Below are 47470 nucleotides of genomic sequence, written 5' to 3'. Positions count from 1 at the left end.
CCTGGTCGCGGCTGCCCCCCCGGTGGGGTCCCCGGGTCGGGCGCGAGTCCGGGTCGTTTTCGCCCTTTGGTTCGGAAACGTTTCGGGGGGGCGAAGGCCCGGAACCGTACGGTTCCGGGCCTTCGCGGCTGTTCGGACCCGGTGTGTCAGCGTCCGGGTGGTGGTTGTCGCTCGTCCGGGTGGCGGCTCGTCCGGATGCGGTCGCACGGTGTAGCCGGTCACCTACGCTGTGCCGGTTGCCTGCTGCCGAGCCTTCTGGAGTCACGGTGCCGACCGAGCCGGACCGCACTGACCTGCCGAACCCCGCCCCGCCGCGGAGCGACCCGGCCGCCCCGCGGGCGAACCGCCGCCGCCGGGCCGCCGCACTGGCGCTGCTCGCCGCCGTGCCCGTCCCGCTGGTCGCCCTCGGGGCGGCGCCGGCCGAGGCGCAGCGCCGGGTGGTCGGGGGCAATGCGGCGAGCACCGTCGACCACCCGTGGATCGTGGCGCTGGCCAGCCGTCAGCAGTTCGGCAGCGGCCGCTCCGGTCAGTTCTGCGGAGGCGCGCTGGTCGGCCCGACCAAGGTGGTGACGGCCGCGCACTGCTTCTACGACGAGGCCAAGGGGCGGGTGGAACGGCCTGGCCTCAAGGTGATCGTCGGCCGGGACGACATGCGCGGCACGTCCGGCCGCGAGGTGCCGGTGCGCTCGGTCTGGATCCACCCCGACTACTCCTTCGCCGCGAACATGAACGACGTCGCGGTGCTCACCCTCGCCGAGCCCCAGGGGGCGCGGCCGGTGGTCGAGCTGGTCGGCCAGGGCGAGACCGCGCCATACGCGGCCGGGACGAGGGCGCGGGTGTTCGGCTGGGGTGACACCACGGGGCGGGGCGACTACTCGCCCGTGCTGCGCGGGGTGGACGTGTCGATGGTCCCGGACGAGTCCTGTGCGCACGCCTACCCGGGCGGGCAGGACGGCAAGTTCGACGCCCGGGGCATGGTCTGCGCGGGCGAGGAGAAGGGCGGCAAGGACGCCTGCCAGGGCGACAGCGGAGGCCCGCTGATCGTCGAGGGGCGGCTGGTCGGCCTGGTCTCCTGGGGGACGGGTTGCGCCGAGGCGGCCCATCCGGGGGTCTACACCCGGATCTCCTCGGTCGCGGACGCGGTGCACTCGGTGCTGTGAGCGGCTTGCGACCGCCGCTGACCTCGCGGTGGGTGACGGGGCGGTCACGTTCTGACGCCGCGTCGGAGAGCGCGGGTCGGGGCGGATGAACGCGGGAGAACCGTCCGCGGAACAGGAGCCGTCCTCCGAGCGGGAGTCGTCCGCGGGGCCGGGACCGTCGGTGGAACAGCAGAGCCGGGCGACCGACCCCCGAGGGGGTCGGTCGCCCGGCTCACCGGTCGCGCGCGGTGCGCGACCGGACACAGCTCGACGTCGGCTGCCGGTGGTGGCGCCTGGGATCAGCGCTCGTCGTCGTCGGCCGTCGCGGTGGTGGTGCTGAGACGGCCGCTCTCGTCCTGTATCTCCACGGCGATCTTCTTGAGCTCGGGCTCGAACTTCCGGCCGTGGTGGGCGCAGAAGAGCAGCTCTCCGCCGCTGGCGAGCACGACGCGCAGGTAGGCCTGGGCGCCGCAGCGGTCGCAGCGGTCAGCCGCGGTGAGCGGGCTCGCAGGTGTCAGAACAGTAGTCACGTCGCCTCTTCTCTAGCTCGACGAGCTGTCGTACCAGGGTCAACATCCAACCAGGCCGAAAACGTTCCCGCTCGTGGCTTTTCTTCTCTGAGGATTCTGCTGTGTTGATGAGGACGTGCCCCGGGGGCCGGTGGTTCATGCGTGCCGGAAACCCGGGATCCGCCCGTCGCTCGAACGTCCGATCGGGATCGGGTTCGAGGTCCGCGTAGCATAATCCTCTGCCGGGTTGGAGCATAAGCCCCGTCCCGGGCCCCGGTAGCCTGCATAACGGCAGTTCCGGAGCCTGTACCGGGCCCCACGATCCGCCAGGACCGGTGCTACCGGGAGGAGATGGCGCCCCGGGGGCCCACGCCCCGGCGCGGTCCTTGTTCGCGCAGCGCGTACAAGCTGCGAGGGGCCGGCTCGACGTGCTGTGCACCCGGCGGAGGGGTGCGGGCACGCAGAGCGACGGATGTCGGTGCGGTGTGCTGCACTGGCGTTTGGTCCGGATCCGTCCGGATGTGACCGATGAGACAGAACTTCACCGAGGAGAGTGCCGCCGTGAGTGCCGAAACGACCGTGCCGTCCGCGCTGCTGGCCGGCGACGACGGTTCCAACTACACCGCGCGGCACCTGCTCGTCCTGGAGGGCCTGGAGGCGGTCCGCAAGCGTCCCGGCATGTACATCGGCTCGACGGACAGCCGCGGCCTGATGCACTGCCTCTGGGAGATCATCGACAACTCCGTCGACGAGGCGCTCGGCGGCTACTGCGACCGCATCGACGTCGTGCTGCACCCCGACTCCTCGGTCGAGGTCCGCGACAACGGGCGCGGCATCCCGGTCGACGTCGAGCCCAAGACCGGGCTGTCCGGCGTCGAGGTCGTGATGACCAAGCTGCACGCCGGCGGCAAGTTCGGCGGCGGCTCCTACGCGGCCTCCGGCGGTCTGCACGGCGTCGGTGCTTCGGTGGTCAACGCCCTCTCCGCCCGGCTGGACGTCGAGGTCGACCGCAGTGGCCACACCCACGCGATCAGCTTCCGCCGCGGCACCCCCGGCATCTTCACCGAGACCAGCCCGGACGCGCCCTTCGAGCCCGCCAACGGCCTGACCAAGGCCCGCAAGGTGCCGAAGACCCGCACCGGCACCCGGATCCGCTACTGGGCGGACCGCCAGATCTTCCTCAAGGACGCCAAGCTCTCCCTGGAGACGCTGCACAGCCGCGCCCGGCAGACCGCCTTCCTCGTCCCCGGCCTGACCATCGTCGTGCGTGACGAACGGCTCACCGAGAGCGAGCAGATCGAGGAGTCGGTCTTCCGCTACGACGGCGGCATCGCCGAGTTCTGCGAGTTCCTGGCCCCCGACAAGCCGGTCTGCGACGTGCTGCGGCTGCGCGGCGAGGGCACCTTCAAGGAGACCGTGCCCGTCCTGGACGAGCTCGGCCACATGACCCCCACCGAGGTCACCCGGCACCTCGGCGTGGACATCGCGCTGCGCTGGGGCACCGGCTACGACACCACCCTGCGCTCCTTCGTCAACATCATCGCCACCCCCAAGGGCGGCACCCACGTCACCGGCTTCGAGCGCTCGCTGGCCAAGACCGTCAACGAGGCGCTGCGGGCGGGCAAGCTGCTGCGCGTCGCCGAGGACGACATCACCAAGGACGACGCCACCGAGGGCCTCACCGCGGTCGTCACCGTCCGGCTCGCCGAGCCGCAGTTCGAGGGCCAGACCAAGGAGGTGCTCGGCACCTCGGCGGCCAACCGGATCGTCGCCGCCGTCCTCGCCAAGGAGCTCAAGGCCTTCCTCACCTCGGCCAAGAAGGACGAGAAGCTCCAGGCACGTGCCGTCCTGGAGAAGGTCGTCGCCGCCGCCCGCACCCGGGTCGCCGCCCGCCAGCACAAGGAGGCCCAGCGCCGCAAGACCGCGCTGGAGACCAGCTCGCTGCCCGCGAAGCTGGCCGACTGCCGCAGCGACGACGTCGACCGCAGCGAACTGTTCATCGTCGAGGGGGACTCCGCGCTCGGCACCGCCAAGCTCGCCCGCAACTCCGAGTTCCAGGCGCTGCTGCCGATCCGCGGCAAGATCCTCAACGTGCAGAAGGCGTCGGTGAGCGACATGCTCAAGAACGCCGAGTGCGCCGCGATCATCCAGGTGATAGGGGCCGGTTCGGGCCGCACCTTCGACATCGACCAGGCCCGCTACGGCCGCGTCATCTTCATGGCCGACGCCGACGTCGACGGCTCGCACATCCGCACCCTGCTGCTCACCCTCTTCCACCGCTACATGCGGCCGATGGTCGAGCAGGGCCGGGTCTTCGCCGCGGTGCCGCCGCTGCACCGGATCGAGCTCACCAGCCCCAAGCGCGGCCAGGAGAAGTACCACTACACCTACTCCGACGCCGAACTGCGCTCCACCCTGCTGGAGTTCCAGCGCAAGAACATGCGCTGGAAGGAGCCGGTGCAGCGCTACAAGGGCCTCGGCGAGATGGACGCCGACCAGCTGGCCGAGACCACCATGGACCCGCGCCACCGCACCCTGCGCCGGATCAACCTGGGCGACCTGGAGCAGGCCGAGAGGATCTTCGACCTGCTGATGGGCAACGACGTCGCCCCGCGCAAGGAGTTCATCGTGGACTCCGCGGCCACCCTGGACCGCTCGCGCATCGACGCCTGACGCGTTCCGCCGCGCGGGCCCTCCATCCACGGGTGGAGGGCCCGCGCGTTTGCGTTCCACCCGAGGTCCACCCCGGCTCCGATCAGCGGGAAGGCGCCGGTCCGTAGCGTCGGAGAGGTCAGCAGAAGCCCTTCCGTCGGGACGGAGAACCTCCCATGAACGCCCTTGCCAACCTCCTCGTGATCGCGGTGGTGGTGGTCCTGGTGGTCCAGCGGCAGATGCGCGTCCAGCGCCTGGACACCGAGCGGCGGTTCTGGCTGCTGCCACTGGTCCTGGGCGTCCTCGCCCTGCGCGATCCGCAGATCATCGACCACGGGCACACCGGACTCTCGGTGGCCCTGCTGGCCGCAGGACTGGTCACGGTGCTCGCGATGGGCTCGGTCTGGGGCTGGACCGTCCGGCTCTGGCGGGATGCCGACGGCGCCGTGCTGGCCAAGGGCACCAAGGCCACGATGGCCGCCTGGGGTGGGATGATCGCGATCCGGATCGGCCTCTACGGGATCGGCTCGGCGCTGCACGTCCACCAGTCGGGCAGCTCGCTGATGCTGGGCATGGCGGTCATGCTGATGGTCCGCTCGCTCGTGGTGAACTGGCGGGCCCGGATGCTGGAGCCCGCCGAGCGGACCGCCGCAGCGCGGTGACCCCGTCGACGGACCGCAGTGATCCACCGCCGGCGGGCCCCGGGGCCGCCGTGAGCACAGAGGAGGCACCCGTGGCCGGGTGGCACTGGACCGGCTGGCCGTCCCGCGAGGGGCTGGAGCGCGAGGCCGAGAGCCGCCCGCGGCGGGTCCTCACCGCGTTCGGCCGGACCGTCCTGCTGGTCGTCGTCGGCTGGGGGACCTTCTCCGACGGCAAGTACGCCGGGTGGGCGGTGGCGGCCGCGGCGGCGGGGCTGGTCGCGGCCGCCGCGCTCTGGGCGCTCTTCCTGCGCGTCACCCGGGAACAGCGCCCGGCGGCCTCGTACCTGCTGTCCGCCGCCCTGGTCGGCGGCGCCTGGCTCGCCAACCGGGGGCTGGCCCACACGCTGGCCGACTTCCTCTGGATCGGGCTAGCCGTCACGGCACTGATCCGGCTGCCGCCCGCGCCCGCGCTGCTCGTCGCCGCGGCCGCGCTGGGCTCCTACACGGCGGCGTCCCCGGCGAGCTGGCTCAGCGTCTCCGCCACCATCGGCGGTTCCGTACTGGTGGGCTTCCTGCTGCGGCTGGACATCGAGGCGCGCGGCACCGCCCGCCGGCTGCTGGTCCAGGAGCGGGCCGCCCGGGCGGCCGAGGCGGAGAGCGCGGCGCTCGCCGAACGGGCCAGGATCGCCCGGGAGATCCACGACGTGCTCGCGCACAGCCTCTCCGCGCAGCTCGTCCACCTGGAGGCGGCCCGGCTGATGCTGGAGCGGGACACCGATCGCGAGCAGATCCGCGAACGGGTCGTCGCCGCCCGGCGGATGGCGCAGGACGGCTTGGCCGAGACCAGGCAGGCGCTGTCCGCACTGCGCGGCGAGCTCACCCCGGTCGGGGAGTTCCTGGTCGAACTGGCCGACCGGGAGCGCGCCCCGCTCACCGTGACCGGAACCCCCCGACCGCTGGCCGCCGAGGCCGCGCTGGCGGTGCGGCGCACGGCGCAGGAGGCGGTGACCAACGTCCGCAAGCACGCGCCGGGCGCCCGCTGCTCGGTCGAACTGCGCTACCTGGACGACGTGGTGGAGCTGGAGGTGCGCAACACCCGGCCACCGCGCGGCGAGTCCTCCGGTGAGCTGGCCGGTAGCGGCGGCGGGTACGGTCTGCTGGGAATGCGCGAACGCGCGGAACTGCTGGACGGCACGCTGCTGGCGGGCCCGGAGGACGGAGGGTGGCGCGTGCTGCTGCGGGTGCCGGCATGACGGCGGCGGTCACCAGGGTGCTGGTGGCGGACGACCAGACGGTGGTGCGCGAGGGCATCGTGATGCTGCTGGGGCTGCTGCCCGGCATCGAGGTGGTCGGCGCGGCGGGGGACGGTGAGGAGGCCGTCGCCCTGGTGGAGCGGCATCACCCGGACGTGGTGCTGATGGATCTCCGGATGCCGCGCTGCGACGGCGTCGAGGCGACCCGGCGGATCCGGGCGGCGCACCCGGAGACCGAGGTGGTGGTCCTCACCACCTACGCCGACGACGACTCCCTGTTCCCGGCCCTGCAGGCCGGCGCGCGCGGCTACCTCACCAAGGACGCCGGAGCCGAACAGATCGCCCGGGCCATCGCGGACGTCCGGGCGGGCACGGCCGGGCTCTCCCCGCAGGTCCAACTCCGGCTGCTGGAAAGGTTGTCGGAGCAGCAGGGCCGGTCCGCGCCGACGGCCGATCGGCCCGCCGCCCGGCCGGGGGAGCTGCCCGACGGGCTGACCGCCCGGGAGGCCGAGGTGCTGGCGCTGATCGCGGAGGGGCTCTCCAACGCCGAGATCGCCCAGCGGCTGTTCGTCAGCCAGGCCACGGTGAAGACCCACATCAACAACCTGTTCGCCAAGACCGCCGTCCGGGACCGGGCGCAGGCGGTCGCATACGCGTTCCGACACGGAATCACCGGTACGCAGCAGTAGTCGGATGAGTGTCTGTCGGATGATCGATCACCTCATCGAGTGAACGTATCTGCGATGGTCGGAGGGGCTGTCCGGGGGCCAGCATCATGGTTCGGGTCAGAACGTCCGGCCGTCCAGGAGCAGCAGTGCCACAGCAACAGGCGAGCAGTCCCGGCCAGGGGCAGCGATTCGACTGGTGGGCCGCTCCGGCCGCCGGCATCCCGTCCGACACCCCGTCCGGTGACCCGGCCGACGCCCCGTCCGGCGTCGCGCCGGGGGCTCCGTCCGGCATCCCGTCGGGCATCCCGTCCGAGCAGTCGGCGGCGCACCGCCGAACGGCCGTACCGGCGCAGCCGGTGCCCGTCCGGACGGCCCCCACCCATCCGGCCCCGGCCCACACGGCCCCCGCCCGTGCGGAGCACCCGGTCGCGGCCGGGCCCGAACCGTGGGCCGCCGCGGCGCCGGTCGACGGGACCGCCGTCCCGCCGGTCCACCGGGACGGGCCGCCCGCCGCGGCCGCTCCGGAGGCCGTCGACCGCACCGAGGTCTACCGGGCCGTCCAGGCCAGCGCGGCCTTCCAGGCCATCCGCCACAGCTACCGCTCGTTCGTCTTCCCGGTCGCCGGGGCCTTCCTCGGCTGGTACCTGCTGTACGTCGCCGCCCAGGCGGCCGCCCCCGGCCTGATGCGCACCCCGGTGGCCGGGCCGTTCAACGTGGCCTGGCTGCTCGGCCTGCTGCAGTTCGCCTCCACCTTCCTGCTCACCTGGCTCTACGCCCGCAACGCCCGGACCAAGCGCGACCGCGCCGCCCTGGGCCTGCGCTGGGACACCCAGGACCAACTGCGATGACGAGCGTGATGACGACCCTGATGACCGGTGCGGTGAGGAACACGGTGACGACCGTGCTGACGACCGCCACCCCGCCCCCCGTCGCCCCCACCGGCGACCACCACTCGCTCGCGATCGTGCTGTTCGCCGTCGTCGTCCTGGTCACCCTCGGCATCACCCTCTGGGTCGGCCGCCAGGGCAACGCCGCCGAGGACTTCTACGCCGGCGGCCGCGACTTCACCCCGCTGCAGAACGGCTTCGCGCTCTCCGGCGACTACCTCTCCGCCGCGTCCTTCCTGGGTGTCGCCGGGCTGATCGCCCTGTACGGCTACGACGGCGTGCTCTACAGCATCGGCTTCCTGGTCGCCTGGCTGGTGGTGCTGATGCTGGTCGCCGAACTCGTCCGCAACGCCGGCCGGTACACCCTGGCCGACGTGCTCGCACTGCGGCTGCGCCGCCGCAAGGTGCGCGCCGCGGCCGGCGGCGCCAGCGTCGTCGTCACCCTGCTCTACCTGGTCGCCCAGATGGTCGGCGCCGGTTCGCTGGTCGCCCTGCTGCTCGGCACCGACAGCCCGCACGCCCGGACCTGGACGATCATCGCGGTCGGTGCCCTGATGATCGTCTACGTCACGATCGGCGGGATGCGGGCCACCACCTGGATCCAGATCATCAAGGCCTGCCTGCTCACCGCCGGTTCGGTGCTGCTCACCGTGCTGCTGGTGGTCCGCTTCCACGGCGACCTCGGCGAGCTGATGCGCCAGGCCGCGCAGCACAGCGGCGCCGGGCACCGCTACCTGGAACCCGGGCTCAAGTACGGGCACAGCTTCACCAGCCGGCTGGACTTCTTCAGCCTCGGCCTCGCCCTGGTGCTCGGTACGGCCGGCCTGCCGCACATCCTGTCCCGCTTCTACACCGTGCCCACCGCGCGCGCCGCGCGCCGCTCCACGATGTGGGCGATCGGTCTGGTCGGCGGCTTCTACCTGATGGCCATCGTGCTGGGCCTCGGTGCCACCGCGCTGGTCGGCTCGGCCGAGGTGCGGCACGCCAACTCGGCCGGCAACACCGCCGTACCGCTGCTCGCCCTGGTGCTCGGCGGCGGCAACGGCAGCACCGGCGGGGTGGTGCTGTTCGCGCTGATCTCGGCGATCGCCTTCGCCACCATCCTCGCCGTGGTGGCCGGGCTGACCCTGGCGTCCTCGGCGGCCTTCGCCCACGACATCTGGGCCGGGGCCTGGCGCACCCGGCCGCGCCGGGCCCGGGCAGCGCGCCCCCGGGGGCGCCGGCGGCGGGGCGAGGCCGTCCCGGCGACCCGGTCGGCCGAGGGCGTCGCGACGTCCCGGTCCGCGGGGGAGCCGGGGCCCGGGGCCGGAGACCAGCAGGAGGTCGTCGTCGCCCGCTTCGCGGCCGGCGGGATCGGCGCGGCGGCGATCGTGATCAGCCTCTACGCGCAGCAGCTGAACGTCGCCTTCCTGGTCGGCCTGGCCTTCGCCGTCGCCGCCTCCGCCAACCTGCCCGTCCTGCTGTACAGCCTGTTCTGGTCGCGGTTCACCGCCCGCGGCGCGGTCTGGTCGGTGTACGGCGGGCTGGTTCCGGCGATCGTGCTGGTGTTCTTCTCGCCGGTGGTCTCCGGCACCAAGGTGGCGCTCTTCCCCGGCGTCGACTTCCACTGGTTCCCGCTGGAGAACCCCGGCATCGTCTCCATCCCGCTCGGCTTCCTGGCGGGCTGGATCGGGACGATCACCTCGCCCGAGCCCGCCGACGCGGACCGGTTCGCCGAGCTGGAGGTGCGGGCCCTCACCGGTGCGGGCGCGGCCTGAGCCGTCGCGCCCGGGGAACCCCGGCGGGCCTGGGGCCGCCGGGGTTCCCCCATGTCCGGGGCCGGGGCCGGACCAGGGTCAGGGCCAGGTCAGGGCCGGGAGCAGGTCACGATCGGGCCGGGCGCCGCGCCGCGGGCCGGGGCTACGTGCGGGCCGCCAGCCCGTAGCGGTGCTCCGGGCGGCCGGTGTCGCCGTACCGCAGGGTCAGCCGCAGCCGGCTGTCCCGTTCCAGCTGCTTGAGGTAGCGCTGCGCCGTGGAGCGGCTCAGCCCGGTGGCGTCGGCGACCTCCTGGGCGGACAGCGGCCGCCCCGCCCCGCGCAGCACGCCCAGCACCAGGTCGGTGGTCGGCGCCGAGTGCCCCTTGGGCAGCGTCCCGGCCGGGGCGGCGGCGCTGCGCAGGGTCGCGAACAGCCGGTCCACCTCGTCCTGGCCGGCCTCCCGGGCCGGAGCGGCGAGCGCGTGCCGCAGCTGCGCGTACGCCGCCAGCTTGTCCCGCAGACCGGCGAAGGTGAACGGCTTGACCAGGTACTGCAGCGCGCCGTGCTGCATCGCGGCGTGCACCGTCGACACGTCGCGGGCGGCGGTCACCATCATCACGTCGCAGGTCACGTGGCGTTCCCGCAGCCGACGGACCAGGGCCAGGCCGGTCTCGTCGGGCAGGTGGTGGTCGAGCAGCAGCAGGTCCACCGGCCGGCGCTCCAGCGAGGCCAGTGCCTCCCCCGCCGAGTGCGCGGTGCCGACGACCCGGAAACCCGGCACCTTGGCCACGTACGCGGCGTGCACGTCGGCGACCCGGAAGTCGTCGTCCACCACGAGTACGTCGATCATCACGCCTCCACGAGCCGATCGGTGAGCAGGGCCTCGGGCAGCTCGACGGTGAACCGGGCGCCGCCCATCGGCCCGGCGTCGAGCACGATCCGGCCGCCGGTCCGTTCGACCAGCCGCCGCACCATCGCCAGTCCCAGCCCGCGCGGACGGTGCGCGGGTGCGTCCTTGCTGGTCCACCCCTCCTCGAAGACCCGCTCGCGCAGCTCCTCCGGCACGCCCGGGCCGCTGTCCGCGACCTGTAGCAGCAGGGTGGAGCCGGACGCCGCGAGGCTCACCTCCACCCGGCCGCCTCCGCCGGGCGTCAACGCGTCCACCGCGTTGTCGACCAGGTTGCCGAGCACCGTCACCAGCGCCCGCGCGTCCACCACCGCGTCCGGCAGGTGCGCGGCCGGGGCCAGCGCCAGGCGGATCCCGCGCTCGCCCGCCACCGCCGTCTTGCCCGCCAGCAGCGCCGCGACGTGCGGATCCTGCACCTGTTCGGCGATCCGCGCGGCGACCACGGCGTGCGAGCCGGACTGCTCCGAGATGAACGCCACCGCCTGCTCGTGGCGGCCCAGTTCCAGCAGGCCCAGCAGGGTGTGCATCCGGTTGGCGTGCTCGTGGTCCTGGGCGCGCAGCGCCTCGGTGAGGCTGCGGGTGGTGTCCAGCTCGCGGACCAGCGACTCCAGCTCGGTGCGGTCGCGCAGCGTGACCACCGCGCCGCCCACGGGCCGGCCGCCGAGCTCCGCGGCGGTCGCCATCCGGTTCACCACGAGCACGCGGTCGTCCCGGACGGCCGGCAGGTCGGCGCCGGTGATCCGCCCGGTCAGCACGTCGGTCAGCCGGCCCGGCGGCAGCACCTCGGCGATCGGGCGGCCGGTGCAGTCCCCGGGCAGGCCGAGCAGCCGGACCGCCTCGTCGTTGGCCAGCCGGATCCGGCCGCGCTCGTCCAGCGCGAGCATGCCCTCGCGGATGCCGTGCAGCATCGCCTCCCGCTCCACGAGGAGGGCGGAGATGTCGGCCAGCGCGATGTTGTGGGTGCGGCGCTTGAGCCGTCGGGCCAGGGCGAGCGTGGCGACCGTACCGGCGGCCAGGCCGGCGCCCGCGCACAGCAGGATCCCGGTGAGCATCTTCAGCAGCCGGCGGCGGATCGAGTCGTCGCTGATGCCCACCGACACCTCGCCGACGATCCGGCCGTCCGACATCCGCAGCGGCACCTTGCCGCGCGCGGTGCGGCCCAGGGTGCCCTCCTGGATCGCGGTGACGCTGCGGCCGGCCAGCGCGGGCTCCGGGTCGGTGCTGACCCGGTGGCCGATCCGGCCCGGGTCGGTGTGCGAGAGCCGGATCCCGTCCAGGTCGGTGACCACCACGAAGCTGGCGCCGGTGGCCAGGCGGATCTGCTCGGCGTTGCGCTGCGCGGTGACCACGTCGCGGGCGTCGGCGGCCCGCGCGATCGTCTCGTCGGTCGCGGTGGCCTGGGCGATCGACAGCGCCCGCTGCATCGCGTCGTGGTCCAGCTCGCTGCTGACCGGGGCCAGGAACAGCCCGGCGGTCACGGCGGTGACACCGACGGTGACGACGGTCTGGCTCAGCAGCAGCTGCGCGAAGACCCGGCGGGGCCAGTGGGGGAGTTTCATCCGGGCCTCCTCTCGGCGGCTTCGGGCGGTTCCGCGGGGGTGCGGGTGGTTCCGGGGGCGGGTGGTTCGGGGGCGTTCGGTCCCGTGGGGGAGCGGGACGGTTCTCGGGCGGGGCCGTGAGCTCGGGAGGAGCCGGGGGCGTCCGCGGGTGGGGGTCGGGACACCCTACGTTTCGGGCGGGTTTCTGTCAGCCGCGTCCCCGCAGTTGTAGCGGAAGCAAAACGAGCAGAACACCCCTCAATGCGGAGAAGTCGCACTACGCGAAGAAGGCTCCCGCCGGGGCCGGGGCCGCTCCTACCTTTCCGGGGCAAGCACTGACCCGGGAGGAACGAATGAGCACAACCCCGGCGATCGAGCTGACCGGCGCGACCAAACGGTTCCGCACCCCGTCCGGGGCCCTGCACACCGCCGTCCGCGATCTCGATCTGACCGTCGCCCAGGGCGAGTTCGTCGCCGTCGTGGGCCCCACCGGCTGCGGCAAGTCGACCACGCTGACCCTGGTCAGCGGTCTGGAGGAGCCCACCGAGGGCGAGGTCCGGGTGTACGGCGAGCCCGTCGGCGGGATCGACCCGAAGGTCGGGTTCGTCTTCCAGCAGGACGCCGTCTTCCCCTGGCGCACCGTCCTGTCCAACGTCATGGCCGGTCCGCGCTTCCGCGGCGTGCCGGCCGCCGAGGCCAGGGAGCGGGCCCGGGACTGGCTCGGCCGGGTCGGCCTGGCCGCCTTCGAGGACCGCTACCCGCACCAGCTGTCCGGCGGCATGCGCAAGCGCGTCGCGCTCGCCCAGACCTTCGTCAACGACCCGGCGATCCTGCTGATGGACGAGCCGTTCTCGGCGCTGGACGTGCAGACCCGCGCCCTCATGTCGGACCAGCTGTTGGAGCTGTGGGCCGGCACGGGCTCGTCGGTCGTCTTCGTCACCCACGACCTGGACGAGGCCATCGCGCTCGCCGACCGGGTCGTCGTCATGACCGCCGGACCGGCCACCGTCAAGGAGGTCTTCACCGTCGACCTGCCGCGACCGCGCACCGTGGAGGCCGTCCGGCTGGAACCGAGGTTCGTCGAGCTGTACCGCGAGATCTGGGCCTCGCTCGGCGAAGAGGTGCGCATCACCCGGGAGAGAGGAGCGGGTCGTGCCGCTTGATACCGCGCCCGAGAGCGCGTCCGAGACCGCGTCGTCCGCCGCCGGGAAGCCCCCGGCCGTCACGACGAGAACCGAGGCCCGCGAACGGGCCGCCCGCAACCGGAAGTTGGGAGTCCTCGCCGCCAGGGGTGCGGTCCTCGCCGCCTTCCTCGGCCTCTGGGAGGTCTGCGCCCGGACGGGCGTCATCGACCCGTTCAACTTCTCGCAGCCGTCGAGGATCTGGGACCAGATCTGGCAGTGGATCACCCACGGCACCGCGCAGGGCTCGCTCGGCGAGCAGATCGGCTACACCCTCTACGAGGCCCTCACCGGCTGGGTGATCGGCGTCGTCGGCGGGGTGCTGCTGGGCATCGCACTCGGCCGGATCCGTTTCCTGGCCGACGTGTTCGGGCCGTACGTCAAGGTGCTCAACGCGATCCCGCGGATCGTGCTCGCGCCGATCTTCCTGATCTGGTTCGGCCTCGGCCCGGCCTCCAAGGTCGCCTCCGCCGTGGTGCTGGTGTTCTTCCCGGTGTTCTTCAACGCCTTCCAGGGCGCCCGTGAGGTGGACCGCAACCTCGTCGCCAACGCCCGCATCCTGGGCGCCGACAACCGCAGGGTCACCCTCCAGGTGGTCATCCCCGCCGCCACCACCTGGATCTTCACCAGCCTGCACGTCAGCTTCGGCTTCGCGCTGATCGGTGCCATCGTCGGCGAGTACATCGGTGCGACCAAGGGGCTCGGCCTGCTCGTCGCGGCCGCCCAGGGCACCTTCAACGCGGCCGGCGTGTACGCCGCCATGACCATCCTCGCCGTCGTCGCGCTGCTCACCGAGGGGCTGCTGACCTTCGCCGAGAAGAAGCTGTTCCGCTGGAAGCCCGCCGACGCGGGCGACGGCCGCTGACCCCCCCTGCCGGCAAGAAGAGAGAGGCACCCCCCACCCATGCGCCCGAACTCCACTGGCAGAGCCGCTGCCGCCGTCCTCGCCACCGCCCTGCTCCTCCCGCTCTCCGCCTGCGCCAACGACGCCGCCACCGCCGGGCACGGGGCGGTCGCCGCCCCGGCCGGGCAGCAGGTCGACGGGCCCAAGGTCAAGATCATGGTCGGCGGCCTGGACAAGGTCATCTACCTGCCCGCGATGCTCACCCAGCGGCTCGGCTTCTTCGCCGAGGCCGGCGTCAACGTCGAGCTGATGACCGAGCCCGCCGGCGTCAACGCCACCACCGCCCTGCTCGCCGGGGACGTCCAGGGCGCCGTCGGCTTCTACGACCACACCATCGACCTGCAGGCCAAGGGCAAGAACGTCGAGTCCGTCGTGCAGTTCGCCCAGGCGCCCGGCGAGGTCGAGGTGGTCTCTGCCAAGCAGGCCGACGCCGTCAGGTCCGGCGCCGACTTCAAGGGCAAGAAGCTGGGCGTCACCAGCATCGGCTCCTCGACCGACTTCCTCACCAAGTACCTCGCGGTCAAGAACGGCACGGCCGTCAGCGAGTTCAGCCCGATCGCGGTCGGCGCCGGCCAGACCTTCATCGCCGCCCTCCAACAGGGCAGCATCGACGCCGGGATGACCACGGACCCGACCGTCACCAACATCCTCGACAAGGGCCTCGGCAAGGTCCTCTACGACATGCGCACCCCCGAGGGCTCGCGCCAGGCGCTCGGCGGGCTGTACCCGTCGTCCTCGCTGTACATGAACATCGACTGGGTGGAGAAGAACAAGGACACCACCCAGAAGCTCGCCAACGCCTTCGTGAAGACCCTCAAGTGGATGTCCACCCACACCCCCGAGGAGATCGCCGCGAAGATGCCCGCCGACTACGCGCAGGGCGGCGCCGAGCAGTACGCGGCGGCGATCAAGGCGACGCTGCCGATGTTCACCACGGACGGCGTGATGCCGGCCGACGGCCCGAAGACCGTGCTCTCGGTGCTCGCGGCGTTCCACCCGGACGTCAAGGGCAAGGAGGGGTCGATCGACCTGTCCAGGACGTACACCACGGAGTTCGTCGGCAAGGCCACCGGCTGACCACGTGCCGCCGCGGTCCCGCGCTCACCCCCACGGGCGCGGGGCCGCAGCCGGTTCCGTCGGCGCCCTCCGGAGCGCTCGGCGGGCTCGGCGGGTTCGGCGTGGCGGAAGCCCCCGACGGGCGCGGCGCCCTCGGAGGCCTCGGCGCCCTCGGCGTCCTCAGAGTCCTCGGACGCTGAGGACGTCCATCCGCGACGGCGTCCCCGCCGCCTTGCCACAGCTCTCCGGACGCGGCGGCTCGCTCGCCGACTCGATCACGTCCACCTCCCAGGCCCGACCGTCCCGGTGCAGCACCGTCACCAGCCAGCGGCCCGCGCCGTCCGGCCGCTGGGTGAGCGTCAGCGCGTCCACCCCGGTCTCACCGGTCGTCAGCCGCACCGCGTGCTCGGCGGCCTGGCCAGGACGCTCCCAGCCCGAGCAGCCCCGCGACCACTCCGGCACCATGTGCCCGGACGCCGTCGCCGCCAGCACCTCCTTGGCGCTCTCCGCCGTCAGCCGCCCGTACGCGTAGCCGTACGGCAGCACCAGCATCGTCGGGGAGAAGCGGTGCCCGCCCAGGTGCGTCACCTCCCACACCTCGCTGTGCCCGGCCGCCGCCAGCTCCGCCGCGAGCGGACGGCCCAGCAGCGCGCAGCAGCGGTCCCGCCGCCCGTTGGTGCACACCAGCGCCACCGGGCCGCCGACGTGCTCCGCCCCGAAGCCGGTGTGGTCGCCCGCGCCGAGCGCCGAGAAGTCCAGGCCCAGCAGCTCCGCCGGGTCCGTCACCTGCGCCCGGCGCACCCAGCCGCGGCCGGGCACCGTGTGCGCCACGATCACCTCGTGCCGCGCCGTGGGCAGGCAGTCCGCGTGCCGCCCCGGCCGCCGGACCAGCGCCACCCGTACGCCCGTCCCCGCCGCGGCCTCCTCCAGCGCCCGCCCGACCGCCGCGTCCAGATGGCTCTCGCGCAGCGCCTTCGCACCCCACGGCCCGTTCTGCTCCAGCAGCAGCCAGGTGCTCGCCACCGCCGCCGTCGCGGCCAGCGGCTCCGAAAGTTCACGCGACAACGTCGCACAGGTGCTCACCCGGGCAAGGCTACCCTCAGCCGATCACCCGGTCCCGATCACCCGGAGACGGCCACCACCCGCTGCGGCACCGCTGCGGCACCGCTGCGCCACCTGCTCGTCCACCCCGTCGTGCGTCGGCGCGGAGACGGCCGGGAGGCGGCGGGCTCCGGGTGGACGCCGCGGACGACGCCGGCGAACGGCTCCGGCCGACGCCACCGCCCCGTCCCGGATCCCCGGTCGGGCGGCCACGAAAGCGCGGAGGGGCACCGGAAGCATCCGGTACCCCTCCGCCAGGCGCGGGACGTCACGCCGGGCCGGCGACCACCGCGATCGGGGTGGTGACCGGGGTGCCGGAGCCGTCGCGGCGCGGGTCGCGCTCCGGGAGGTCGACCGGCGCGCCCTTGACCGAGGCCGCGCGGGCCGGGGCGGCACCGACCCAGGCGAAGGCCAGGGCGTCCTCGCCGCGCAGGAAGCGCTGGCAGCGGACACCGCCGGTGGCACGACCCTTGCGCGGGTACTGCTCGAACGGGGTGACCTTCCAGGTCGTCTGCTCGCCGTCCGCGAGCGTGCCGGAGGCGGTGGCGACCGACACCACCACGGCGTCCGCGGCCGGATCCACCGCGGTGAACGACAGCACCCGGGCGCCGTCGGAGAGCTTGATGCCCGCCATGCCGCCGGCCGGGCGGCCCTGCGGACGGACCTGGCCCGCCGGGTAGCGCAGCAGCTGCGCGTCCGAGCTGACGAAGACCAGGTCCTCCTCGCCGGTGCGCAGTTCGACCGCGCCGACCAGCACGTCACCGTCCTTGAGGGCGATCACCTCGAACTCGTCCTTGTTCGCCGGCCACTCGGGCACCACCCGCTTCACCACGCCCTGCAGGGTGCCCAGCGCCAGCCCCGGCGAGGACTCGTCCAAGGTGGTCAGCGCCAGCACCCGCTCCCCGGCCTCCAGCCGCAGGAACTCGCCCACCGCGGCCCCGCCCGCCAGGTTCGGCGACGGGGTCGGCGGCAGCGCGGGCAGGTCGATCACCGGCAGCCGCAGCACCCGGCCCGCGGACGTCACCACGCCCACGTCGGCACGGGCCGTCGCGTGCACCGCCGACACGATCACGTCGTGCTTCGAACGCTTCTCCGACAGCTCGAACGGCTCCCCGTCCGCCGTCCGCGCCAGCAGGCCGGTCGACGACAGCAGCACCCGGCACGGGTCGTCCGCGACCTCCAGCGGCACCGCCAGCGCCGCCGACGGAGCCGCCCCCGCCTCCAGCAGGACCGTCCGCCGCTCCGTGCCGAACTGCTTCGACACCGCGCCCAGTTCGGACGACACCACGCTGCGCAGCCTGGTGTCCGACTCCAGGATCTCGGTCAGCTCCGCGATCTCCGACGTCAGCTTCGCCTTCTCCTGCTCCAGCTCCACCCGGTCGAAGCGGGTGAGCCGGCGCAGCGGGGTGTCCAGGATGTACGCGGTCTGCGTCTCCGACAGCGAGAAGCGCTCCATCAGGCGCTCCTTCGCCTGCTGCGCGTTGTCACTCGACCGGATGATCGCGATGACCTCGTCGATGTCGAGCAGCGCCACCAGCAGGCCCTCGACCAGGTGCAGCCGCTCCTCGCGCTTGCGGCGGCGGAAGTCGCTGCGCCGGCGCACCACGGTGAAGCGGTGGTCGACGTAGACCTCCAGCAGCTCCTTCAGACCCAGCGTCAGCGGCTGCCCGTCCACCAGCGCCACGTTGTTGATGCCGAAGGTCTCCTCCATCGGCGTCAGCTTGTAGAGCTGTTCGAGCAGTGCCTCCGGCACGAAGCCGTTCTTGACCTCGATCACCAGCCGCAGCCCGTGCTCGCGGTCGGTCAGGTCCTTGACGTCCGCGATGCCCTGCAGCTTCTTCGCGTTGACCAGGTCCTTGATCTTCGAGATGACCTTCTCCGGGCCGACGTTGTACGGCAGCTCGGTGACCACGATGCCCTTGCGGCGGGCCGTCACCGCCTCCACCGTCGTCGTCGCCCGGATCTTGAACGTGCCGCGGCCGGACTCGTAGGCGTCCCGGATCCCCGACAGGCCCACGATCCGCCCGCCGGTCGGCAGGTCCGGACCGGGGACGAAACGCATCAGCGTTTCCAGGTCCGCGTTCGGGTGCTTGATCAGGTGCCGGGCCGCCGCCACCACCTCGGACAGGTTGTGCGGCGGCATGTTCGTCGCCATGCCGACCGCGATGCCCGTCGCGCCGTTCACCAGCAGGTTCGGGAACGCGGCCGGCAGCGCCAGCGGCTCCTGCTCGCTGCCGTCGTAGTTCGGACCGAAGTCGACGGTGTCCTCGTGGATCGACTCCACCATCGCCATCGACGCCGCGGTGAGCCGCGACTCGGTGTAGCGCATCGCGGCCGGCGGGTCGTCGTTGCCCAGCGAACCGAAGTTGCCGTGCCCGTCGATCAGCGGCAGCCGCATCGAGAACGGCTGGGCCATGCGCACCACGGAGTCGTAGATCGACGCGTCACCGTGCGGGTGCAGCCGGCCCATCACCTCGCCCACCACGCGGGCGCACTTGACGTGCGCGCGGTCCGGACGCAGGCCCATCTCGTTGGCCTGGTAGAGGATCCGGCGGTGCACCGGCTTCAGACCGTCCCGCGCGTCGGGCAGCGCACGCGAGTAGATCACCGAGTAGGCGTACTCCAGGAAGGAGCCCTGCATCTCGTCCACGACGTCGACATCGAGGATCCGCTCCTCGAAGTCTCCGGGCGGCGGGGTCTGCGAACTGCGGCGGGCCATCGCGGCGGGGCTCCCTTACGTGTCGCTGGCAGTGTGTCGGTCGGTCGGCTGCCGATCGGTGCCGTCCCGTCGCCTGACCCCGTCAACCGGGCGTGGTCGACAGGGCGCGGCGCCCCCATTGTGGACCCTCCCGCCGACACTCCCGGTCAGCGGCCCTCTTCCGCCCCTGGCGAACGACCCGGTCCGCGCGGACACGAACGCGGCTCCCGAACGTTGCACCACAATGGGGGACGCCACACGAACCCCCGACATCGACGACGGGAAGGACCCGAGCGCATGGCCAACCCGGCCCCCGCCTCCAGCCGAGGCATCGCCATCACCGAGCACCGCCTGGCCAACGGCCTGCGCGTCGTCCTCTCCGAGGACCACCTCACCCCGGTCGCCGCCGTCTGCCTCTGGTACGACGTGGGCTCCCGCCACGAGGTCAAGGGCCGCACCGGCCTCGCCCACCTCTTCGAGCACCTGATGTTCCAGGGCTCCGCCAACGTCTCCAACAACGGCCACTTCGAACTGGTCCAGGGCGCCGGCGGCTCGCTCAACGGCACCACCAGCTTCGAGCGCACCAACTACTTCGAGACCATGCCCACCCACCAGCTGGAGCTCGCCCTCTGGCTGGAGGCCGACCGCATGGGCTCGCTGCTCGCCGCACTCGACGACACGTCCATGGAGAACCAGCGCGACGTCGTCAAGAACGAGCGCCGCCAGCGCTACGACAACGTCCCGTACGGCACCGCCTTCGAGAAGCTCACCGCGCTCTCCTTCCCCGACGGCCACCCGTACCACCACACGCCCATCGGCTCCATGGCGGACCTCGACGCGGCCACGCTGGAGGACGCCCGGACGTTCTTCCGCACCTACTACGCGCCGAACAACGCCGTCCTGTCCGTCGTCGGCGACATCGACCCCGAGCAGACCATCGCCTGGGTCGAGAAGTACTTCGGCTCCATCCCCGCCCACGACGGCAAGCAGCCCCCGCGCTCCGGCGAACTCCCCGACACCATCGGCCGCGAGCTCCGCGAGGAGATCCACGAGGACGTCCCCTCCCGCGCGCTGATGGCCGCCTACCGCCTCCCGCACGACGGCACCCGCGAGGCCGACGCCGCCGACCTCGCCCTCACCATCCTCGGCAGCGGCGAGTCCAGCCGCCTCTACAACCGGCTCGTCCGCCGCGACCGCACCGCCGTCGCCGCCGGCTTCGGCCTGCTGCGCCTGGCCGGCGCCCCCAGCCTCGGCTGGCTCGACGTGAAGACCTCCGGCGACGCCACCATCGCGCAGATCGACGCCGCCGTCGACGAGGAGCTCGCCCGCTTCGCCGCCGAGGGCCCCACGCCCGAGGAACTGGAGCGCGCCCAGGCCCAGATCGAGCGCGAGTGGCTGGACCGGCTGACCACCGTCGCGGGCCGCGCCGACGAACTCTGCCGCTACGCCGTCCTGTTCGGCGACCCCAAGCTGCTCAACGACGCCCTCCCCAAGGTCCTCGACGTCACCGCCGAGGAGGTCCAGGCCGTCGCCAAGGCCCGGATCCACCCCGACAACCGGGCCGTCCTCGTCTACGAGCCGACCGCCGACGCCGACTCCGACACCGACACCGACTCCGACGCTTCCGAAGAGGAGGGTGCCGCCGTATGAGCACCGACTACGTCCCCGCCATGACCTTCCACCCCCAGCCGCAGCCCGGCACCCCCAGCCCGTGGGCCTTCCCCGCCCCCGAGCGGGCCGCCCTCGGCAACGGGATCACCGTCCTGCACTGCCACCGGCCCGGCCAGCAGCTGGTCGCCGTCGAGGTCCTCGTCGACGCCCCGCTCGCCGCCGAGCCCGAGGGCCTCGACGGCATCGCCGCGATCCTCGCCCGCGCCCTCAACGAGGGCACCGACACCCTCAGCGCCGAGGAGTTCGCCGGCGAGCTCGAACGGGCCGGCGCCACCCTGGACGCACACGCCGACCACCCGTGCATCCGGGTCTCCCTGGAGGTGCCGGCCTCCCGGCTCCAGCGCGGCCTCTCGCTGCTCGCCGACGCCCTGCGCGCCCCCGCGCTGCCCGAGGCCGAGATCGAGCGCCTGGTCGCCAACCGCCTCGACGAGATCGTCCACGAGCAGGCCAACCCCGCCCGGCGCGCCGCCAAGGCCCTCTACGCCGAGCTCTTCGACGCCGCCGACCGGCTCTCCCGGCCCCGCGCCGGCACCGCCGACACCGTCAAGTCGATCGACCGCGCCGCCGTCAAGGCCTTCTACGACGCCCACGTGCGCCCCGCGACCAGCACCGTCGTCGTGGTCGGCGACCTCACCGGCGTCGACCTGCCCGCCCTCCTGGAGAGCACCCTCGGCACCTGGACCGGCTCGGCCGCCGAGGCCTCCGTGCACGCCCCGGTCACCGGCGACGACCACGGCCGCGTCGTCATCGTGGACCGCCCCGGCTCCGTCCAGACCCAGCTGCTCGTCGGCCGGATCGGGCCCGACCGCCACGACCCGGTCTGGGCGGCCCAGACCCTCGGCACCTACTGCCTGGGCGGCACCCTCACCTCCCGCCTCGACCGCGTCCTGCGCGAGGAGAAGGGCTACACCTACGGCGTCCGCTCCTTCGCCCAGCCGCTGCGCTCCTCCGCCGACGGCAGCGGGCGCTCGCTCCTCGCGATCAGCGGCTCGGTGGACACCGCCTCCACCGCCCCGGCGCTCGCCGACACCTGGACCATCCTGCGCACCCTCGCCGCCGAGGGCCTCACCGACGCCGAGCGCGACGAGGCCGTGCAGTTCCTGGTCGGGGTGGCCCCGCTGAAGTACGAGACCGCGGGCTCGGTCGCCGGCACCCTGGCCGACCAGGTCGAACAGTACCTGGCGGACGACTACCAGGCCGAGGTCTACCGGAAGCTCGCCGAACTGCCCACCGCCGCCGCCACCGAGGCGGTCGTCGCGGCCTTCCCGCCGGACCGCCTGGTCACCGTGCTGGTCGGCGACGCGGCCGCGATCGCCGACGACGTGCGGGCGCTCGGCATCGGCGAGGTCACGGTCGTCAGCTGACCGGTCGATCGCATCGTCGGACCGGCCCGGTGGAGCACCCGCTCCGCCGGGCCGGACGCGTTTTTAAATGCCTTGCGGGCCCCGTCGGTTCCGTGGATAGATGTTCCCCGACGCACAGCACGTGCGAACGCGGATCGGGACGAACGAAGGGAGGCGGTCACCATGCGGGTCGAGCGAACCATACGACGACGCTCCCCAAGGCCGTACTCCCCCCGTCCCGCCGCCCTGGGCGTCTGAGCCCAGCCCCTGAACTTCCCCGAGCCACGCCGGGATCCCTTCGCGCGGCACCCCCTTTCCCGTGAACCACCCGACCCATGGAGGTCGTTCGACCATGACGTACACCGAGGTACCCGGCGTCCGGGTCCCCATCCGGATGTGGACCGACCCGGCGACGGTCGAGGGCCAGGCCCTGCAGCAGCTGCGCAACATCAGCTCCCTGCCCTGGCTGCACGGCCTCGCCGTGATGCCCGACGTCCACCTGGGCAAGGGCGCGACGGTCGGCTCCGTCATCGCCATGAAGGACGCGGTCTGCCCGGCGGCGGTCGGCGTCGACATCGGCTGCGGAATGAGCGCGGTGAAGACCTCGCTCACCGCCGACGACCTCCCGGACGACCTGTCGGGCCTGCGCAACAAGATCGAGCAGACCATCCCGGTCGGCCGCGGCCTGCACACCGACCCGGTCGACCCGGCGAAGCTCCAGGGCTTCCGGGCCGGCGGTTGGGACGACTTCTGGCGGCGCTTCGACGGCATCGCGGAGGACGTCAAGTGGCGCCGCGAGCGGGCGATGCAGCAGATGGGAACGCTCGGCTCGGGAAATCACTTCTGCGAGGTGTGCATCGACACGTCCGGCTCTGTCTGGCTGATGCTGCACTCCGGCTCCCGGAACATCGGCAAGGAGCTGGCGGAGCACCACATGGGCGTCGCCCGCTCGCTGCCGCACAACCAGGGCCTGATCGACCAGGACCTCGCGGTCTTCCTCGCGAAGACCCCGGAGATGGGTGCCTACCGGCAGGACCTGTTCTGGGCGCAGGAGTACGCGAAGCACAACCGCGCGGTCATGATGGCGCTCTTCCAGGACGTCGTCCGGCGGGAGTTCGCCAAGGCCGAGGTCACCTTCGACGAGGTGATCAGCTGCCACCACAACTACGTGGCGGAGGAGCGGTACGACGGCGTCGACCTGCTGGTGACCCGCAAGGGCGCGATCCGGGCGGGCTCCGGCGACCTCGGGATCATCCCGGGGTCGATGGGGACGGGCTCCTACATCGTGCGCGGCCTGGGCAACGAGGCGGCGTTCAACTCGGCCTCGCACGGCGCCGGCCGCAAGATGAGCCGCAACGCGGCGAAGAAGCGGTTCACCACGCGTGACCTGGCCGAGCAGACGGCGGGCGTCGAGTGCCGCAAGGACAGCGGTGTGGTGGACGAGATCCCGGGCGCCTACAAGAACATCGAGAAGGTCATCGAGCAGCAGAAGGACCTCGTCGAGGTGGTCGCACACCTCAAGCAGGTCGTCTGCGTCAAGGGCTGACGGATCAGTGAGGCCCCCGGAGCGATCTGGGGGCCTCGGTCATGACGCAATCCTCCGCGACTGACAGCCGTTGAGGCGCCATCGGCGAACGCTGCAGCTCTGTTCGGTCCTGCCGAGCTGCTCCGCGGCTGCCCTGATGCTCGGGGACGCCATGAGGATTTCGTCCTCGGCCGTGCTCCAGCACCGTTTGATCCTTCTCTTCACGGTTGTCGGCCGGACCCACTTGGTCGCCTGCTCCGCGGCGGCTCGCTTTCGGGGCAAGGCGAGAGAGCCCGGATAGTAGAGCTCGGAGAGGATGGCAACGGCCTCTTCTCGCGAGTAGAGGAGGTTGACGATCCCGTCGCGCTGATTGCGGCGGGCGGTGCGTGGTGCCCCGGTGAGGTGTTCTGCGTAGTCCACGACAAAGGCCGCGATGGCGTCGCTCTTCGTGGTGAGGCCGACGAAGGGAAGACCCAGCGCGGTGATTCCCACCGAGCCGTCCGCGTCGATCAGACCCCGCAGGTAGTCACGCGCGGTGAACGGTACCGTCGGCGGCGCGATGATTTCGGACTTCCGTCCAGCCGGTAGACCGAGGGACTCCAGCTCCTGACGGAACTCCCGTGCGCTGACCGACCACGTGGCGGCCGTGTGGTCGGCCTTGAAGTTCGTGCTGCGCGTCCGGTACCGGATGCTGCTGTAGAACGGGCAGAGCCGCTGGAACTCTTCGAGGATCGCGGCGTCGCGCACCGAGAGCTCCACCGTGAGCCGGCCCTTGTTGCCGACCCCCCGCGCGAGGTGCCCGTCCGCCTGGAGGAAAGCGAACATGTACGCGTGATCGGGTCGTTCGAGGTCGAAGAATGTCATGCCGCGAGCATGGGCTCGACCGATCGTTCGATGGGGTGGAATGGCAATCGGTTCGCTCGATGGTGTGGATGCGATCGAATCCGTAGACCGAAGCGCCCGGCAGTGCTAGTCACTGCCGGGCGCTTCCGTGAGGCCTCAGGCCGCGGCGGGGAGCTCGTCGAGGCCTTCCTGGACGAGCTTGGCGAGGCGGTCGAGCGCGTCGTCGGCGTTCGCGGCGTCGGAGGCCAGGACGACCTCGTCGCCGCCCTGGGCGCCCAGGGCGAGGAGGCCGAGCATGGAGGCCGCGTTGACCGGGTTGCCGCCGGGCTTGGCGATGGTGATCGGCACGCCGGTGGCCGTGACGGCCCGGACGAAGACGGAGGCGGGACGGGCGTGCAGGCCCTCGGCCCAACCGATGGTGACGCGGCGCTCAGCCATGAGACGTGCCTTTCCGGTGAAGCTGGTCACGGCCGTGCTCGGGGGAGCGGGGGAAGCGGCCATGTTGTCTAGACCAGTGTTGCACGCAGACGGCCCGGCGAGCCGCGGCGTTCAGGAGTTGTGATTGTTTCTTTTCGGGGCATAAACCCCGGGCCATTGGTCCCGTCCACCCTGCCGTGGGCACGCATCCGGCGCCATCCGGCCCGGTGCCGGATAACCTGACGAATGTGGACGACCCCGCGGCAGTGAACCCCGAGCAGCAACCGGACTATCCGCAGCACTGGGAGGCCGACGTCCTGCTGCGCGACGGTGGTACCGCCCGGATCCGGCCGATCACGCCCGCCGACGCCGGGCGCCTCGTGGAGTTCTACGAGCAGGTCTCGGAACAGTCCAAGTACTTCCGTTTCTTCGCCCCTTATCCCCGGCTCTCGGACAAGGACGTCCGCCGCTTCACCCACCACGACTTCGTGAACCGGGTCGGCCTCGCGGTGGTCGTCCGGGACCACTTCATCGCCACCGTCCGCTACGACCGGATCGACGCCGAGGGCCGCCCCTCCGCCACCGGCACCGACGCCGAGGTGGCCTTCCTGGTGCAGGACGCCCACCAGGGCCGAGGGGTGGCCTCGGCCCTGCTGGAGCACATCGCGGCCGTCGCGCAGGAGCGCGGCATCCGCCGTTTCCAGGCCGAGGTGCTGCCGGAGAACCGGAAGATGGTGAAGGTCTTCACCGACGCCGGCTACACCCAGCGCCGCAGCTTCGCCGACGGCGTGGTGCACCTGGAGTTCGACCTCGAACAGACCGACCGCTCGCTCGCCGTGATGCGCGCCCGCGAGCACCGCGCCGAGGCGCGTTCGGTGCAGCGGCTGCTCACCCCGCGCTCGGTCGCGGTGATCGGCGTCTCCCGCACCCCGCAGACGGTCGGCCGGGCGATCCTGCGCGACCTGCTGGGCAGCGCCCCGGCCGAGTGCCCGGTCCACGCGGTGAACCGCAACGCCCCGCCCGGCACGGAACTGGACGGCGTCCCGGTGCACCGCTCGATCCTGGAGATCCCCGGACCGGTGGACCTCGCGGTGATCACCGTCCCCGAGGGTGCCGTCCCGGCCGCCGTCGCCGAGTGCGGCGCCCACGGCGTGCAGGGCCTGGTGGTGGTCACCGCCGGCTACGCGGAGACCGGCCCGGAGGGCCGGGACCGGCAGCGCGCGCTGGTCCGCCAGGCCCGCGCGGCCGGGATGCGGGTGATCGGCCCGAACGCCTTCGGCCTGATCAACACCGACCCGGCGAACCCGCTGAACGCCTCGCTCGCACCGCGCCTGCCCGGCCGCGGCGGCTTCGGGATCTTCTGCCAGTCCGGCGCGATCGGCGTGGCCCTGCTGGAGGCCGCCCACAAGCGCGGCCTCGGGGTGTCCTCCTTCGCCTCGGTGGGCAACCGCGCCGACGTGTCCGGCAACGACCTCCTGCAGTACTGGGCCGAGGACGAGGCCACCCAGGTCGTCCTGCTGTACCTGGAGTCCTTCGGCAACCCGCGCAAGTTCACCCGGATCGCCCGCCGGCTGGCCGCCGTCAAGCCGGTCGTGGTGGTCAAGGGCGCCCGGCACACCGGGAGCCTGCCGCCCGGCCACGCCGTCCCGGCCACCGCCACCGGCCTGCGCGACGAGACCGTCGACGCGCTGTTCGAACAGGCGGGCGTCATCAGGGTCGGGACGATCACCGAGCTGTACGACACCGGCGAGCTGCTGGCGCAGCAGCCGCTGCCGCGGGGCGACCGGGTCGCGGTGGTCGGCAACTCGGACTCCCTGGGCCTGCTCACCTACGACGCCCTGCTGAGCGCCGGCCTGCGCCCGCGCACCCCCGTCGACCTGACCACGGCCGCGACCGGCGAGAACTTCCGGATCGCGCTGGACGTCGCGCTCGCCGACCCCGCCGTGGACGCGGTGATCGCCGTCGCCATCCCGCCGATCGGCACCTCCGCGCACGCCTTCATGGGCGGCCGGCTCACCGGCGAGGACGACCCCGAGATGGGCTCCGACGACCCGGAGATCGCCGCCGCCCTGCTCGAAGCCGGACAGCGCGCCAAGGAGCTGGGCAAACCGCTGCTGCTCGCCCACCTGGCGCTCACCGACCTGCCGGTCCGGCTGCGTCCCGGCGGCATCCCCGCGTACGCGGCGCCCGAGCGGGCCGTGCACGCGCTCGCCCACGCCGTCCACTACGCGCAGTGGCGCAGCCGGACGGCCGAGGCGGAGGAGACCGCGCGGGTCCCCGAGCTGGACCGGATCGACGAGCCCGGTGCCCGCACCCTGGTGGAGGCGGTGCTGCGCGCCCGGGCCGGGTCCCGCCCGTCGCCCACCACCACCCTCGATCGGGGCGCTCTGCGCCGCTCCCTCTCGACGCGCACCCAGCCCGGTGGCGCCCGGATCACCCTGCCGGACGCCGCGGCCCGCGAGCTGCTGGCCTGCTACGGCATCGACGTCTCGCCGACGCTGCCCGCACCGGACGAGGAGTCGGCCGTCGCGGCGGCGGCCTCGCTCGGCTACCCGGTGGCCCTGAAGGCGACCGCCCCGCACCTGCGCCACCGTCCCGACCTGGGCAGTGTCCGGCTGGACCTGACCGGCGAGCCGGGCCTGCGCCGCGCCCACCGCGAGCTGGACGCGCTGCTCGGCGGCGCCGCGCAGGCCGAGCTGGTGGTGCAGCGGCTGGCGCCGCGCGGGGTGGACACCGTGATCGGCGCCCTGGTGGACCCCGCGGTCGGCGCGATCCTCTCCTTCGGTCTGGCGGGCGCGCCGGCCGAACTGTTGGGCGACACGGCGCACCGATTGGTTCCGGCCACCGACCAGGACGTCGCCGGGTTGATCCGGGAGGTGCGGGCCGCGCCGCTGCTGTTCGGATGGCGCGGCGCCGAGGCGGTGGACACCGGCGCGCTGGAGGAACTGCTGCTCAGGGTGTCGCAGCTGGTGGACGACGTTCCGGAGATCGCCTCGGTGGATCTCGAACCCGTGGTCGTGGCCCCGCACGGGCTGGCGATCCTGGGGGCGCGGGTGCGGGTCGCGCCCCTGCCGGTCCGCAGCGATCTGGGCCCGCGCGCGATGAGCACGCTGTAACCTTCCTTGGTTGCGCCCTGCCCGGGCGCTGTTGTCCGAAGCTCGGCGCCGTGCCGCCCGCTTCGTCGGCGGACCATGCCAGGATGGAGATATGGCGAAGACCGGTACCACCACCACTCAGGACCTGCGCTCGGCTATCGAGCGCAGCGGCTACTACCCGGCCCTGGTGTCCGAGGCGGTGGAGTCCGCGGTGGGCCCGGAGCCGATCAGCTCCTACCTGGTGCACCAGGAGACGACGTTCGACGCCAACGAGGTCCGCCGGCACGTGACGGTGCTGGTGCTGACTCCGACCCGCTTCGTGGTGAGCCACACCGACGAGCAGTCGGGGGCGGAGGGCAGTCCCTCGGTGCCGTTCGCGACGACTTCGACGGAGAGCGTCCGGCTGGACCGGATCGGCTCGGTCGTGGTGAGCCGGATGGTGGCGAACCCGGAGACGTACACGCCGGGCACGTTGCCGCGCGAGGTGGTGCTGACGATCGGCTGGGGCGCGGTGCAGCGTCTGGACCTGGAGCCGGCCGGCTGCTCGGACCCGAACTGCGAGGCGGACCACGGCTACACGGGCTCGGCGACGGCCGACGACCTCTCGCTGCGGGTGAGCGAGGCCGGTGACGGCCCGGAGACGGTGGCCCAGGCGCTGGTGTTCGCTCGGGCCCTGTCCGACGCGACGATCGACAACAGCCCGCGGGTCTGATCGCCGCCGCCGCCTCCGACCGCTACGAATCCGGTTCCATGTCCTTCGTTCCTGCCGACGGCTACGACGCCTTCGAGATCCTTGACCCCGCCACCGCCCCCGCGCCGCCGTACGGCAGCGGTTCGCTGTGCGACCTGCTGCCCTCGGTGGCGGCGGGCCTCGGCGTTCCCGGGTTCACCGCGACGCTGCCGATCGCCCCGGCGGACCGGGTGGTGGTGTTCCTGGTGGACGGCCTGGGGTGGGAGCTGCTGCTGCGCCACCCCGAGTACGCGCCGTTCCTGTCCTCGCTGGCCGGGAGTTCGCTGGGCGGCAGCGGCCGTCCGCTGACCGCGGGCTTCCCGTCCACCACGGCGACCTCGCTGGCCTCGGTCGGCACCGGGACGCCGCCTGGCCTGCACGGCCTGGCCGGGTACACGGTGGCGGTGCCGGGCGCCGGCTACCTGATGAACCAGCTGCGCTGGCAGCCGCCGACCGAGCCGCACGCCTGGCAGCCGTACCCGACGGTGTTCGAGCAGACGCACCGGGCCGGGGTGGCCACCGCGCAGGTCTCGTCCCCGCTGTTCGCTCAGACCCCGCTGACCCGGGTGGCCCTGTCCGGCGGCACCTTCCTCGGCCGCACCACCGGCGAGGAGCGGATGGACCTGGCGGCTTCCTGGCTGGCCGAGCACGACCGGGCGTTGGTGTACACGTACGTCAGCGAGCTGGACGGTGCGGGCCACCGCTTCGGGGTGGACTCCGACGAGTGGCGGATGACGCTGGACGCGGTGGACCGGCTGGCCCGCCGGCTGGCCGAGCGGCTGCCGCCGCGCTCGGCGATGTACGTGACGGCCGACCACGGCATGATCGACATCGCGCCGGAGGACCGGATCGACTTCGACGAGGACTGGGAGCTGGGCGCCGGCGTGGCGCTGCTCGGCGGTGAGGGCCGGGCCCGGCACGTGTACGCGGTGCCCGGCGCCGCGGCCGACGTGCACGCGGTCTGGAGCGAGGTGCTGGGGGACCGGATGTGGGTCGCCACCCGGGACCAGGCGGTCGAGGCGGGCTGGTTCGGCCCGGCCGTGGACGAGCGGGTGTACGGACGGATCGGCGACGTGGTCGCCGCGGCGCGCGACGACATCGCGATCGTCGCCTCCCGCAACGAGCCCGGCGAATCCGCGATGATCGGGCTGCACGGCTCGATGACCCCGGTCGAGCAGTTCGTGCCGCTGCTCGAAGTCCGCGGCTGAGTCCGTCCCTTGACTCTTCTGTGCCCGAACTCCCCTGATGTGAAAGGCCCCTGCTCCACCCATGGCTGAACTGGTGTTCTTCTCGGGCACGATGGACTGCGGCAAGTCGACGCTGGCGCTGCAGATGGACCACAACCACACCGCGCGCGGCCGGAAGGGCGTGATCCTCACCCGCCACGACCGGGCGGGCGCCGCGACGATCTCCAGCCGACTGGGCCTGCGGGCCGAGGCGGTCGAGGTGACGGACGACTTCGACTTCCACGCGCACGTGGTGCACCGGCTCTCGGCCGGTGGCCGGGTGGACTACCTGATCTGCGACGAGGCGCAGTTCTTCGACGCCGAGCAGGTCGACCAGCTGGCCCGGGTGGTGGACGAACTGGACATCGACGTCTACACCTTCGGCATCACCACCGACTTCCGCACCCGGCTGTTCCCGGGTTCGCAGCGGCTGATCGAGCTGGCCGACCGGGTGGAGGTGCTGCAGGTCGAGGCGCTGTGCTGGTGCGGGGCGCGGGCGACCCACAACGCCCGGACGGTCGGCGGGGTGATGGTGGTCGAGGGCGCCCAGGTCGTGATCGGTGACATCTCGGTGCGCGACGACGAGGTCGGCTACGAGGTGCTGTGCCGCCGCCACCACCGCCGCCGCATGACCGCCGCGACGGCCCGTGCCTCGGTGCTCTCCCCGGACGTGCTGCCCTTCGAGGAGCAGCAGGCCTGACGCCCCCGGGCCGGCACCCGCTACGCGCCGGCCTCCAGCACGGAGAAGTGCCCGCCCTGCGGGTCGGCCAGCCGGGCGGCCCGGCCGCGGGCGGTGTCGTGCGGCGCGACCAGGATCCGCCCGCCGAGCTCCACGGCGTGACGGGCGGTCAGGCCGGCGTCGCGGACGGCGAAGTGGGTGCGCCAGCGCGGCGGGTGGCCGCGCAGGTCGGCGCGGTGCCGGATGCCGGCGACCGGCCGGCCGTGCACGAGCAGTGCGGTCTCGTCCGCACCGGGCCGGAGCGGGCGGTCGAGCACCGCGGCGTAGAAGACGGCGGCGCCCTCCGTGTCGGGGGTGAGCAGTTCGGCCCAGGCCGGCTCGCCGGGCTCGGTGCCGGCCTCCCGGCCGAGGTGCTCCTCGCCCTGCCAGAGGCCGAAGACGGCGCCGGAGACGTCGGAGGCGATGGCCATCCGCCCGGCGCGCTCGGCCTGCAACGGCCCGACGGCGACGGTGCCGCCGCACTCGCGGACCAACTGGGCGGTGCGGTCGGCGTCGTCCACGGCGAAGTAGGTGGTCCACTGCACCGGGAAGCCGGTGGCGGTGGAGAGACCGAGGCCGGCGACCGGTGCCCCGTCGAGTTCGGCCCGGACGTAGTCGCCGAGCTGGCCGGGGCCCGGGGAGTACGTCCAGCCGAGCAGTTCGCCGTAGAAAGCGCGGGCGCCGGACAGGTCGTCGGTCAGCAGGCTGACCCAGCAGGGCGTGCCCTGGGCCAGTCGGAGTTCCACCGCGGGCAATGCGGGCCTCCTCGTGGGTGGTTGGCGCACGGAAATCCTCGTACGCGAGGGTGATGCTTCCACCCTGGCGGGCGCCCAACCCTCGGGCCGCGCGGAAAGTCCGGCAAAGTCCCCACAAAGAGCGGCGACCCGGGCGTGTCCCGTGGATTCGTCGGGCCCGGCACGGATCCGTACGCCGCGCCTGCGGGTGGCGCTGCGCGACAATGGCGGCCATGACGACCTACAACGAGGGTTCTCCGCTGATCTCCGCGGCCGAGCTGCGGGAGGCGCTCGCCTCCAACCGTCCGCCGGTGCTGCTGGACGTGCGCTACCAGCTGGTCGGTGCCGCGCCGGGCGGCCCGACTGCGGCCGAGGAGTACCGGGCCGGGCACCTGCCCGGCGCCCACTTCGTCGAGCTGGACCGGGACCTCGCGGCCCCGCCCGGCGCGCCCGGCCTGGGCGGGCGCCACCCGCTGCCCGACCCGGAGGAGTTCGGCGCGGCGATGCGCGGCTTCGGGGTGGGCGCGCAGCGACCGGTCGTGGTGTACGACGGTGCGGCCTCGATGGCGGCGGCGCGTGCCTGGTGGCTGCTGCGCTGGGCCGGGCACCGGGACGTCCGGGTGCTGGACGGCGGCTTCGCGGCCTGGCAGACGGCCGGGCTGCCGGTGACGACCGAGCTTCCGCAGCCCGTGGAGGGGGACTTCAAGCCGGTGCCCGGGCAGCTGCCGACGGTGGACGCGGACGGCGCCGCAGCCTGGGCGCGCGCCGGTCTGCTGCTGGACGCCCGGTCGGGGGAGCGCTACCGGGGCGAGACGGAGCCGGTGGACCCGCGGGCCGGGCACGTCCCGGGCGCGGTGTCGGCGCCGACGGCCGAGAACGTGGGCCCGGACGGGCGGTTCCGTCCGGCGGCCGAGCTGGCGGCCCGCTTCCGCGCGTTGGGCGCGGGGGAGCAGGAGGTCGCGGTGTACTGCGGCTCGGGGGTGACGGCGGCGCACCAGATCCTGGCGCTGGAGGTGGCGGGTCTGGCGGCCACGCTGTACCCGGGGTCGTGGAGCGAGTGGTCGAGCGACCCGAGCCGCCCGGTGGCGGTCACCGACCAGCCGGGCTGATCCGGCACGCCGTCCGCGGCGGGAACTCCTGACGGGCACACAGCGGTGCGGGGCGCCGGCCGAGCCGACACCCCGCACCGCGTCCTGCTGCTATTCCTGCTTCTTGCGCCGGCTGCCGAAGACGATCTCGTCCCAGCTGGGCACGGTGGCCCGGCGCCCGGGCCGGACGCCGTCCGCCTCGGCCTGCCGGTCGGTGGTGCCGACCAGGCGCTCCCGGTGCGGGGCGACGGCGCGCGGCATCAGGATGTCGGCGTAGGCCGAGCCCGCGCCGACCGCCGGGGCGGCGGCCGCGGCCGACTCCTCGCTCTCCTCGGCGACCTCGGCGGGCGCCGGTTCGATCGGGGTGGGGCCGCCGACGGCGAGGTCGCCGCGGAAGGCGGGGACGACGTCGAGCAGGCTGGTCAGCGAGTCCCGGGCGTCGGCGGTGGCCTCCCGCGATTCGCGGACCTCGCGGGCCGACATGATGCGGTCGGCCGAGGGCCGGTCGATCATCGGGCGGGGCGGCCGCTCCTGGGGGAGCCGGGCGATCCGCGGGATGAACGGGAAGACCGACTCCTCCTCGCGCTCGACGTTCTCGCCGATCAGCGCGCGGGCCTCGTCGTCGTTGGGCTGGACCAGGCGCCGGGGCGGGTCGTACGTCCAGGAGGCACTGCGGCCCTCGCCGTCGGCCCGGTAGGAGAGGATGACCTCCCAGGTGCCGTCGTCGCGGCGCCAGGAGTCCCAGCGCTCGGTGTCCTTCTCGGCGCCGCGCAGCGCGAGGCGCTCGGCGACGGCCTCGCCGAGCTGCGGGCCGGGGGACTCGCCGTTGCGGCGGATGGCGGTCTTGCGGGCGCGCTCGGCCATGAAGGCGCGCTCGGCGAGGACCGGGCCCTCGAAGCGGCGGACGCGGTCGACGGAGATCCCGGCGGCCTGGGCGACCTCCTCGGCGGAGGCACCGGCTCGTATCCGGGCCTGGATGTCCCGCGGGCGCAGGTGGCTCTCGACCTCGATCTCGATCTGGCCGAGGCGCGGCCGGTCGCCGCGGATGGCGGCGCGCAGCCGCTCGTCGATGGGGAGGGTGTACTCCGTGCTGTCGGCAGCCTTGAGCACCAGCCGTGTGCCGTCGTTGCTGACGGCCACAACCCGCAGTTCGGGCACGCTTACCTCCCGGGTGGTGCCTGCCGACGTCACCTGCGTCGCTGCTCCCGTACTGAGTGTGGCCTGCCCACTCGCGACTGGCCACAACCTTGCTGAGTTCCCCGGCGTGTCGGGCTCATGCCCGCGCGCGCCGCTGTGGCACGGTTGCCTTTTTGCCACGCCATCCGTCGGCGTCGCGCCTGGGTGTCCCGGCCCTCCTCGCACGCGGAGTGTTCGCGACGATCCGGGACGGGCGTCGCCGTGCGTGCCCGTTCCGTGGCTCTTCGTCAAGCTGCCGGTGAAGGCGCAGTCGACAAGTCGACCCAAGGCTCAGGCTTTACGAACAGTACTCCATTCGTGGCACCCGAAGGGGCGGCTCGCCGCTCAAGTCTCCCGCGATTCACGGGAATCTCAAGAGCGCGCACCACCGATGGCGTACCACCGACGGGTGGACGGTGATCATCTTCACACAATCCGGGCGTGCAGAACCGCATTTTCGTCCCTTGTGTCCTTCTTTGGGCAAGATGGAGTGGCTTGTTCGAGGAACAGTCGTACGGACCGAGGGATGTTGATGCCGGAGCGGATCCCCGCCGAGGAGGGCGGCAAGGAGGAGCGCAGGCGGATCGATCTGAGTGCGGCTCAGGTCGTGGCGAGCGCGCTGGCCGCCGTCGTGGGCGCGCTGTTGGCCTCCGAACTGGGCGTGTACGGAACGATCTTGGGCGCTGCGGTGGTGAGTGTCGGGGCCACCACCGGCGGCGCGGTGTTCCAGCACCTCTTCAGGCGGACCGGTGAACAACTGCGCGAGGTGGTGGACCGGGGGCCGAACCAGACGGCGAACGCGCTGCGCCAGGTGCCGGTGGAGTCGGAGCAGTCGGAGCAGTCGGAGCAGTCGGAACAGCCGGCGCGTCGGCCGGTGCTGACCGCGGAGTGGAACGAGCCGCAGGTGGTGCGGGCGCGCCGGCGGTGGACCTGGAAGACCTACGCGGCCGTGTCCGGGCTGGTGTTCGTGGTGGCGATGACGCCGATCGTGGCGTTCGAACTGGCGACCGGGCAGCCGGTGTCGGCGACGGTCAAGGGCGAGTCCGGCAACGGCACCTCCTTCGGCGGCTCGGTGGCGCCCAGGTCGGCGCAGCCGCAGGACGCTCCGCCGCAGCGGCCGGCGCCGGGCGACACACGCGGACCGGCGGCGACGCCGTCCGGTGCTGCCTCGGCTCCGGCGACGACGCGGCCGGGCCGGGAGCCGAGCGGTACCCCGAGCACCGGCGCGGGTACGGCTTCGCCCTCGGCGGGCCCGAGCGCGAGCCCGTCGGCCGGGTCCTCCCCGTCGGCGGACGGCGGGAAGCCCACGGGCGGGGCCACCTCGCAGCCGCCCGTGGCGGGGGACGAGCCCACCCGGGCGCCGGCGGCCCCGTCGCCGGCGGCCGGGACCCCGGCGACCTGACCGGGACCCCGGCGAGCCGACCGGCACTCCGGGTGAACCGGCGGGACCCCGGCGAACCGGCCGGGTCGGACCGGCTCCCCGGGGGGATCAGGCCCCCAGTACCCGGCGCAGGTAGTCGTTGCCGAAGACCCGCTGCGGGTCGACCTCGTCGCGCAGCGCGGTGAAGTCGCCGAAGTGCGGGTAGACGCCGGCCAGGTACTCGGCGTCGCGGGTGTGCAGCTTGCCCCAGTGCGGGCGGCCCTGATGGGCGGTCATCAACTGTTCGACGCCGGTGAAGTAGCCCTGGTCGGCGGTGCCCCGGTAGAGGTGGACGGCGATGTAGGCGCTGTCCCGGCCGGAGGCGGTGGAGAGCCAGAGCTCGTCGGCGGGGGCGAAGCGCACCTCGACCGGGAAGCTGATCCTCCAGTCGGAGCGCTCGACCAGGGCCTTCAGCTCGCGCAGCACCCCGCCGACGGCCTCGCGCGGCACCGCGTACTCCATCTCCACGAAGCGGACCTTGCGCGGGCTGGTGAACACCCGGTACGCGGTGTCGGTGTAGCTGCGGTCGGACCAGGCGCGGCTGGCCAGTGCCGCGATCGAGGGGATCGAACCGGGGAAGCGCCGGCCGACCCGGCAGGCGCCCTCCCAGACGGTGTTGGAGAGGAAGTCGTCCTCCAGCCACCCCTTGAACCGGGGCAGCGGGGCGGCCGGGCCCTGGCTGCGGTTGTTGCGCTTGGTGGCGCAGCGGTCGGTGTGCGGGAACCAGTAGAACTCGAAGTGCTCGTTGACGGCGGTGAGGTCGTCGAGTCGTTCCAGCACCTCGTCGAAGGCCATCGGCTGCTCGTGCGCGGTGAGCAGGAAGGCCGGTTCGACGCCGAAGGTGACCGCGGTGATCACGCCGAGGGCGCCGAGGCCGAGCCGGGCGCCCTGGAAGAGCCGGGGGTTCTCGGTGGGCGAGCAGCGCTTGACGGAGCCGTCCGCGAGGACGATCTCCAGCGCGCGGATCTGGGCGGCGAGCGAGCCGGAGTCGCGGCCGGTGCCGTGGGTGCCGGTGCTGGTGGCGCCGGCGACGGTCTGGACCTCGATGTCGCCCATGTTGGTGAGGGACAGGCCCTCGGCGGCGAGGAGCCGGTTGAGGCGGTGCAGCGGGAGGCCGGACTCGACGGTGACGGTGCCCGCCTCGCGGTCGATCTCGCGGACGGCGGTGAGCGCGTGCGGGCGGATCTGGACGCCGTCACCGGCGGAGGCGATCGAGGTGAAGGAATGGCCGGAGCCGACGGCCTTGACCGTGCGGCCCTGGTCGGCGGCGCGCAGGATCTCCCTGGCCAGTTCCTCCGCGGTGCCGGGGGCGGCGGACCGGGCGGGCTCGGCGCTCTGGTTGCCGGCCCAGTTGGTCCACCGGGTGCGGGTCGCGGTACTGGCCTGGGGCATTGCGCTGCCTCCTGCTCCGTGGCCGAACGGGTCGGCGCGGTCCGGGGCGGCGCGGCCGCCCTACCCACGGGTAGGCCCATGGGTAGGGCGAGAGATTAGTCAGTTCACCGTTCGACGTCTACGGGTCGATCGGCCGATTCGGCGGGCTCGTTCGCGGCGACTCCGGAGCGCAGGCGCCGGAGCCCGGTCAGTGCGACGAGCACCCCGAGGGCGCCGGCGGCCAGCGGGACCCAGTAGCCGGCCGGGGCGCCGGAGGCGTCGACCACCCAGCCGCCGATCGAGGAGCCGAGGGCCACGCCGAGGGCGAGGCCGGTGGTGGTCCAGGCCATGCCCTCGGTGAGCTTGGCGGCCGGGACGAGCCGCTCGACCAGGGCCATCGCGGAGATCAGGGTGGGGGAGATGGCGACCCCCGCGACCAGCAGGGCGGCGCCGGCCGCGATCAGCCCGCCGACGCCGTGCACGGTGGAGGCGACGAGCAGGATGGGGATCATGCTCAGCGCCATCATCACCACGCCGACGAAGAAGCGGGTGGCCAGCGGGGTCCTGGGCTTGAGCGCGCCGTAGACGACGCCGGCCAGGCCGGAGCCGAACGCCCAGACGGCGAGGACGACGCTGGAGAGCCCCTTGTGCCCCTGGGCGTCGGCGAAGGCGACGGTGACGATCTCGACCGAGCCGAAGATCGCACCGGTGGCGACGAAGGTCAGCACCAGCACGACCAGACCGCCGTTGAGGATGGCGCTGCCGCCGCTGTGGGCCGATGCCGGGTGGACCGGCGGTTCGGTGCGCCGCTGGGCGGTGAACAGGGCGATGCCGACGGCGAGCGCGACGACGGCCACCAGCAGGCCGGACTCGGGGAAGACGTTGGTGGCCAGGCCGATGGCGAGGATCGGGCCGACGATGAAGCAGACCTCGTCGACGACGGCCTCGAAGGAGTACGCGGTGTGCAGCTTGGCGGCGTCGTCGCGGTAGAGGTGGGCCCAGCGGGCGCGGACCATGGCGCCGGCGCTGGGCATGACGCCGAGGCCGACGGCGAAGAGGAAGAGGGCCCAGGACGGCGCGTGGAAATGGGCGCAGAGCAGGAGTCCGGTCGCGGCGGCGACGGTGATCGCGGTGGCGGGGAGCGCGACGCGGCGCTGCCCGCGCCGGTCGACCAGCCAGGAGACCGCCGGGCCGAGTGCCGCGGCTGCGACGGCCATCGTCGCCGAGACCGCGCCGGCCAGCCCGTACGACCCCGTCAGCTGGGAGAGCATGGTCACGATGCCGATCCCGGCCATGGAGATCGGCAGACGGGCCAGGAACCCGGCAGAGGAGAAGGCCAGAGTGCCGGGGGCGGCGAATATCCGGCGGTAGCTGGACAGCACGGGGAGTCTCCGTCTGGGTAAGGAACAAGGCTGGCCAACACAGCTTACGTAGGTTGGCAAACGGTATTTTCCGGACGCCGACGCGGCCCCGGCGCCGTCGCCCGGCCCCTCAGTGGCAGGATCGGTGCCATGTCCGACGCGCGCAAACCCGCTCCCTCCGGCGCCGCTCCGTACGACGCCCTGCTGCTCCTGTCCTTCGGCGGGCCCGAGGCCCCCGAGGAGGTCGTCCCGTTCCTGGAGAACGTCACCCGCGGCCGCGGGATCCCCAAGGAACGGCTGAAGGAGGTGGGCAAGCACTACTTCATGTTCGGCGGGGTCAGTCCGATCAACGAGCAGAACCGCGAACTGCTCGCCGGGCTGCGCAAGGACTTCGCCGAGCACGGGCTGGACCTGCCGGTCTACTGGGGCAACCGGAACTGGGCGCCCTACCTGGTCGACACCCTGCGGGAGATGGCGGCCGACGGGCACCGCCGGATCGCCGTGCTCGCCACCAGCGCCTACGCCGGTTACTCGGGCTGCCGACAGTACCGGGAGAACCTCTCCGACGCGCTGGCCGCCCTGGCGGAGGAGGGCGTGCCTCCCCTGCGGGTCGACAAGCTGCGGCACTTCCACAACCACCCCGGCTTCGTCGAGCCGATGATCGACGCCACCCTGGCCGCGCTGGCGGAGCTGCCCGAGGCCGTCCGGGCCGGCGCCCGGCTGGCGTTCACCACGCACTCGATCCCGGACACCATGGCCGAGACCTCGGGAGCCCCGGACGACCCGGCCCGCGGCACGCCGGGCGGCGCGTACGTCGCCCAGCACTTGGACGTGGCCCGGCTGATCGTCGCGGCCGTCGCCGAACGCACCGGCGTCGCCGACCGGCCCTGGGCGCTGGTGTTCCAGAGCCGCAGCGGAGCCCCGCACACCCCGTGGCTGGAACCGGACATCTGCGACCACCTGGAGGCCCGGCAGGCCGAGGGCGCGCCCGCCGTGGTGATGGTCCCGATCGGCTTCGTCTCCGACCACATGGAGGTCAAGTACGACCTCGACACCGAGGCCGTCGCCAAGGCCGCCGAACTCGGCCTGCCGGTGGCCCGCGCGGCCACCGTCGGCGCCGACCCCCGGTTCACCGCCGCCGTCCGCGACCTCGTCCTGGAGCGGGCCGCCACCGAACGCGGCGAGGACGTGACCCGCTGCGCCCTCGGCGCGCTGGGCCCCGGCCACGACGTGTGCGCGATCGCCTGCTGCCCCAACCCGCGCGCCCCGCGCCCGGCCGTCGCCGAGCGCTGAACCCGCCCGACCCTCGTTCCCGCCGCTACGGAGGAGAATCCCGTGACCGCCCCCGCCCAGCCCGACGACCGGCTCCTCGACGACCTGCTGGACGTCGCCCTGGACGCGGCCCGGCAGGCCGGCATCCTGCTGCGCGACGGCCGCCCGGCCGACCTCGGCGTGGCCGGCACCAAGAGCAGCCCGGTCGACGTCGTCACCGAGATGGACCTCGCCTCCGAGAAGCTCGTGCTGGAGCTGATCACCGACCGCCGGCCGGCCGACGGCTACCTCGGCGAGGAGGGCGCCGAACGGCCCGGCACCAGCGGGGTCCGCTGGGTCGTGGACCCGCTCGACGGCACGGTCAACTACCTGTACGGGCTGCCCTCCTGGGCGGTTAGCGTGGCCGCCGAGGTGGACGGCCGGGCGGTCGTGGGCGTGGTGTACGCCCCGGCGCGCGACGAGCTGTTCCACGCCGTTCTGGGCCGCGGTGCCCGACTGAACGGCCGGCCGCTCTCGGCCCGCCAGGCCCCGCCGTGGGGCCAGGCGCTGATCGCCACCGGCTTCAACTACGTCCAGTCGGTGCGGGTGCGCCAGGCCGAGGTCCTGCTGGCACTGATGCCCGAGGTGCGGGACATCCGCCGGGGCGGGGCGGCGGCGGTCGACCTGTGCGACGTCGCGGCCGGGCGGCTGGACGGCTACTACGAGCGCGGCCTCGCCCCCTGGGACCGCGCCGCCGGCTGCCTGATCGCCGCCGAGGCCGGCGCCCTGACCGGCGGCCGCCCCGGGCACGGACCGGACCGCGAGCTGACCGTGGCCGCCGCCCCGGGCGTGTACGAGCCGCTGCAGGAGCGCCTGGCCGCGCTGCGCGCGTGGGCGGACTGAGGGCCGGACTGACCGGCTCCGGCCGGTCCGGCCCCGCGGGCCCGGACCGGCCGTACCGGGCCCTCGGGCGGCCCTGGTCCGGCGAAGGGCCCGCGGGCGGCCCCGGACATGCGAAGAGCCCTGACATACGGGGGATGCCAGGGCCTGGGTTTCGCACGGCCCCCGCAGGGCCGCAGGTGCCGGAGTGCCGGCGACGGGTCGGTGGTGCCGAACGGGTCAGGCAGCGGTGCGGTGGCGCTCCAGCACCGTGTCCACGCCGTGTTCGGCGGCGAGTCGGCGGAGGTCGTCCAGCTCGGACTGCTCCACCTCGGCGAGGAACTCGTCCCCGGCCTCGATCGCGCGGTGCAGGTCCTGCTCGGCGTTGGCTATGCGCTGCAGGATTCCGGCCTTGAAGGCGTCCATACGGGCCCCCTTACTGTGTCGGACGTGCACGGTCGTGCGTTCTCCGCCCCGAGGAAGGTCCAGCCGGTGAAAGCGCCCAGGCCGGAAACGGTGGTTCTCCGGTCGGACGCGGAGACGGCTTGCGGCCGCTCCCGGTGATGTCCCAACCCCAGGGCCGGCGCGGACGAAACGCACGGCGGGTGGGTGCGACCGGCCAACAGCCAGATCGCGGGTGTGCAGCTGTCCTCCCCCGGGTGGGGGCCGGGAAACCTCCGGGCGGAAGAAAGTTGCCCGTGTCACAGTCCAAGCGGAGTGATACCGACACGAACGGTCATCGCCGCGGACCCGGGACCCGTGCCCGAGTGGCAGCTTATCGCTGCTTTACCGCAGGACCAGGCAGGATGGAGGCACCGTCGGAGCCGCGCGTCCGCTTCCGGGGCCGGCCTGGAGAAGGGACAACGACCGTGCGGGTTCTCGTCGTCGAGGACGAGCAGCTGCTTGCCGAGGCCGTCGCGACCGGCCTGCGCCGCGAGGCGATGGCCGTCGACGTGGTGTACGACGGGGAGGCCGCGCTCCAGCGCATCGCGGTCAACGACTACGACGTGGTGGTCCTGGACCGCGACCTCCCGCTGGTCCACGGCGACGACGTCTGCCGCAAGGTGGTCGAGCAGGGCCTGGCGACCCGGGTGATCATGCTGACCGCCTCCGGCGACATCAGCGACCGGGTCGAGGGCCTGGAGATCGGCGCGGACGATTACCTTCCGAAGCCGTTCGCCTTCAGCGAACTCGTCGCCCGGGTAAGGGCGCTGGGGCGCCGCGCGACCATCCCGCTGCCCCCGGTGCTGGAGCGCGCCGGCATCTCGCTCGACCCCGGCCGGCGCGAGGTGATCCGCGACGGACGCACCGTCCAGCTCGCCCCCAAGGAGTTCGCCGTCCTGGAGGTGCTGATGCGGGCCGGCGGCGCCGTCGTCTCCGCCGAGCAGCTGCTGGAGAAGGCCTGGGACGAGCACACCGACCCGTTCACCAACGTCGTGCGCGTCACCGTGATGACGCTGCGCCGCAAGCTCGGCGACCCGCCGGTGATCGTCACCGTGCCGGGCTCCGGCTACCGGATCTGACCGGAATCCGCCCCGAGGACTCCACCCACCCCGCGCCCGCCCCCGGCGGACGCCCCGAGAGGACGATCATGACCACCCCGCCCCCGGCCGGCGGGCCCTCCGGCGCGCCCGCCGGCGGCCCGCGCGCCGTACCGCCCAAGCCCCTGCACCCGCCGCGCGGCTCCCGGTCGAACCCGTCGCGCAACGACACGACGTACGTCCCGGGCGACGGCATGCTCGCCTGGCTGCCCTTCCGCCCGACCATCCGCATCCGCCTCACCCTGCTCTACGGCGGGATGTTCCTGATGGCCGGCGTGGTCCTCCTGCTGCTGATGTACTTCTTCGTCCGGCAGGCCCTGGACTACGTCTCGCCGCCGCAGCTGAACTTCACCGTGGTCACCCCCAGCGGCGCCTCCTCCACCTTCATGGTCAACGGTGTCCAGATGTCCAGCGAGCAGCTCAACGCGCTGCTCGCCGGCCGGCACGAGGCGGCCTCCACCGTCGCCCTGAACACCCTGCTGCGCAAGTCGCTCACGGTGCTGGTCTGCCTCGCCGTGATCGCCTTCGTGGCCGGCTACGCCCTGGCCGGCCGGGTGCTGCGCCCGCTCGGCCGGATCACCCGCACCGCCCGCGACGTCGCCTCCTCCGACCTGCACCGCCGGATCGAGCTGGACGGCCCGGACGACGAGCTCAAGGAGCTCGCCGACACCTTCGACGACATGCTGGACCGGCTGGACCGCTCCTTCGACTCCCAGCGCCGCTTCGTCGCCAACGCCTCGCACGAGCTGCGCACCCCGCTCGCGATCAACCGCACGCTGCTGGAGGTCCAGCTCTCCGACCCGGCCGCCTCGCCCGACCTGCAACAGCTGGGCAAGACCCTGCTGGCCACCAACGAGCGCAGCGAGCAGCTGGTCGAGGGCCTGCTGCTGCTCGCCCGCAGCGAGAACGAGCTGACCGACCGCCGCCCGGTGGAGCTGTCCGAGGTGGCCACCCGGGCGCTGGAGCAGACCCGCTCCGAGGCGGACAAGCGCGAGGTCGAGCTGCGCTCGAAGCTCGATCCGGCCGTGGTCGGGGGCAACGGCGTGCTGCTGGAGCGGCTGGCGCTCAACCTGCTGCAGAACGCGGTGCGGTACAACACGGCGGGCGGCTGGGTCGAGCTGGCCACCGCCGAGGTGCCGGGCGGCGGCGAGCTGGTGGTCTCCAACACCGGCCCGGTGGTGCCGGGGTACGAGCTGGAGCACATCTTCGAGCCGTTCCGCCGGGTCAAGGGCGCCGACCGCACCCGCAGCGACAAGGGGGTCGGACTCGGCCTGTCCATCGTCCGCTCGGTGGTGCGCGCCCACGGCGGCACCATCGAGGCCACCGCGCGCGCCGGCGGGGGACTCACCATGCGGGTCCGCATCCCCTCACCGTAGGTTCCCCGCCCGGAGCAGGCAGGAAGAGCGAGCCGCCCCCGTCAGGCCGTCAAGACGACATAAGGCCTGGCGGGGGCGGCTTGTCTTTTGTGGCCTGAGCAACTTACGGTGTCGTAACCTACGCAACCGTAAGTGCGTCCGTCGGCGCGCTCGCCGACATCGCACGACGTGTGCCCGCCCTACGCGCCCGTCCCCGCGCGTGCCGTCCCCCAGGAGCAAGCCCGTGACCATCGCCCCTGTGCAGAGCAGCACCTCGCTCGGATCGAGCGGCTGGACCGACGCGCGGCTGATCCTGGCCCTCGAAGAGGTCGTGGAGAAGGAGCTCAACCGCCACCTGGCCGTGGCCAAGGAGTGGATGCCCCACGAGTTCGTCCCGTGGAGCCAGGGCCGCGACTTCGACGGCGTGCTGGGCGGCGAGGCCTGGTCCCTCGACCAGTCGCAGGTGACCGCGCTGGGCCGCGTCTCGCTGGTGGTGAACCTGCTGACCGAGGACAACCTCCCCAGCTACCACCACGAGATCGCGACCATGTTCGGCCGCGAGGGCGCCTGGGGCACCTGGGTGCACCGCTGGACGGCCGAGGAGGGCCGCCACGGCATAGCCATCCGCGACTACCTGCTCGCCACCCGGGCCGTCGACCCGGTGGAGCTGGAGCGGGCCCGGATGAGCCACATGTCCGAGGGCTTCGAGTCCGACAACGCGCACAGCATGCTGCACTCCGTCGCGTACGTGGCCTTCCAGGAGCTCGCCACCCGCATCGCGCACCGCAACACCGGCAAGTACGCCGGCGACCCGCTCTGCGAGCAGCTCCTGGCGAAGATCGCCAACGACGAGAACCTGCACATGGTCTTCTACCGGAACCTGCTGAAGGCCGCCCTGGAGATCGCCCCCGACCAGGCCATGCGGGCCATCGCCGACGTGGTCACGGACTTCCGCATGCCCGGCCACGGCATCCCCGGCTTCGAGCGCGCCGCCGCGCAGATCGCCCTCGGCGGGGTGTACAACCTGCGCATCCACCACGACGACGTGCTGCAGCCGGTGCTGCGCAACCTCAAGGTGATGGAGATCGGCGGCCTGGGCCCGGAGGGCGTGCTGGCCCAGAACGAGCTGGGCGTCTTCCTGGACGGGCTGGACTCGCAGGCGCGGAAGTTCGAGGAGCGCCAGGCCGCGGTGCAGGCCCGTCGGGCGGCCCGGCGCAGCGCCGAGTAGGGCGCTCCCGCGAGCGGTCGGAGTGGGTGGATTTTCCGTGGTTTGCCCCGGAAGATTCTGAACGTGACCAAGCTCACACCGTGTCGCTCCACGGTGTCGGTCGACCCCGGAGAGTGATCACCCGGTCGGGTGTGCCGATCGCTTTCCGTGACCGGATTCCGGGCCCGTGCGGACCTGTCGGATCGGTCGGAAGCCCCGGTGGGCAAGGGTTCGGGCGGGTATCCGCGCCATCCTTGCTCACTGTGCGTGTATGGTTCGCCGGGCCCGGGAAGGGGCGGCGATGGCCCAGCGTGAGGCCTTCCACAGCCCCGGGGATCACCCCGATGGACCCCCGGCTGAGTGTCGATTGAGTAACAGGGCTTGAAGTAAGGCAAAATCTCCGCCTCGGGTCGGGCACAAGACCGACCCCCCATGCGTTACGTGCGCTGGAGATACCGCACACACCGCACAACCCGGAGGGGGAGAGCGAAAAATGGCAACCGACTACGACACCCCACGCAAGACCGACGACGAGCTCAACGAAGACAGCATCGAGGAACTCAAGGCTCGGCGGAACGACAAGGGCGGCGGCTCCGTCGACGTCGACGAGTTCGACGCCGCCGAGGGCATGGAGCTGCCCGGCGCCGACCTCTCGAACGAGGAGCTCGCCGTTCGGGTGCTGCCGAAGCAGGCCGACGAGTTCACCTGCATGAGCTGCTTCCTGGTCCACCACCGCAGCCAGCTCTACAGCGAGAAGAACGGCAACCCGATCTGCCGGGACTGCGGCGCCTGAGCACCGCGGCGGACAGGGCCCGGTGCCCGCGGCTCCCGCGGGACCGGCACACCGCTCCTTCCGGCCCCGGGCAGCGGGGCCGGACGGCAGTTCCGGGGGCCGTCCTCACGGACGGGCCCGGTAGGACGGAGTCGGCCGACGCGTCGGCCCGTACGAAGTCGTAGGGACGGTCCCGCAGCAGCGGAACCGTCCCTCTCCGTTTTCCGGTCTCGTCCGGGCCCCGCGGGGCCCCGCGCCCGCCCGCTCAGGTGCGGGCGCCCCGCCGGGCCTCCTCCAGCGCCTCCGCCAGCTTCATCGGCGAGCGGGTCGACAGATAGAGGTACGGCGTCGGGTCGGCCGGGTCGCTCACCTCGACCCGCAGCGCCGTCGGGACGTAGCTGCGCAGCAGCATGAAGGCGCGCGGATCGGCCTTCGGGCCGCGCCAGGCCGCCGCCTCGGCGGGGCTCAGCGCCTGCGCGGTGCCGAGCGCGTCCACCGGGATCCGGGCCGGTCCGGCGACCAGCGAGCCCTGGACCACGCGGATCCGGGCCGAGCCGTAGCTGCTGATCGCGAGGGCGCCGGCGGCGATGCCGGCCACCAGTCCGACCAGCGCGGCCGGGCCGCTGACCCGGATCAGGATCAGCGCGAGCGTGAGGCCCACTGCGACCGGGAGCAGCCACCAGGAGCGCGGCACCGTGAGGCGTTCGTCGTACATGCCCCCATTGTGGTCGCCCTGACGCCGGGCACGGGACGCCACCCCCACCCGGGGCCCACCTACCCCTCGGTAGGGTTGGGCACCGTGACCGGTACGACAGCCCCCACCGCCCCCGACGGCCGGCCGACGCCCGCGATGCCGCCGTCCCCGACGACCCCGCCGCCGGACGCCGTCCTGCCGCCGCGCGCCCCCGAGGCGCCGGCCCCCGGCACCCGGCTCGGCTCCCACTACGAGCACTGCTTCGGCTGCGGCCCGCAGCACCCCGGCGGCCTGCGGATCGACGCGGTCGCCGGCGAGGGACTCGACGTCACGGCCGAGTTCACCGTCCGGGACGTCCACCAGGGCGGTCCCGGCCTGGCCCACGGCGGGGTGCTGACCACCGCCATGGACGAGACCCTCGGCACGCTCAACTGGCTGCTGCAGGCCCCGGCCGTGACCGGCCGGCTGGAGACCGACTTCCTCTCCCCGGTGCCGGTCGACTCGGTGCTGCACCTGCGTGCCTGGATCACCGGCGTGCACGGCCGCAAGATCTACAGCGCCGCCGAGGCGCGGATCGGCGGGCCGGACGGGCCGGTCGCGGTACGCGCTCAGGCGCTCTTCATCCAGGTGAAGCTGGAACACTTCACCACGCACGGTCGTGCGGAGGACATCGACAGGGTCCTCGACGACCCGGATCTGATGAAGCGCGCACGAGCCTTTGAGGTGAACCCTTGAGCGACACCCCCCGCCCGCAGCTGGACGTCCTGATCAAGCGCATCGACCCCGAGCTGCCGCTGCCCGCCTACGCGCAGCCCGGGGACGCCGGCGCCGACCTGCGCACCACCGTCGACGCCGAGCTGGCCCCCGGCGAGCGGGTCGTGCTGCCCACCGGCGTCGCCATCGCCCTCCCGGACGGCTACGCGGCCTTCGTCCACCCCCGCTCCGGGCTCGCAGCTCGTTGCGGAGTTGCTCTCGTGAACGCCCCGGGGACGGTCGATGCCGGGTACCGTGGAGAGATCAAGGTGATCGTCGTCAATCTGGACCCGCGCGAGGGAGTCAGCTTCCGCCGAGGGGACCGGATCGCCCAGCTGGTCATCCAGCAGGTCGAGAAGGCCCGCTTCCACGAGGTGGAGGAGCTGCCCGGGTCGGCACGCGCCGAGGGTGGGTTCGGGTCGACCGGCGGCCATGCCGCGGTCTAGCATGCCCGCGGCCTCGCAGGAAGCCGAGCAGGTATTCGCATCGGTCTTGGACCGGGAAGGACAGTGACCGTGTTCCGTCGTCGCCAGAAGAGCGAGGACGCTGTCGAGCAGCTCGCCGACGACGCCATCAGCGCCGACGAGACGGCCGATGACGTCGAAGGTTCCGCCGAGAGCGAGAACGTGACCGAGCTGGACCCGGCCGACAGGGTCGGCCTGCCGCCGGCTCCCCGGCCGGACGGTCCGTGGGACCACTCGGAGCTGGAGAACCCCGAGGAGGGGCGAGTCGACCTCGGGGGTCTGCTGGTCCCCGGTGTCGAGGGCATGGAGCTGCGCGTCGAGGTCGCCGGTGACGCGATCGTGGCCGCCACCCTCGTGCTCGGCAACAGCGCCATCCAGCTCCAGGCCTTCGCGGCCCCGAAGTCCGAGGGCATCTGGGGTGAGGTCCGCGAGGAGATCGCCAACGGCATCACCTCGCAGGGCGGCCTCATCGAGGAGGAGGAGGGCCCGCTCGGCTGGCACCTCCGCGCCCAGGTCCCGGTGCAGCTGCCGGACGGCACCCAGGGTGTCCAGCTGGTGCGGTTCGTCGGCTGCGACGGTCCGCGCTGGTTCCTGCGCGGCGTGATCTCGGGTCAGGCCGCGGTGCAGCCGGAGATGGCCGGGATCCTGGAGCAGGTCTTCCGTCAGACGGTCGTCGTCCGCGGCGAGGCCCCGATGGCTCCGCGCGACCCGATCGTGCTGAAGCTTCCCGAGGACGCCCAGATGGTGGCCGACGGTGGTGGGGCGGCCGCCACCGCCGGTGAGGGCGACAACCGCTTCGGCGGCACCTCGCTCGACCCGTTCGCGCGCGGTCCGGAGATCACCGAGGTCCGCTGATCGGTCGTGACCGGCCCGGATCGCCCCCGCCCGGACTCCCGGGCGGGGGCGATTTGCATGTGGTGGGCCGGTCCCCGTACAGTTCCGGAGTCGCCGCGGGAGACCGGGGTG

Annotated in this window: 40 protein-coding genes and 1 pseudogene; 28 read left to right on the top strand and 13 right to left on the bottom strand. The window is 73.1% G+C overall.

What is annotated here, in order from left to right:
- The first annotated feature begins 293 nt into the window (after positions 1–293).
- Positions 294–1160 carry a S1 family peptidase gene (locus tag ABT048_RS23095; protein WP_402804926.1) on the top strand — a complete coding sequence of 289 codons (867 nt, stop codon included), beginning with the start codon at positions 294–296 and terminating at the stop codon, positions 1158–1160.
- A 278-nt stretch (positions 1161–1438) separates the two neighbouring features.
- On the opposite strand, the gene ABT048_RS23090 is transcribed toward ABT048_RS23095, so the two are convergent.
- Positions 1439–1669, bottom strand: a complete 231-nt coding sequence (locus tag ABT048_RS23090) for a DUF7455 domain-containing protein (protein WP_350523343.1) — start codon at positions 1667–1669, stop codon at positions 1439–1441.
- Between the two features lie 540 nt (positions 1670–2209).
- Here ABT048_RS23090 and ABT048_RS23085 point away from each other — a divergent pair.
- The 6 genes from ABT048_RS23085 to ABT048_RS23060 all read left to right on the top strand — a co-directional run bounded on the left by ABT048_RS23085 (position 2210) and on the right by ABT048_RS23060 (position 9506).
- On the top strand, positions 2210–4321 hold the full coding sequence (locus ABT048_RS23085; protein ID WP_350523342.1) for a DNA gyrase/topoisomerase IV subunit B: 2112 nt from the start codon (positions 2210–2212) through the stop codon (positions 4319–4321).
- Positions 4322–4476: 155 nt separating this feature from the next.
- Entirely contained in the window at positions 4477–4962 is a 486-nt protein-coding gene (locus ABT048_RS23080; protein WP_350523341.1) for a DUF1453 domain-containing protein, read from the top strand.
- 71 nt (positions 4963–5033) lie between these two features.
- Positions 5034–6194, top strand: a complete 1161-nt coding sequence (locus ABT048_RS23075) for a sensor histidine kinase (RefSeq protein ID WP_350523340.1) — start codon at positions 5034–5036, stop codon at positions 6192–6194.
- Positions 6191–6883 (top strand): response regulator transcription factor, encoded by a 693-nt coding sequence (locus ABT048_RS23070; protein ID WP_350523339.1) that lies wholly within the window; start codon positions 6191–6193, stop codon positions 6881–6883. The genes ABT048_RS23075 and ABT048_RS23070 overlap by 4 nt, the downstream gene beginning before the upstream one ends.
- A 125-nt stretch (positions 6884–7008) precedes the next feature.
- On the top strand, positions 7009–7710 hold the full coding sequence (locus ABT048_RS41705) for a DUF485 domain-containing protein (protein WP_502894061.1): 702 nt from the start codon (positions 7009–7011) through the stop codon (positions 7708–7710).
- A complete protein-coding gene (locus ABT048_RS23060; RefSeq protein ID WP_350523338.1) occupies positions 7707–9506 on the top strand; it encodes a solute symporter family protein in 1800 nt (599 codons plus the stop codon). The genes ABT048_RS41705 and ABT048_RS23060 overlap by 4 nt, the downstream gene beginning before the upstream one ends.
- A gap of 142 nt (positions 9507–9648) precedes the next feature.
- Here ABT048_RS23060 and ABT048_RS23055 read toward each other — a convergent pair whose 3' ends face one another.
- Together ABT048_RS23055 and ABT048_RS23050 are read right to left on the bottom strand one after the other, a co-directional pair.
- Positions 9649–10335 (bottom strand): response regulator, encoded by a 687-nt coding sequence (locus tag ABT048_RS23055; RefSeq protein ID WP_350523337.1) that lies wholly within the window; start codon positions 10333–10335, stop codon positions 9649–9651.
- Complete coding sequence (locus ABT048_RS23050; RefSeq protein WP_350523336.1) at positions 10335–11951, bottom strand: sensor histidine kinase; 1617 nt, start codon at positions 11949–11951, stop codon at positions 10335–10337. The genes ABT048_RS23055 and ABT048_RS23050 overlap by 1 nt, the downstream gene beginning before the upstream one ends.
- Before the next feature lie 332 nt (positions 11952–12283).
- Here ABT048_RS23050 and ABT048_RS23045 point away from each other — a divergent pair, with 332 nt between their 5' ends.
- From ABT048_RS23045 to ABT048_RS23035, 3 genes are read left to right on the top strand one after another with little or no spacing between them, the layout of a single operon-like run.
- Entirely contained in the window at positions 12284–13093 is an 810-nt protein-coding gene (locus ABT048_RS23045; RefSeq protein ID WP_350523335.1) for an ABC transporter ATP-binding protein, read from the top strand.
- Entirely contained in the window at positions 13083–13976 is an 894-nt protein-coding gene (locus ABT048_RS23040; protein ID WP_350523334.1) for an ABC transporter permease, read from the top strand. The genes ABT048_RS23045 and ABT048_RS23040 overlap by 11 nt, the downstream gene beginning before the upstream one ends.
- Positions 13977–14015: 39 nt before the next feature.
- The gene (locus tag ABT048_RS23035; RefSeq protein WP_350523333.1) at positions 14016–15092 is read left to right on the top strand and encodes an ABC transporter substrate-binding protein; all 1077 of its coding nucleotides are present in this window, start codon (positions 14016–14018) and stop codon (positions 15090–15092) included.
- 159 nt (positions 15093–15251) lie between these two features.
- Here ABT048_RS23035 and ABT048_RS23030 read toward each other — a convergent pair whose 3' ends face one another.
- A complete protein-coding gene (locus tag ABT048_RS23030; protein ID WP_350523332.1) occupies positions 15252–16154 on the bottom strand; it encodes a ferredoxin family protein in 903 nt (300 codons plus the stop codon).
- A gap of 286 nt (positions 16155–16440) precedes the next feature.
- Positions 16441–18891: a DNA gyrase/topoisomerase IV subunit A gene (locus ABT048_RS23025; protein WP_350523331.1), complete on the bottom strand. Its 2451-nt coding sequence runs from the start codon at positions 18889–18891 to the stop codon at positions 16441–16443.
- 276 nt (positions 18892–19167) lie between these two features.
- Between ABT048_RS23025 and ABT048_RS23020 the strand changes: the two genes are divergently transcribed.
- The 3 genes from ABT048_RS23020 to ABT048_RS23010 all read left to right on the top strand — a co-directional run bounded on the left by ABT048_RS23020 (position 19168) and on the right by ABT048_RS23010 (position 23430).
- Entirely contained in the window at positions 19168–20520 is a 1353-nt protein-coding gene (locus tag ABT048_RS23020; RefSeq protein ID WP_350523330.1) for a M16 family metallopeptidase, read from the top strand.
- A 20-nt stretch (positions 20521–20540) separates the two neighbouring features.
- Positions 20541–21905: a M16 family metallopeptidase gene (locus tag ABT048_RS23015; RefSeq protein WP_350523410.1), complete on the top strand. Its 1365-nt coding sequence runs from the start codon at positions 20541–20543 to the stop codon at positions 21903–21905.
- Positions 21906–22236: 331 nt separating this feature from the next.
- Positions 22237–23430 (top strand): RtcB family protein, encoded by a 1194-nt coding sequence (locus ABT048_RS23010; protein ID WP_350523329.1) that lies wholly within the window; start codon positions 22237–22239, stop codon positions 23428–23430.
- A 39-nt stretch (positions 23431–23469) separates the two neighbouring features.
- Here the strand turns inward: ABT048_RS23010 and ABT048_RS23005 are convergent, their stop codons facing one another.
- Both ABT048_RS23005 and ABT048_RS23000 read right to left on the bottom strand, forming a co-directional pair.
- On the bottom strand, positions 23470–24273 hold the full coding sequence (locus ABT048_RS23005; RefSeq protein ID WP_350523328.1) for an LAGLIDADG family homing endonuclease: 804 nt from the start codon (positions 24271–24273) through the stop codon (positions 23470–23472).
- Positions 24274–24408: 135 nt separating this feature from the next.
- Positions 24409–24690, bottom strand: a complete 282-nt coding sequence (locus tag ABT048_RS23000) for an HPr family phosphocarrier protein (RefSeq protein WP_350523327.1) — start codon at positions 24688–24690, stop codon at positions 24409–24411.
- A gap of 227 nt (positions 24691–24917) precedes the next feature.
- On the opposite strand from ABT048_RS23000, the gene ABT048_RS22995 reads away from it, so the two are divergent.
- The 4 genes from ABT048_RS22995 to ABT048_RS22980 all read left to right on the top strand — a co-directional run bounded on the left by ABT048_RS22995 (position 24918) and on the right by ABT048_RS22980 (position 30420).
- On the top strand, positions 24918–27785 hold the full coding sequence (locus ABT048_RS22995) for a bifunctional acetate--CoA ligase family protein/GNAT family N-acetyltransferase (protein WP_350523326.1): 2868 nt from the start codon (positions 24918–24920) through the stop codon (positions 27783–27785).
- Positions 27786–27876: 91 nt separating this feature from the next.
- Complete coding sequence (locus tag ABT048_RS22990; protein ID WP_350523325.1) at positions 27877–28476, top strand: DUF5998 family protein; 600 nt, start codon at positions 27877–27879, stop codon at positions 28474–28476.
- Between the two features lie 38 nt (positions 28477–28514).
- A complete protein-coding gene (locus ABT048_RS22985) occupies positions 28515–29702 on the top strand; it encodes an alkaline phosphatase family protein (RefSeq protein WP_350523324.1) in 1188 nt (395 codons plus the stop codon).
- Positions 29703–29763: 61 nt separating this feature from the next.
- Entirely contained in the window at positions 29764–30420 is a 657-nt protein-coding gene (locus ABT048_RS22980) for a thymidine kinase (protein WP_350523323.1), read from the top strand.
- A 20-nt stretch (positions 30421–30440) separates the two neighbouring features.
- Here the strand turns inward: ABT048_RS22980 and ABT048_RS22975 are convergent, their stop codons facing one another.
- Positions 30441–31184, bottom strand: a complete 744-nt coding sequence (locus tag ABT048_RS22975; protein ID WP_350523409.1) for a VOC family protein — start codon at positions 31182–31184, stop codon at positions 30441–30443.
- A 221-nt stretch (positions 31185–31405) separates the two neighbouring features.
- Between ABT048_RS22975 and ABT048_RS22970 the strand changes: the two genes are divergently transcribed.
- Positions 31406–32281 carry a sulfurtransferase gene (locus ABT048_RS22970; protein WP_350523322.1) on the top strand — a complete coding sequence of 292 codons (876 nt, stop codon included), beginning with the start codon at positions 31406–31408 and terminating at the stop codon, positions 32279–32281.
- 90 nt (positions 32282–32371) lie between these two features.
- Here the strand turns inward: ABT048_RS22970 and sepH are convergent, their stop codons facing one another.
- Positions 32372–33451: a septation protein SepH gene (gene sepH, locus ABT048_RS22965; protein ID WP_350523321.1), complete on the bottom strand. Its 1080-nt coding sequence runs from the start codon at positions 33449–33451 to the stop codon at positions 32372–32374.
- A 517-nt stretch (positions 33452–33968) separates the two neighbouring features.
- Here sepH and ABT048_RS22960 point away from each other — a divergent pair.
- Entirely contained in the window at positions 33969–34838 is an 870-nt protein-coding gene (locus tag ABT048_RS22960; RefSeq protein WP_350523320.1) for a hypothetical protein, read from the top strand.
- 87 nt (positions 34839–34925) lie between these two features.
- On the opposite strand, the gene ABT048_RS22955 is transcribed toward ABT048_RS22960, so the two are convergent.
- Both ABT048_RS22955 and ABT048_RS22950 read right to left on the bottom strand, forming a co-directional pair.
- Complete coding sequence (locus ABT048_RS22955; RefSeq protein WP_350523319.1) at positions 34926–36248, bottom strand: D-arabinono-1,4-lactone oxidase; 1323 nt, start codon at positions 36246–36248, stop codon at positions 34926–34928.
- 104 nt (positions 36249–36352) lie between these two features.
- Positions 36353–37609: an MFS transporter gene (locus tag ABT048_RS22950; protein WP_350523318.1), complete on the bottom strand. Its 1257-nt coding sequence runs from the start codon at positions 37607–37609 to the stop codon at positions 36353–36355.
- A gap of 129 nt (positions 37610–37738) precedes the next feature.
- Between ABT048_RS22950 and ABT048_RS22945 the strand changes: the two genes are divergently transcribed.
- Positions 37739–38881 carry a ferrochelatase gene (locus ABT048_RS22945; RefSeq protein ID WP_350523317.1) on the top strand — a complete coding sequence of 381 codons (1143 nt, stop codon included), beginning with the start codon at positions 37739–37741 and terminating at the stop codon, positions 38879–38881.
- Positions 38882–38923: 42 nt separating this feature from the next.
- The gene (locus tag ABT048_RS22940) at positions 38924–39742 is read left to right on the top strand and encodes an inositol monophosphatase family protein (protein ID WP_350523316.1); all 819 of its coding nucleotides are present in this window, start codon (positions 38924–38926) and stop codon (positions 39740–39742) included.
- Positions 39743–39958: 216 nt separating this feature from the next.
- Here ABT048_RS22940 and ABT048_RS22935 read toward each other — a convergent pair whose 3' ends face one another.
- Positions 39959–40144, bottom strand: a complete 186-nt coding sequence (locus tag ABT048_RS22935; RefSeq protein ID WP_030057688.1) for a hypothetical protein — start codon at positions 40142–40144, stop codon at positions 39959–39961.
- A 443-nt stretch (positions 40145–40587) separates the two neighbouring features.
- Here ABT048_RS22935 and ABT048_RS22930 point away from each other — a divergent pair, with 443 nt between their 5' ends.
- From ABT048_RS22930 to ABT048_RS22915, 4 genes are all read left to right on the top strand, one after another.
- The gene (locus ABT048_RS22930) at positions 40588–41241 is read left to right on the top strand and encodes a response regulator transcription factor (protein WP_030057689.1); all 654 of its coding nucleotides are present in this window, start codon (positions 40588–40590) and stop codon (positions 41239–41241) included.
- Positions 41242–41309: 68 nt separating this feature from the next.
- Positions 41310–42635: a sensor histidine kinase gene (locus tag ABT048_RS22925; RefSeq protein WP_350523315.1), complete on the top strand. Its 1326-nt coding sequence runs from the start codon at positions 41310–41312 to the stop codon at positions 42633–42635.
- 223 nt (positions 42636–42858) lie between these two features.
- Entirely contained in the window at positions 42859–43842 is a 984-nt protein-coding gene (locus ABT048_RS22920; RefSeq protein ID WP_350523314.1) for an acyl-ACP desaturase, read from the top strand.
- 472 nt (positions 43843–44314) lie between these two features.
- A complete protein-coding gene (locus ABT048_RS22915) occupies positions 44315–44614 on the top strand; it encodes a DUF4193 domain-containing protein (RefSeq protein WP_030057692.1) in 300 nt (99 codons plus the stop codon).
- 244 nt (positions 44615–44858) lie between these two features.
- On the opposite strand, the gene ABT048_RS22910 is transcribed toward ABT048_RS22915, so the two are convergent.
- On the bottom strand, positions 44859–45308 hold the full coding sequence (locus ABT048_RS22910) for a DUF3093 domain-containing protein (RefSeq protein WP_350523313.1): 450 nt from the start codon (positions 45306–45308) through the stop codon (positions 44859–44861).
- 135 nt (positions 45309–45443) lie between these two features.
- Between ABT048_RS22910 and ABT048_RS22905 the strand changes: the two genes are divergently transcribed.
- From ABT048_RS22905 to ABT048_RS22895, 3 genes and pseudogenes are all read left to right on the top strand, one after another.
- The gene (locus ABT048_RS22905) at positions 45444–46022 is read left to right on the top strand and encodes a PaaI family thioesterase (RefSeq protein ID WP_350523408.1); all 579 of its coding nucleotides are present in this window, start codon (positions 45444–45446) and stop codon (positions 46020–46022) included.
- A pseudogene (gene dut, locus ABT048_RS22900) lies at positions 46019–46553 on the top strand (dUTP diphosphatase). The gene ABT048_RS22905 and the pseudogene dut overlap by 4 nt, the downstream one beginning before the upstream one ends.
- A 2-nt stretch (positions 46554–46555) precedes the next feature.
- A complete protein-coding gene (locus ABT048_RS22895) occupies positions 46556–47359 on the top strand; it encodes a DUF3710 domain-containing protein (protein WP_350523311.1) in 804 nt (267 codons plus the stop codon).
- The last annotated feature ends 111 nt before the right edge of the window (positions 47360–47470 follow it).

Source organism: Kitasatospora sp. NPDC096140, assembly GCF_040303045.1.
Lineage (GTDB): Bacteria > Actinomycetota > Actinomycetes > Streptomycetales > Streptomycetaceae > Kitasatospora.
The sequence above is the reverse complement of the archived record's forward strand: the minus strand, read 5'-3'. Positions and strand labels throughout refer to the sequence as shown.

What these genes read in the sequence shown, in the direction of transcription:
- ABT048_RS22905 (WP_350523408.1), top strand. Translation starts at nt 45,444, where the DNA reads ATGCCGCCGTCCCCGACGACCCCGCCGCCGGACGCCGTCCTGCCGCCG.
- ABT048_RS23020 (WP_350523330.1), top strand. Translation starts at nt 19,168, where the DNA reads ATGGCCAACCCGGCCCCCGCCTCCAGCCGAGGCATCGCCATCACCGAG.
- ABT048_RS23080 (WP_350523341.1), top strand. Translation starts at nt 4,477, where the DNA reads ATGAACGCCCTTGCCAACCTCCTCGTGATCGCGGTGGTGGTGGTCCTG.
- ABT048_RS23005 (WP_350523328.1), bottom strand. Translation starts at nt 24,273, where the DNA reads ATGACATTCTTCGACCTCGAACGACCCGATCACGCGTACATGTTCGCT.
- ABT048_RS22925 (WP_350523315.1), top strand. Translation starts at nt 41,310, where the DNA reads ATGACCACCCCGCCCCCGGCCGGCGGGCCCTCCGGCGCGCCCGCCGGC.
- ABT048_RS22955 (WP_350523319.1), bottom strand. Translation starts at nt 36,248, where the DNA reads ATGCCCCAGGCCAGTACCGCGACCCGCACCCGGTGGACCAACTGGGCC.
- ABT048_RS23070 (WP_350523339.1), top strand. Translation starts at nt 6,191, where the DNA reads ATGACGGCGGCGGTCACCAGGGTGCTGGTGGCGGACGACCAGACGGTG.
- ABT048_RS23035 (WP_350523333.1), top strand. Translation starts at nt 14,016, where the DNA reads ATGCGCCCGAACTCCACTGGCAGAGCCGCTGCCGCCGTCCTCGCCACC.
- ABT048_RS23055 (WP_350523337.1), bottom strand. Translation starts at nt 10,335, where the DNA reads ATGATCGACGTACTCGTGGTGGACGACGACTTCCGGGTCGCCGACGTG.
- ABT048_RS22980 (WP_350523323.1), top strand. Translation starts at nt 29,764, where the DNA reads ATGGCTGAACTGGTGTTCTTCTCGGGCACGATGGACTGCGGCAAGTCG.
- ABT048_RS22960 (WP_350523320.1), top strand. Translation starts at nt 33,969, where the DNA reads ATGCCGGAGCGGATCCCCGCCGAGGAGGGCGGCAAGGAGGAGCGCAGG.
- ABT048_RS22915 (WP_030057692.1), top strand. Translation starts at nt 44,315, where the DNA reads ATGGCAACCGACTACGACACCCCACGCAAGACCGACGACGAGCTCAAC.
- ABT048_RS23025 (WP_350523331.1), bottom strand. Translation starts at nt 18,891, where the DNA reads ATGGCCCGCCGCAGTTCGCAGACCCCGCCGCCCGGAGACTTCGAGGAG.
- ABT048_RS22990 (WP_350523325.1), top strand. Translation starts at nt 27,877, where the DNA reads ATGGCGAAGACCGGTACCACCACCACTCAGGACCTGCGCTCGGCTATC.
- ABT048_RS23050 (WP_350523336.1), bottom strand. Translation starts at nt 11,951, where the DNA reads ATGAAACTCCCCCACTGGCCCCGCCGGGTCTTCGCGCAGCTGCTGCTG.
- ABT048_RS23060 (WP_350523338.1), top strand. Translation starts at nt 7,707, where the DNA reads ATGACGAGCGTGATGACGACCCTGATGACCGGTGCGGTGAGGAACACG.
- ABT048_RS22910 (WP_350523313.1), bottom strand. Translation starts at nt 45,308, where the DNA reads ATGTACGACGAACGCCTCACGGTGCCGCGCTCCTGGTGGCTGCTCCCG.
- ABT048_RS22970 (WP_350523322.1), top strand. Translation starts at nt 31,406, where the DNA reads ATGACGACCTACAACGAGGGTTCTCCGCTGATCTCCGCGGCCGAGCTG.
- ABT048_RS22945 (WP_350523317.1), top strand. Translation starts at nt 37,739, where the DNA reads ATGTCCGACGCGCGCAAACCCGCTCCCTCCGGCGCCGCTCCGTACGAC.
- ABT048_RS23015 (WP_350523410.1), top strand. Translation starts at nt 20,541, where the DNA reads ATGACCTTCCACCCCCAGCCGCAGCCCGGCACCCCCAGCCCGTGGGCC.
- ABT048_RS22985 (WP_350523324.1), top strand. Translation starts at nt 28,515, where the DNA reads ATGTCCTTCGTTCCTGCCGACGGCTACGACGCCTTCGAGATCCTTGAC.
- ABT048_RS22935 (WP_030057688.1), bottom strand. Translation starts at nt 40,144, where the DNA reads ATGGACGCCTTCAAGGCCGGAATCCTGCAGCGCATAGCCAACGCCGAG.
- ABT048_RS23010 (WP_350523329.1), top strand. Translation starts at nt 22,237, where the DNA reads ATGACGTACACCGAGGTACCCGGCGTCCGGGTCCCCATCCGGATGTGG.
- ABT048_RS23000 (WP_350523327.1), bottom strand. Translation starts at nt 24,690, where the DNA reads ATGGCTGAGCGCCGCGTCACCATCGGTTGGGCCGAGGGCCTGCACGCC.
- ABT048_RS23045 (WP_350523335.1), top strand. Translation starts at nt 12,284, where the DNA reads ATGAGCACAACCCCGGCGATCGAGCTGACCGGCGCGACCAAACGGTTC.